This is a genomic window from Amycolatopsis sp. NPDC049688 (genome assembly GCF_040674975.1).
Taxonomy (GTDB): Bacteria; Actinomycetota; Actinomycetes; order Mycobacteriales; family Pseudonocardiaceae; genus Amycolatopsis.
Genome location: NZ_JBFANY010000026.1, coordinates 1 through 53996, shown reverse-complemented (window position 1 = coordinate 53996; position 53996 = coordinate 1). Strand labels below are relative to the sequence as shown.

The following is a 53996-nucleotide window of genomic DNA, read 5'->3' as shown; positions in this document are numbered from 1 at the left end:
GCCGTCGATACCGGGCGGCGGCAGCTGGCCACGCAGCTGATCGAACAGGTCGAGCAGGTGACCACCCACGAGTCGCCCGCCGGCTGGGCGTTGACCCTCCTGGCGCTCGCCCGCCTCGCCCATCGAATCGATCAACTCGGGCGGGCGGACGATCTGCTCGCCAAAGCCGAGTCGAACGCTGTCCTCTACGACGGCGACCGGCGGCAGATCATCATCCTCGCCGCGGCGGCTCGTACCGCCCATGACATCGGGCGCAGTTCCCGATCATGGCAACTGCTCGATGACGCCGAACGAGCCGCTCGCGCTCTCACCCCGGCCGGCGCGCGGGACTGGGCTTTGGTCGAAGTCGTCAACACCGCGCTCCTGCTGGGTGACCACTCGCGAGCCTTCGCCATCGCAGACAGCATGGAGCACAGCACACAACTCATCACCGTCTTGCTGGCGATCGCTCGATGCAGCAGCCGGCTGTGGCGGGATCGGGCGCTGACCCGTGCCCTCCAGAGCACTCAGTGGTACAAGTGCGCCGAGCAGTTGGTACAAGCCGACCCGGGCGTTCTCGACGCGGCCGTCGTCGAGCTCAACGCGATCGTCGGCTCCTGAGCGGGGAGCTACAGGGAGAGCGACCCGCTGGCCCGCCAGTCGCCGTCCTGGACGCTCTCGCCGACGTTGCCGCCTATTTGCCTGTCGAGTAGCGGAACTCGCGCAGCGACACGGTTCCCTCCAGGACCCGCACGCCGATCATCCGCCCGGTGAACCCGGCCGCGACCTCTGTGGACAGATACCGCCCGTCGAACGTGCCGAGGACCTCCGCCTCCCCGTCCTCTCGGAACACCGACAACTCCACGAGGTCCGGCTCCGTCACCTCACGGAACGGACCCGAAGCAGGCGGCCGCAGCGCCCGGATCCGCAGCGACACCGAAGAACCGGCAGGCACGGCCGACACGGTCTGGACCGCCGGACCGATGGCCACCGTAGCCGTGACCGTCTCGCCGTCAGCCGTCAATCCGTACCAATGGCGGTCGTCGATTCGCACCATGAACACAGCAACACCCGAGGAAACGTCGAGACGGACCACCGCCGTCCAGTATTCGTCCAAAGCCCGCGTCAGCAAAAATCCATTGAGGACCAGTTCGCCGGGCCCGGCCCAGTGAACACGGGGAGCCACGCCCGGCGCGACCCACCGCGGGTGCAGCTCCGAAGCGGCGAAATCATCGATGAAGTCATTTTCCACAACGGGAACCGTGAACCGGTTTTCGTCCACCACCGGCCAGCCGTCGACCCAGTCCACGCCCGCCAGGAACGTCTCGCGCCCGTTGACGTGGAACTGCGGTGTCTTTCCCCGCGGCCGCACGCCCAGATACACCATCGCCCAGCTGCCGTCCGGGCACTCGACCAGGTCGCCGTGGCCCGTGTTCTGGATCCGGTGTGTGGTGCTCCGGTGGGTGAAGATCGGGTTCGAGGGCGCCGGCTCGTACGGCCCTTCCAGAGTCCGGGCCCGCGCGATCGTGATCGCGTGGCCGCGTTCGGTGCCGCCCTCGGCGAGCATCAAATACCACCAGTCACCGATCCGGTACAGGTGCGGGCCTTCCGGGGCCGCCAGGCCCGTTCCGTTCCACAGCAGCCGCGGCTCGGCCAGCATCGAGCCCGTCGCCGGGTCGATCGGGACGCTGGTGATGCCCGGTGCCTCCGGGGAGAACGACGCCCACGTCAGGTGGCAGACGCCGGCCTCGTCCCAGCAGAGGTCCGGGTCGATGCCGTCGGTGCCGGCCACGTGGATCGGGTCCGACCACGGGCCCGCCGGGTCCTCCGCCGTCACGATCAGGTGGCCGGGGTGCAGGATGTTCGTGGTCACCAGGAAGAACCGGCCGTCGTGGTGGCGCAGCGTCGGGGCGTAGATCCCCGTGTTCGCCGCGCCTTCCGACGGCGGCAGCTGGCCCGGGCGGGTCAGGGCGTGGCCCAGCAGCTCCCAGGAAACCAGGTCCGTGCTGCGGCGGATCGGCACGCCCGGCACGTACTCGAAGCTCGAATTCGCCAGGTAGTACCGGTCGCCGACCCGGCAGATCGACGGGTCGGGGTGGAAGCCTCCGACGATCGGGACCGTCATCGCTGTCTCCTTTTCGGGTGCCCGCCGCGAGGATGGTGCGGCGGGCACCCGGGCGGGTCAGGCGTTGCAGGTCTTGTTGCGGTTGATGCAGTTGACGAGCTGGTTCATGATGCTCTGCGACATCACGTTCGCGAAGTCGTCGTGGTCGGACAGCGGATTGTGCTTTTCGGACGGGAACGAGTCCACTTTGTACTGCTTCTTGACCTGGATGTCGTGCGGGATGTCGTAGACGAGCGTGATCCGCAGCTGCGGCACCGCCTTGAACCCGGCCTGGCAGCGCCCGGCCTGGTCCGGGAACACGATGTGCGTGCGGTGGTTGGCGCTGTCGGTGTTCTTGCCGTCCCAGCAGCTCGGGAAGTCGTGGATCCGCTCCACCTTGCTGCCTTCGGGGCAGATCGGGTACTTGTCGGTCAGCCGGTTCTCGAAGCCGGTGCAGGTCCACGCCGCCCGGGTGTTCTTGGTGCCGTTGATCGACGGCTTGGCGTCACCGGTCAGGGCACGCAGGAACTTCGGCATCGCGACGACCTTGCCGGCCGGGCTGCCGCGGAAGGTGATGCCGACCTTCGCCGGGCGCTGGATCTGGCCGTCGTTTTCGGGCAGCTCGTTGTTGGCGTCCGGGCCGGGCAGCGGCGGCGCGGTCGTCGCACCACCGTTGTTGTTGCCGCCTGCCTGGCCGAGCGTGCAAGGCGCGAGGGCGTCGAGACCCTGGGGACGCGCGGCGGTGCGGCCGATGGCGATGGCCATGCGGTCGATGGTGGCGACGCGCTTGTCCTTGAGCGGGCCGAGAATGGCGTTCTGGACGAAGTTCGGGCCGCCCTGGCCGCGCGTGCTGACCAGCCGCTTGTTGGCCTCGTCGATCTGGGTGTCTAGCAGGTCGAGGTTGCGGTTGACCTCGGCCATCGCCGAGTCGGGGACGTCGGGGAGCTTGCTCGCGACGTCCGGGCAGGTGATCACCGGGGAGGCGCCGTCCTGGGCGGCCTGGTCGCGGTCGCCGTCGGGGGACTTCGCCGGCGGGTTCTTCTCGTCGTCACCGGTGTCGATGCGCACCACCGGCCAGAAGTAGGCCGACTTGTCCCCGTTCTTGCACGTGGTCCCGGCCGCTTCGAGGCTCTTGTTGTTCGAGTCCGCATTGGACGACAGGTTGCCGACGTAGTCGTGCAGGTGCTGGGCGCCGTTGCGGACACCGGGCTGGGCGACGAAGTTGTCCGGGTTGAAGTGCTGGTTCTCGTTGCGGCCGCAGTCCACGGTGAACGTGCCGGTGGACGCGCCGCGCGAGTTCGCGGGGGCGGTGTTGTTCGGCGCCACCTTGAGGATGTCGATGTAGAGCGCCGGGTCGGCCTCGTCGGCGCTGGCCTGGCCGGGCTCGCCGAAGGTCGTCGCCACCGCGATGCCGCCGGCGGCCACGGCGAGCGCGAGGGCAGCGGTCGCGATCTTCGTTCGTCGGGAGATGCGGTGCTTTCCCGTGTTTCCGGGCATGGAGTCACTCCGTGGGGTTCAGGGACAGGAGAATCCAGGGAATCCACCGGCCCGACACCGGTGGGCGGTTCCCTGTTAGCGATAACAATGCCCGTCTTGTGAGGTGTTCACCGATTCTTTCGGGAGATCAATCCGGTGCGGGCACGGCGTTATCGTGACCCGTGCGCGCCCCGTTGTCCAGAGCTTTGTCCCGTGAGGAAAGAGTTCGGAAATGTGGTGAACCGCGGTGAACCGGCATCCGTGTACCCGGGTGAGGCGTGGAGTGCGGGGTCAGTGCCCCAGGGGGATCAGCTGCGGCGTTTCGCCAGGTCCGGCCGGGAACCAGGCGAGGAACGTGACGCCGTCCTCGAGCGCGTCGAAGCGGGCGATGCGTGTCGATTCGGGTTCGTAGAAGACGTCGCCGGGGGTGAGCACCGACTCCGGTTCGCCTTCGATCCGGTAGACCGCGGAACCCGTTTCGATGCTGCCGAAAACCGGTCCGTTGTGGATGTGCAGCCCGGGACTGTGGTGCGGGGCGATGGTGATGCGGCGCGCTTCGAAATGGTCGAAAACGCGCGGTGCCGGGAGCGGCTGCTCCAGGACCAGCGTGCGGGTGACGGCCGGGACGGCGGCCGCTTCGGCGTCGCCCACCGGCTCGCCGAGCTCGGTCGGAGTGCCGTCGGCGGGGAGTTCCTCGATCGCGAGGTGGGTCATCGGGGTGGTGTCGGTGGCGCCGTGCCAGTGCCATTCGCCGGCGTCGACGCGGACGGTGTCACCCGGCCGGATCAGCTGCGCCGGGCCGCCGCGGCGCTGGACGTACCCGGTGCCTTCGGTGACGACCAGGACCTGGCCGAGCGGGTGCCGGTGCCAGCGGGTGCGGGCCCCGGGGGCGAACTGCACGCGGTCGACCCGGGTGCGCGACGCGCCGCCGGGGACGGCGAGCGAGGTGATCCACGCGCTGCCGGTGACCGCCTCGGCGGGCGCGGGCGTGCTGGTGGACGGAACGTGACGGACGTGCACGGCGGTTCTCCCCGGGTTCAGTGGGCGGCGAGCAGCGCGAGCACGCCGGAAACGGCCTGGTCGAACGGCTCGGGACGGTCGGCGGCGCGCGCCAGCACGTAACCGCCCTGCAGGACGGCGACGATCGTGGCCGCCAGCGCGACGGGGTCGAGCGTGGCGGGCAGCTCCCCGGCGTCCCGGCCTTCGCCGAGCACCTCGGCCAGCCGGGCGCGGATGCGGGTGAGCGTTTCGTCCACCGGGGCACGCAGATCGGGGTCGGCCACGATGTCGGGATCCTGCGTGAGCCTGCCGATCGGGCAGCCCTTGAGCACCTGGCGTTCACGCCGCAGGTACGCGGTGATCCGCTCGACGGCGGTGCCGGGTGTGCGCAGCTGCTCGTCGGCGGCGGCCAGCAGCTCTTCGGCACTGCGCTGCACGGCGGCCAGTGCCAGCTCCTTCTTGCCGGAGAAGTGGTGGTACATGCTGCCCTGGCCCGCGCCCGCCCGCTGCTGGATGGCTTTGGGGCTGGTGCCGACGTAGCCGCGTTCCCACAGCAGTTCCCGGGCGCTGTCGACGAGCTGTTCCCTGGTCCCCATGGGCCAGGACTGTACATACTAGTAGGTACAGAAACAAGTGACCCACGTCATGTCACAGCGGTGCGGCGGCCGGTGTCTGGAGGCCGAACGGAAGGAGACACCATGGACCTCGCCCTGTGGATCGCCGCCGGCCTGCTGGCCGTCGTGGCCCTGACCGGAGGCGTCAGCAAGGTGTTCGTGCCCCAGGAGAAGCTCGCGGCCGCGCGCGGTGGGGAATGGACCGCCGGCGCCCGGCCCGGCTTCGTCAAGACCCTCGGCGGGCTCGAGCTGCTCGCCGCGCTCGGCCTGGTCCTGCCCGCGGCGACCGGGATCGCGCCGGTGCTCGTGCCGGTGACCGCCGTCTGCTGGGTGCTGCTGATGGTGGGTGCGATGATCACCCACGTCCGGCACGGCAGCGCCGGGTTCGCCGGCCTGAACCTGATCTACCTGGCCGTGGCGGCGTTCGTCGCCTGGGGCCAGTTCACCGCGTGAGGGAGGGAGACGTCGTGATCGAGGCGTTCGTCGTCCACCGGAACCTGCTGTTCACCGTGGCCTACGAGATGCTCGGCTCGGCGGCCGACGCCGAGGACGTCCTCCAGGAGACGTGGCTGCGCTGGGCCGAGGTCGACCCGGACCAGGTGCGCGACGAGCGCGCGTACCTGGTCCGGATCACGACGCGGCTGTCGTTGAACCGGCTGCGCACGATGAAGCGGCGCAAGGAGGCGTACGTCGGGCCGTGGCTGCCGGAGCCGCTGTTGACGGCTCCGGACGTGGCCGAGGACGTCGAGCTCGCCGAAAGCGTGTCGATGGCGCTGATGCTGGTCCTCGAGACGCTGGCGCCCACCGAACGCGCGGTGTTCGTGCTGCGCGAGGTGTTCGAGGTCGGCTACGACGAAATCGCGGAGGCGGTGGGCAAGTCCCCGGCGGCGGTCCGCCAGATCGCGCACCGCGCGCGCCGCCACGTCGACGCGCGCCGGCCGCGCGAGGTGGTGTCCGCGCGGGAGACCCGGGCGGTGCTGGAGTCGTTCCAGCGGGCGCTGGCCGGCCAGGACCTGCAGGGGCTGCTGGATCTGCTGGCCCCGGACGTGGTTTTGCTGAGCGACGGCGGCGGAGTCAAGCAGGCGGCCCTGCGCCCGGTGACCGGAGCGGCCAAGGTGAGCCGCTTCATCGTCGGCGGCATCGCGAAGGCGGCGGTGGCTCTGAGCAGTGCGCCGGTGACGGTGAACGGGAACCCGGCGCTGGCCCTGCACGTGGACGGCTTGTTCGACGGGGTGATGGCGGTTCGCGTCGAAGGGGGGCGGATCGCCGGGCTGTACTACGTGCGGAACCCGGAGAAGCTGACGCGCGTGGAGTCGGAGACGCCGCTGACCCTGCGCTGAGGAACGGCGCCGGTTGCGTAACGCGGAGCCCGCGCGGCGCGACCCTGGCTGCGCATCGCGCACCGCGGTGCACGACGGCTCGTCCCCGGCCTCGTCGGAATCCTGGCGTGCCAGGGGAAGGGTTGACACGATGCGAAGAATCTCCGGGGTGCTCCGCATCCCGTTGGTGTTGTCCGTCGCGGTCGCGCTCGCCGTGTTCGGCTTCGCGCCGGTGGCGTCGGCGACGGTGCTGTGGCCCGACGAACAGGCGATGATCAGCACGAACACCTACCGATCCACCTACGTCTACGACGTGGGCACGGGGAACTCCATCTCCGCCGAACAGTTCGCGCAGCCTGCGGTCAGCGCGTTCTACGTCGCGCACGGTGACTTCGACCGCAACTTCATGGTCTGGGCGCCGATCGTGGCGATCGACCGGCCGCACGAGTTCTGGAAGGCGTGCACCGGGAACACCGGCGGCCTCTGCCCGGACGTGCGCGACGGCAACCAGCGCATCGACGACGAGATCGCCGCCGGCCAGATCCACGTCAAGTACTGGAACGGCGCCTTCATCGGCGTGGCCTGCGGAAACTGGAACCACGGCGGAGCCGGGCCGGTGCCGGTGATCAGCGGGACGAAATACGAGGACGTCAACGGCGACGGCGTCCGGCAGGACGGGGAGCCGGGCCTCGCGGGGTGGACGATCGACCTGTCCTACAACGGGACCGTCGTCGCCACCACCGTCACGGACGCCGGTGGCGCCTACGTGTTCCCGTTGAACGCCAACGCGATGCCGGTCGGTGCGGGAACCTACACCCTGACCGAACGGTCCCAGGCCGGCTGGGTCCAGTCCCACGCGCCGGCGCCGGTCACCGTCGGGTACGGCGTGGGGGACGCGCACTTCGGCGGGAACGACTTCGGGAACTACCGGCCGGCCACGATCGGGGGCCGGAAGTTCGACGACCACGGGGCCGACGGCGGCGGGGCCGGTGATCCCGGGCTGGCGAACTGGACCTTCGACCTGGACAACGGGGCGACTGCGGTGACCGGGGCCGACGGCGGATACGGCTTCGTCGGCCTGCGGCCGGGAACCTACACCGTCCGTGAGCGGCAGCAGGCGGGCTGGCGCCGCACCACCCCCGCGTCCGGGAGCACGACCGTCACCGTGACCAGCGGCCAGGTCGTCCAGGACGCCGACTTCGGCAACGTCTGCCTCGGTGCGATCGCGGTCACCGCTCCGCCCGGCGTGGCGATCCGCGCCGACGAGGTGACCGTGCCGGGAGTCCTCGCGAACGACCCGCCGGCCCCGCGCACGGCGTCGGGCACCGCCACGATCTCCGGCCTGCTGCCCGGCACCTACCGGCTGACGCTGGTCCTGCCGGACGGTGTCTTCACCACGGACCCGGATCTCACGTCGCTGGACGGGCAGTTCGCCATCGTCAAGACGGTCACGGTTCCCGAGTGCGGGACGACCGCGGTCGCGCCGCCGTTCGTCACCTCGCAGCCGGGCAAGATCACCGGCGGGATCCGGATCCTGGTGCCGGGCGGGACCGCCACCGCCGGGTTCGAGTTCATGCAGCGCAAGGAAGGCCCGCGCGGCACGCTCGAATACAACGACCACGGCAACGGCATCGACCTCCACACCTCGGACATCACCGGGATCTCGGTATCGGGGCCCGATGCCTACGTGTTCGGGCACGCCGTGCTGAACGGGGTGACGACGGGCTTCCGCCTGCATCTCGTGGACGCCGGTGAACCCGGTACCGCGGACCGGTTCGAGTTGCTCCTGTCGAACGGCTACTCGGCCGGGTACGGCCAGACGCTGAACGGCGGGAACGTGCAGATCCACTGAAGTGGGGCCGGCGGTGTGCTTCCCCGCACGCCGCCGGCTGTCTCACCCCAGCCGCTTGTCCCAGTCCTCGAAGGCGTCGACGAGCTCCGCCGGCCCGCCAACCTCCCGTAACCGCCGGATCTCCGCCTCGATGTAGTACCGGTACAACGGAACCAGCCCCGCCGCCAGTTCCGGCGCCACCTCCGCCGCGTCCAGCGGGTGCCCCTCGCGCACCCGGGCCCCCAACCGGACCAGGGACTTCGACGGCGCCTCCGGCTGAGCCAGGTACCACTCGAGCGACTCGTCGTTCGTGGCCGCGCGGCCCGATTCCGTCGTGGCCGAGTACAGGAACCGGACCGGGAAGAACACCGCCTTCGTGAACCACACGCGGTCCGCCAGGAGACGTCGTGGCTCGCGGAACTCCGCCGTCACCTCGTCGGTCGCCAGGACCGCGATCGCGAACTTCGCGCTCTCCAGCAACAGTTCCCCGGCCGGCGGGCGGGCCACCTCCGGGGTGACGTCGTCGCCGAGGAGGACGCGGCCGTGTTCGGCCAGCTGCAGGCGGTCCTGGGCCGGGAACCGGCCGTCGTCGCGGCCTTCGCGCAACGCCGGCAACGATGCCCAGAACACCGAAAGCTTGCGGTGCAACGGGCTTCGCCCCTGCAGGGCTTCCGTCGTGGCCGAGACCAGCGCGGCGTCGCCCTCGCGGACGTCGGTCAGGACGATCGCCAGGTCGATGTCGCTCACCGCCGGGGAGTAGCCGCCGTACGACAGGCTGCCCAGCAGGTACGCGCCGGTCAGGCGGTCGCCGAACGTTTCCCGGTACGCGTGGGCCGCTTCCGCGGCGATGGTGCGGGCTTCGGTCGTCGTCACGCCGCCACCGTATCGCGGCGGGCGCACTCCGCGATGCGGTCGGACACCACGCCGATCACCTGCCACGCCCGGTCCAGCACGTCGATCACCGCCTCCACGGTCCAGTCGCCGCGCCGCCGCAGGATGTCGTACCCCATCTCGAGGTGCTCGACGTCGGCTTCGTCGTGGAGCTCGAAGTACTCGTCGTCCGGGAACGCGCGGGTGCCCGCCTGGCTGAACACCAGGCTGCCGGCTTCCAGCGCCAGGTGCGCCAGGACGGCCCGCTGCACGCCCGGCAGGATCGCGAACTGGTCGACGAACCAGGACGCGCCCATCTCGATCACCGGGTCCCACACCAGGTCCCGGTCGTCGGCGCGGCTGCGGGCCAGGATCCGGTCGTGGCCGACCTCTTCCTGCTGGTGCTCGCACGCTAGCGCCCGCAGTTCCGGGTCGCTCTCGAACGTCACGCGGGCACTGATCATCCGCTGGAACGCGTTCGACCACGGCTGCAGGTACGTGAGCACCGCTTTCTTGGTCTCGGCGGGGGTGTTCTCGTCGGTCAGCAGCCGGATCAGGTCCGACGACTCGTACTCCCGTTGCCGCTGCTCGTTGTGGCGGGCCACGCGCTCGACGTCCTGGGTCACGCTCTGCTCCTCACGGTGTGCTGCACGAAGATCATCTTTCCGGGGCCGCTAGGCAAGATCAACAGGCGAAAGCGGGGACGGCGGGGGCCGGTCGTAGACGGGGAGCCGGAAGTAGGTGGTCACGTCGCCACGCCGGGCCGCCGCGCGGAAGCTCACCAGCTCCAGGACGCCCCGGCTGTCCGCCAGCGGTCCGGGGGCCAGCGCGGCGGCGACGGCGCGGAACCGGCCGGGATCCACGCCCTGCTCGTGCAGCAGCGCGGCGGTGCGCTCCACGGCTTCCCGGTCGTCCGGGGCGAGGTCGGGCAGCCGCAGGTACGTGGTGGACTCGGCGGCGCGGTCCACACCGGACCGGAACGCCAGGCAGCTCAAGGCGGCCTCGCCGGCGTCGGCGCGGTCGCCGGCCAGCGTCCGGTAGGCCGCCCGCGCCCGTGCCGGGTCGTGGTGCAGGGCCGCCGAAGCCACCCGCTCGACCTCGGCCAGGCCGGCCTCGTGGTTGCGGTAGTAGATCTTGACCCGGGCGTGCGCCTCGTCGGCCAGGTCGACGGCGAAGAACTCGATCTCGCGGTCGCCTTCGACGGTTTCGACGCGACGGCGGGTGTCGTCCCAGGCGGCGGCCATGCCGAGCCGCTCCATCGCTTCGGCCACCGCGGTTTCGCGCTGGGCGTGCGGCCACGAGTACAGCCCGAAGTAGGTCTTGTGGACGATCCCCGAGGGCGGGCGCCAGGCGATCGAATGCCACAGCGGCGCCGGCGACGGACGGCCCGCGCGCGGGGTGAACGTCTCGCGGACGTGCTCGAAGCGGCGCGCCCGGAAACCGCTCTCACCAGGCCAGACGATCTCGTGGCCGAGGCTGTCGAACAGCACGCGCAGCTCCGGCCGGTCGCCCGACCAGTTCACCGACATCTCGGCCGGGAAGCCGTCGTCCGCCACATAGGACGGCTGGGCGGGGGCCGCGCCGATCCGCTCGTGCGCCCACGGCGGCAGCACGGCGCGCAACATCCGGGTCGTCCGGACCGACTGCTCCAGCGGGACGTCGAGCGCTTCGCACGCGGCCGACCACAGTCCACCCAGGAAGTCGCCGAAGAGACGACCCTGTGCCGGATAGTTTTCCCTTATATATTCAGGAAACTCCGGCACGCGACTCGTCACGAGCGGATGCTATCAGTTGGATGCGTGCTCAACTAAAAGGCTGCACCCGGGTGGTCCAACCAATTGCGCCATGTGGGTACGCCGGTGCCCGCCGCCGCCACGGAGGGCCACAGCGGACACCGGACGTGTCCAGAGGAGACAAAAGCGGACAACGCGCAGGTCTCAGACCCGGGCCGGCACGACCGTCATCGCGTGCTTGACCAACCGGATCAGCGCGAGCTTGCTGGAGTCGCGGTCGCGTGCGTCACACATGACGATCGGCACCCGGTCCGGGACGACCAGAGCCTCGCGGATCTCGTCGGCGGTGTACCGCGGCGCGTTGTCGAAGCAGTTGACCGCGACGACGAACGGGATCTTCCGGCGTTCGAAGAAGTCGATCGCGGCGAAGCTGGTCTCCAGCCGGCGGGTGTCCACCAGCACGACCGTCCCGATCGCCCCGCGGGCCAGGTCGTCCCACATGAACCAGAAGCGCGCCTGGCCCGGCGTCCCGAACAGGTACAGCACGTGCCGCGGCGAGATGGTGATCCGGCCGAAGTCCAGTGCGACCGTCGTCGTCGTCTTGCGCTCCACGCCGGACAGGTCGTCCACCCCGGCGCTCGCCTCGGTGAGCACCTCTTCGGTGGTCAGCGGCGGGATCTCGCTGACCGAACCGACCATCGTGGTCTTGCCGGCGCCGAACCCGCCGGCGACGATGATCTTGACCGGGGTGGGGACCATGTCCGCCCCGGTGCCGTCAGTACTTGATGAGGCCATCGAGAACCGCCTGGAGAGTTTCGAGGTCCGGCGACTGCGCCGGGTTATGGGTGGGCGACCGCGTGATGACGAGGCCGCGTTCGATCAGGTCGCCGACGAGCACCCGCACGACCCCCAGCGGGATCTTGACGTAGACCGCGATCTCGGCCACGGACACCGGGTGGCGGCACAGCTGCACGATCGCCACGTGCTCCGGGCCCAGCCCGGCCGGCTCCTGCTCCGACCGCAGCGTCATGACCTGGGTGGACAGGTCGAGCCGCGCGGTGCCGGCCGGGGTCCGGCCGCTCGTGATGGTGTACGGCCGGACCAGCGGCCCGGCGGCCTCGTCATACCAGCCGTCGTCCGAACTCATGTGGCCTCCCGCAGGACCGACGCCGCTTCCCGCGGCGCGGACGCCATGTAGTCGCCGACCCGCTTGACCAGCCGGCTCATTTCGTAGGCGATCATTTCCACGTCGACGTTGTCCGCGGCCAGCACGGCGAGGCAGGCGCCCTGGCCCGCGGCGGAGACGAACAGGTAGCCGCGCTCCATCTCGATCATGTTCTGCAGCACCGGGCCGCGGTTGAACTGCTTGCTCACCCCCTTGGCCAGGCTCTGCAGGCTGGAGGCGATGGCCGACAGCTGGTCCGAGTCGTCCTTGCCCATCCCGGCCGACTTGCCGATCAGCAGCCCGTCGGCGGACAGCACGATGGCGTTCTGCGCGCCGACCACGCGGTTCACCATGTCATCGAGCAACCAGTTGAGATCGGGTTTGGGGTTCCCGTACTCGTTCATTCGACGTCAGACCCTGACTTTCGGTATGTGGACTTTCGGTGTGTGCGGTCGCGGACTACGAGTCGTCCGGCCCGCCGCGGCCGCGGCGGGTGCCCTTGTGGAACGCCGCGAGCGTGCGTGCGGTGCCTTCACCGGGCGCCACGACGTCGTCTTCGCTGTCGTCGGGTTCGTTCTCGAGCTGGGCGACGAGGTTCTGCTGGGGCTCCCGCCGCGGCAGCCGCGGCCGGTCGTCGGTGGGCTGGACCCGGGTTTCCGGCTCGGCCACGGCCACCGGCTCCGGCACCGCCGCCGGGACGGACGGCAGGTCGTCGGGCGAGGGGAGCGCGCGTGCCGGGTACGGCCTCGGCTTGGTGTCTCGCTTCATCGGGATCTGGCCGCTGAACGAGCTGGGCGTGTCCATCGTGCGGAGCGGGCTTTCTTCTGCTGCCTGCGGCGCGGGAGCGCCGACCGGGGCGAGGACCGCGGTGTCCTCCGCCGGGGTGCCGCCCTGGTCGGCGTTCTGGCCGGCCAGGTGCTGGGTGGGGATGAGGACGGTGGCGCGGAGGCCGCCGTAGCGGGACGGGTCGAAGGTGACGGTGATGCCGAGCCGGGCGGCCAGGCGCGCGACCACGAACAGGCCGAGGCTGGAGTCCGCCCGCAGCGCCATCGCGTCGAACTCGGGCGCTTCGGCCATCATCGAGTTCGCCCACTCGCGGACGCCGTCCTTCATGCCGAGCCCCTGGTCCGAGACGTCGACGACGACCCCGCGCGCGACCATCCGGCTGGTCACCTCGACCGGCGAGCCGGGCGGCGAGAACGACGTCGCGTTGTCGACCAGCTCGGCGACCAGGTGGATCGTGTCGGCCACCGCGGCGCCGACGATGGCGACGTCGGCGACCTGCTCGACCTGCACCCGCGCGTACTGCTCGGTTTCCGAGACCGCCGCGCGCAGGACCTCCATCAGCGCCACCGGCTTGCGCCAGCGGCGGCCGGGCTGCTTGCCGCCGAGGATGATCAGGTTCTCGGTGGTGCGGCGGGCGCGGGCGGCGAGGTGGTCGAGCTGGAACAGCGACGCCAGCTGCGTCGAGTCGTCCTCCCGCGCCTCCATCTCGTCGAGGATCTGCAGCTGCTGGTGGACCAGGACCTGGTTGCGGTGCGCGATGCCGAGGAACACGTTGTGCACACCGCTGCGGGCCTTCGCCTCGCTGGCCGCGGCGTTGACGGCGGTCAGCTGGGCGACGTTGAACGCCTCGGCCACCTGGCCGATCTCGTCGCGGCCGTGGTCGAGCTGCGGCAGCTCTTCCTTGAGGTCGACGGATTCGCCGCTCTTGAGCCGTTCCACGATGTTCGGCAGCCGGTTGCGGGCGAGGTCGAGCGAGTCGTTGCGCAGCCGCGCGAGGCGCGTCATCAGCGCGCGGTCGACGAGCGACCGGGACACGCGCACCGCGACGATGATCGCGGCGAGTGACGCCAGGAGGGCGACGATACTGCCGATGATGACGTTGCGCAGCTGCGCGTCCCCGGCGTCGATCGCGGCCGCGGAAACCTTGTCCGCCTGGGTGATCGCGAGGTCGTTGAGGCCCTGGGCGACCTGGGTGGTCGCGTTCTCCCAGTCCGTTTCGGACACCGGGACGGTGTTCTGCTCGCCGGTCGACCACGGGCCGTGCTTGACGATCGCTTCTTCGGCGGTCGCCAGCTGCCGCCACGCCGTGCTGGTGGTCAGCGCCTGGTACTTCTGGCGGACGCTGGGGTCGAGGAACGGCGCGATCTGCGCCAGCTGGGTCCGGTAGAGGCCGGAAAGCCGGGCGAACTGGGCGAAGTCGTCGGGCGCGAACGTCCCGGCGGCGAACGCGGTCGAGGCCAGCGACGTCTCCCGCGACATCATGTCACCGGCCCGGAAGACCGAGGTCGCCGTGATGCCACCGGTCGCGGCTTCGGCGTCGGGCACCACGCGGGCCTGGGTGTCGAAGAGGTTGGACGCGGTGTCCATCACGCCGTTGTAGTAGGAGTTGACCTGGCCGCGGTCGATGCTGCGGAAGCTGATCTGCGAGCGCAGCACGGGCAGCTGGTCGAACTGCGACTTCAGCGCGTTCACCTTGGACGCGATCTCGTCGGGGGCGTTGGAGATCGTCGCGGCGAAGGCGTCCTTCAGCGCGGAGAGCTTTTCGTCGGTGGCCTTCTGCTGCTGCTGGAGCCGGGCCGGGCCCAGGCCCGGGTCGTCCAGGTACTGCAGCGCGGTCTGGCGTTCCTTCTGGAACTCGGCCAGCGCGGTGGCGGCGGGGATCGACACTTCACGCACGGAGGCCGCGACGAGCCGGACGTAAACGCCGTTGAAGAGGAAGTAGGAGGAGACCGCGATCCACAGCACCAGCAGCGTCACGCTGGGAATGAGAACGGTCCTGGTCAGCCTTTTGCGGATCGACTTGTCGTACGGCTTGTCCGACTCGTCCCGGGGGTCTTTGTTCAGCACGGCGGTTCACGAACTCCTGAGTGACGGTCGGCGAGGAAAGGGGACCCGGACGAGGAAGCGGACACGACGATGGGACACAGCGGCCGCCGTCACCCGTCTTCGCCTCACCCTCCGTGTTGCCGCGGAATCGATCAGGGTCCGTTTTTTACCACGAACCTCCGACCGTCGTTCGGTGCGACCCGGCTTGCGGACACTCGTCCGCCCTGCGGCGAACAGTGTTTACTTTCCGTTCGGAGACGATTACCGGCATTTGCTCTGGTAGCAGGCCCGGGACACATTTCGACGACTTGCACACTGGGCCGAACGGGTGAAAGTGAATTCCGCCGGTTCGGCGTGTGCGGTGGTTCGCGGCGGCGGAAAGAAGGGAACGGGCGATGCCCGGAAGTCCCTTCCGGCCGCGGCCGCCCGGTGTCCTGGAGCCTGGTGGACACCTTTACAACAGCTCGGATGTTGTCAACCTGTCTGGACGTCCCCTATCCTCCTGTCAACTCAGCCGCCAAGGAGGGTGTGATGAGCGAAGCGACCGGGACCCTGCCCGCCGGCTCGACCGAACTGTGGCGCGACCGCAAGCGGTACCTGTGGCTGATCGGCCTGGTCGTCCCGTCACTGGCGTTCCTCGCCATCGGCCTGCACGCCGCCACCGGGTGGGGCGGGTGGTTCTGGATCGGGCCCGTCGTCATCCTCGTCGTCGTGCCCCTCATCGACCTGGTCGCCGGGCTCGACCGCAGCAACCCGCCCGACGACGTCATCGCGCGGCTGGAGAACGACCGCTACTACCGCTGGATCACCTTCGCCTTCCTGCCCGTCCAGTACCTCGGCTTCGCCGCCGCGTGCTGGCTGATCGCGCGCGGGGGCCTCGACGTGATGGACAAGATCGGGCTCGCCGTGTCGATCGGGTGCGTCGGCGGGATCGGCATCAACACCGCGCACGAGCTGGGCCACAAGAAGGAGAGCCACGAGCGCTGGCTGTCCAAGATCGCGCTGGCGCAGAGCTTCTACGGCCACTTCTACATCGAGCACAACCGCGGCCACCACGTCCGCGTGGCGACCCCGGAGGACCCGGCGAGCAGCCGCGTCGGCGAAAGCTTCTACCGCTTCTGGCCGCGCACGGTGTTCGGTTCCCTGAAGTCGGCGTGGCGGCTGGAGCGCAAGCGCTACGCCCGGCGCGACCGCCACCCCTACCGGCTCGGCAACGACGTGCTCAACGCCTGGCTGATGTCCGCCGTCCTGTGGGCGGCGATGATCCTCTGGCTCGGCGCCGGTGTCCTGCCCTACCTGGTGATCCAGGCCGTCGTCGGGTTTTCGCTGCTGGAGGTGGTCAACTACATGGAGCACTACGGCATGCGGCGGCAGCGGGTCGGCGCGCCCGGGCGGCGCCGCTACGAGCGCGTGAACCCCAGCCACAGCTGGAACTCCAACAACATCGCCACCAACGTCCTGCTCTACCACCTGCAGCGGCACAGCGACCACCACGCCAACCCGACGCGGCGCTACCAGACCCTGCGCGACTTCGCCGAGTCGCCGGTGCTGCCCACCGGGTACGCCGGGATGATCGTGCTGGCGCTCGTGCCGCCGCTGTGGCGCCGGGTGATGGACCCGCGGGTGCTCGCGCACTACGACGGCGACATCTCGCGCGCCAACATCCAGCCCGGCAAGCGCGCCGAAGTCCTGGCCCGCTACGGAACCCGCGTCACGGCGGCCGCCGGCGAAGCCGCCGACACCCGCGGTGACGCCACCGAAGGCGGCATGTGCCCCGGCTGCGGGTACGTCTACGACGAAGAACGCGGCGACCCGCGCGAGGGCTTCCCGGCCGGCACGCCGTGGGCGGCGATCCCGGACTCCTGGTGCTGCCCGGACTGCGGCGTCCGCGAGAAGATCGACTTCGTCGCGCCGGGGCGGGTCGGGCCGGCCGGGAGCGGCACCACTTAGAATGGGCGATCATGAGCGGGGCACCTCCGGCGCCGCCCGGGGGCGGCCAGCACCGGGGGCCGATCATCGCCGCGGCGATCGAGCTGACGGCGAAGTCGGGGTGGCCGTCGGTCACGATGGCCCGGCTGGCGGAGCTCGTGGGCGTCAGCCGCCAGACCGTCTACAACGAGATCGGCTCCAAGGCCGCACTGGCCGAGGCGATGGTCACGCACGAACTCGACCGGTTCCTCTCGGTCGTCGGCGCCGCCTTCGACCGCCACCCGGACGACCTCGTCGAGGCCATCTACGACGCCGTCCGCGCGGTCCTCGAGCTCGCCGACGACAACACGCTGCTGCGCGCGATCGCTTCCGCGACGCACGGGTCCGCCCCCGAGCTCCTCCCGCTGCTGACCACCGACGCGGGCGCGTTGCTGACGCAGGCGAAGGCGATGCTGGCCGTTCGCGTGGCCGCCTACCGGCCACCGCTGGACGACGACCGGGTCGCGGTGGTCATCGACCTGGTCGTCCGCACCGTCCTCAGCCACGTCATGCAGCCGTCGGACACCCCGGCCCGCACGGCCGACGCGCTGGCGTGGGTCGCGGCGCGCGTCCTCGGCGTGGAGGCGGTGCCGCCGCTGCGGCACACCTAGCGCAGACCGTGCCGGTCCAGCCACGCCGAGATCTCCGCGGCGATCTCCTTGGGCCGGTCCTCCTGCGCGTGGTGCCCGGCTTCCCCGCCCGCGACGACGTCGAGCGCGGCGACGTGCTCCGCGCACCAGCGCGCCATCTCCTCGCCGATGAGCAGCGTCGGCGAGCCTTCGAACGTCAGGAGCAGCTTCGGCGTGCCGTCGCTGGTGGCCAGCCACTCGTCGTAGGTCTCGATGCGCTCGACCAGTTCCGCCGGGTCGCCGCCGAGGGGCAGCTGGCGCGCCCAGGCGAGGACCGGCCGGCGGCTCTCGGGCGTCGGGAACGGGGCGAGGTAGGCGGCGAGGTCGTCTTCGCCGACGGGGGTGCGGACCCCGCCGGTGTACGCCTGGCGGATGAACAGGTCCCGGGTCAGCACCATGTCCTCGCCGACGCCGGGCGTCCGGATCTTCCGGGACCGCTCGGCCGCCTGCGGGGACAGGTCGGTCCAGGCCATCGGCTTGACGATGGTCTCGAAGAACGCGAGGCCGCGGACCCGGCCCGGGTGCCGGGCGGCGTGGTCGAAGGCGAGTGCGCCACCCCAGTCGTGCCCGACGAGGACGACGTCGTCCAGGCCGAGGGCGTCGAACCAGGCGTCGAGGTGGGCGGCGTGGTCGGCGAAGGTGTACGCGATGTCCGGTTTGGGCGAGCGGCCCATGCCGATCAGGTCGGGGGTCAGCAGCCGTCCGCCGCCGACGTGCGGGAGGACGTGGCGCCAGCTGTGCGACGAGCCGGGGTTGCCGTGCAGGAAGACGATCGGGGTGCCGGTGCCGGTTTCTTCGTGGTGCAGCATGGCTTTCACTCCAACGGGGTGTCGAGGAGGACGGTGAGCTCGCGCGCCAGCGCCGCGGTGCGGTCGCCGTCGCGGCCGCCGAGGGGGGCCAGCAGCCGGTCGAGCAGCCCGGCGACGGTGGCGATCGCCGGCTCGACCACTTCGCGTCCGCGGGTGGTGAGGCCCAGCCGGACGGTCCGGGTGTCGGCCGGGTCGCGGGTGCGCTCGACGAGACCGTCGGTGTCCAGTGCGCGGGCGAGTTTCGAGACGTAAAGCGCCTCCAGGCCGGTGTGGTCGGCCAGTTCACGCTGGCTCGGGCGCTGCCCGGCGCGCTCCAGGCCGGAGAGCGAGGACAGGAAGACGTACTGCGCGTGCGTCAGCCCGAGGGGGGCGAGGGCCCGGTCGACCGCCACCCGCCACTTCGTGGACAGCCGCCAGACCAGATGACCGGTGGTGCTCATGCCGATTACTGTACATGGCGACTATGTACATGGCTACTAACTCCGGGCGGCGAGCTCCCGGATGCGTTCCATGGCCCGGCGGGTTTCGGCGAAGCCGGTGGTGAGCGGGCTCAGCCCGATCCGGATGCCGTCGGGACGGCGGAAGTCGATGAGCACGCCGTGCTCGATGAGCACCCGGGAGAGCCGTTCGGCGTCCGGGTGCCGGAGGGTGACGTGCCCGCCGCGGCGGTCGTCCTCGCGCGGCGAGGCGACGGTGAAGCCGAGCGGGACGAGCCACGAGTCGGCGAGGGCGATGACCCACCGGCCCAGCGCGACGGCCTTGGCCCGCACGCGGTCGATGCCCGCTTCGGCCAGCAGCGCCACGCCTTCCTGGACGCCCACCATGCCGAGCACCGGCGGGGTGCCGGACAGCGCCCGCCGGATGCCGGGCGCGGGCACGTACTTCGCGGCCATGCCGAAGGTGTCGGCCGCCCCCATCCAGCCGGTGAGGGGCTGCCCGAAGTCCTCGTGGTGCCGCGCGTTGACGTAGAGGAAGGCGGGCGCGCCGGGCCCGGCGTTGAGGAACTTGTACGTGCAGCCGACGGCGAAGTCGGCTTCGGCGGCGTCCAGCTCGACCGGGATCGAGCCGACGCTGTGGCAGAGGTCCCAGACGACGAGCCCGCCGCGCTCGTGCACCAGCCGCGTCACGGCGGCCAGGTCGGTGATCGCCGCCGACCGGTAGTCCACATGGGACAGCACGACGGCGGCGGTCCGCGGCCCGGTGACGGCGGCGACGTCGTCACCGTCGACCCACCGGACGGTGAGCCCGAGCTCGGCGGCGACGCTCTCGACCAGGAACCGGTCGGTCGGGAAGTTCGCGGTGTCGGTGACGAGCTCGTCGCGCCCCGGCCGCAGCGCGACGGCGGCCCGGATGAGCTTGTAGAGGCAAACGGAGGTCGAGTCGGCGACGATCGTCTGGCCGGGTGCGGCCCCGAGCGCGACGCGGCCGAGCTCGTCCCCGATCTCTTCGGGCAGCGTGAGCCAGCGCTCTTCCCACGACCGGATGAGCCGGCCACCCCACTCGTGGGCCACGAGTTCCTGCAGCCGCTCCGCGGTGGCGCGCAGCGGACGGCCGAGGGAGTTCCCGTCGAGGTAGGCGACCACGTCCGGGTCATCGATGGGCAGGAACCGCTCGCGGAAGGCGGCGAGTTCGTCTTCGGCGTCGAGGCGCTCCGCGGCGTCGGGCGAGAGGTCGGCGGCGGTCAGCGGCCCTTCTCCTTGACCCGCACCGCTTCCTTCCGCACCTCGGCCTGCGTGGCGCGCTCCCGCACGAGCCACTCCGGGCTCTGCGCCTTCAGCTCGTCGATCTGCTCGGTCGTCAGCGGCTCGGTGATCCCGCCGCGGGTGAGGCCGCCGATGGAGACGCCCAGCTTCGCCGCCACCACCGGGCGCGGGTGCGGGCCGGTGCGGCGCAGCTCGCGCAGCCACTCGGGCGGGTCGGCCTGCAGCGCGTTCAGCTCGTCGCGGGTGACGACGCCCTCCCGGAACTCCGCGGGGGTGGCTTCGAGGTACACACCCAGCTTCTTCGCCGCCGTCGCGGGCTTCATCGTCTGGGTGGTCTTGTGCGACGTCATGCCGTCCAGGGTAGCCAGCGTCACTCCCGGTAACCTGACCCGGTGACCTCTTTCAAGCTCGCGTATGTCCCGGGAGCGACGCCCGCCAAGTGGGTGCGGACCTGGGGCGAGCGGGTGCCGGAGGTCCCGCTGACCCTGGTCCCGGTGGCCGCCGCCGACGCGGCCGGCCTGCTGCGGGCCCGCGACGCCGACGCGGCGCTGCTGCGGTCCCCGATCGACCGCGACGGCCTGCACGCCATCCCGCTCTACACCGAGACGACGGTGGTCGTGGTGCCCAAGGACCACCTGATCGCGGCGGCGGACGAAGTGTCCACCGTGGACCTGGCCGACGACGTCGTGCTGCACGCCCTCGACGACACGCTGGAGTGGCCGTCGATGCCGGGCCGTGCGGCGGTCTCCCGCCCCGAGACGACGGCGGACGCGATCGAGCTGGTCGCGGCGGGCGTCGGGGTGCTCGTCGTCCCGCAGTCGCTGGCCCGGTTGCACCACCGCCGGGATCTGACCTACCGGACGGTCACGGACGCGCCGCAGTCGAGCGTCGCGCTGTCATGGCTGGAGGAGGAGACCTCGGACCTGATGGAGCAGTTCATCGGGATCGTGCGCGGCCGGACCGTGAACAGCACGCGCGGGCGCCAGCAGGCGCCGGCGGAGCGGAAGCGCCCGGAGCGGAAGCCTGCCGCGGCGAAGCCGGCCCGGCGCGGCGGCAGCGGCGCGGGGAAGCGGCGCCGGCGGGGCTGAGCCGTCAGGGCGTCGTGCAGACGCAGTTGCCGTCGGCGCGGTCGGGCAGGTCGGGGTCGTCGAACCAGTGGCCGTCCTCGCCGAGGTAGCGGAACTGGAGCACGGTGCCCGGCGCCACGTCGACCGACGCCGAGCGGCGGCCGTTGGACCGCGGGGTGAGGTGGTGGCGGCCGGGGGTCCAGTCGTTGAACGACCCGACGACGCTCACCCGGCCGGGCGGCGCGGCGGCCGGGAGGCTGAAGGTGACGCGCTGGGTGCCGGCCCGGTTCTTGCTGATCTTGATCACTCGTGGGGGCCTTTCGCGGGAACGGTCGGGAGGCGTGCTCGGCACTGAGCGCCGACATGATGGCACACCAGTGACGATTTGGTCACGCCGAGTGCCCGATTGGGTTACGGGGCCGCTCAACGGTTCGCCACTGACCGGGTGGTCCTGCGCCGATCCATGATCATTTCGTGTTCGGAGCGCGCCGCGGTGGGAAACTGACTGCCGTGACTGTCGCCGCTGATCGTCAAGTCAAGGACCCGTGTGCCTGGCTCAGCGCTGTCACCCACGAGCTCGCCGCGGTCCATCCGGCCGACACGCGAGCCGTGATCTTGACGGTGTGGGACGGGTTGGCCGCCGCCCGGTTGGCCGGGCTGCACGCGGCCGCGGCTTCGCCGCGCTGGCGAGCAAGACAGCGTCACGCCGAAGCGGTCGAGTTCGATCTCGCCGTGCTGCTGGCGCGCAACTGCACGGTGGCCACCGGCCTGGCCATCCCGGCCCGGCTGCCGGGAGCCGCGGTCGCCTGGCCCGCCGAGCGGGCCGACGCGGCGGTCGCGGCGGTGGTGTCGTTCTGCGGCACGGCCGAAGCGGTGCTGCGCCGGGCGGGCGAGCTGACCCCGGTGTGGGAGGACAGCTTGCTGGGCCCGGTGGCGCTGACCCGCTGGCTGGCGGACTGCTGGACGGGCCGCCACACGGGCGGCTGCCCGTTGCAGCTCCCGGTCCCGCCCCCGCAGTGGTGGCGCTGAGTGTTGTCCGTCAGGTGAAGTCTGGGCCGGCGAGCGCCGGCACCGGGAGGAGAGGGGGCCGAGGTGACCGAAGCAGCGGCCCCGCTCTCGAGACTTCCGGAGCCGGCCAGGGCAGCGGTCCGAGCGGTCCTGCTGGCCGAGCTGACGGCGGCGGCCGAACGCGCGAGGGCGGCGGGCTGCCCGGGAGAGAAGCTGGCGGCGGCGATCGAGGCCCGGTGCCGCCGCGTGGGTGAGGACGGCCGGGCCGCGGCCTCGGGCCGGTGATCACAGGCGGGCGCTTTTGCCGGGCCTGGTCTGGGGTTGGGTTGCGGGCCTGCCGGATCCCCGGCCCGCGCTTCGGCTGGCGTGTGGGCCAGGGCCGCGGCCGGATGGTTGCTGTCGGGCCGCGGTGGTGGTGCCGGTTCTCCGTGCGTGCCGGTTCCTGCCGAACCGCGCCTGCGGACCGAGCCGCGCTTGCGGGCCGATTGGCGCTTGCGGGCCGAGTCGCGCTCGCCTGCCGAACCGTGCCTGCGGGCCGAGTCGCGCTCGTCGGCCGAGCCGCACCTCCGCGCCGAGTCGTGCCTGCGAGCCGAGCCGAGCCGCACCGGGCCGCGGCTGCGCGCCGACCCCCTTCACCCCGTCGTCAGCGGCCCAGGATGGCCAGCGCCGTCGCGACGATCTCGTCCACCCGCGCCGGGTCCGCCAATGCCGCCACCAGCCAGTCGTCGCGGGCCGTGCCGGGGCCCGGGTCCTCGCCGAACACCAGCCTCAATACCGTCGTGACCGCCGCTGCCGCCGTCTCTCCGCGGTTCAGGCGGATCTCGATCGCCGCCAGGGCCTCCTCCGCCAGTTCCGCCAGCCGCGCGTCCGCCAGCTCGTCGCGGCCCACCAGCTGCAGGGCCGGGAGGCCCGCCGGCATCGGGGCCACCGGGGCCTGCTTGTGGCCCAGCGGGCGCTCCACGTGCTCCGCGTACCACCTCTCGCGGGTGCGCATCGCCGCCAGGACCTGCCGGACCTCGCCGTCGAGGGTGTCGCGGTCCGCCACCGGCTCGCCCGTCAGCTCGGTGCGGCGCGCACCCCAGCTGTCCAGGGGCCACAGCTCCGCTCCCGCCGTGGCCGGCACCCCCACCCAGACCAGCAGCTGCACCGCCAGATCGCACAGCCACGGGTCGCCGCCGAGGGCGTCGGCCAGCCAGGACGGGAGGCGAGGCCGTTGCAGCGCCCCGATTTCGCCGCGACGGCGCCGGTGCGCGTCGACCGTCGCCGGGTTGAGGCGGGTGGACAGCCAGCCCTCCAGATTGTCGATCGGGTCCGTCGCGCGCCGCAGGGCGTGGTCCACCACCGCTTCCACGTCGTCGTGGAAGCGGTCGAGGCAGTCCGGCCGCAGCCACTCGAGCCCGCGGGCGCAGTCCGTGTGCCGCCGCCGGTGCTCCAGCGGCCGGGTGATCCGCGTGAAGACGAGCGGCCAGGCCACGCTGTAGACCCCGCCGCGCAACCGGGCGAGCGCGCCGGGCGGGGCGGCCGCCGCCGAGCCGGCGAGCAGGCCGTCGCGGGCCAGCCGCCGGACTCCGGCGACGTCGGCCGGGTGCACAGTGCCGAGCAACCTTCCTCCCCGATGTCGACGGAAAAATGGTCGGGCAGCCGGAGAATGGGAAAAGGCCACCGCCGGGTCGAATCGACGGCGAACTGGCCAATCCCAGGCCACTCCCGAATCACCTGATCGGCGCAGGGAGCGCCCCCGATCGCCGCGAAGCCCGCGTGCCACAATGGAAATCCCATGGCACACAAGGACGGGCTGCTCCGGGAACTCACCACGTTGCGGCGCGGCTGGGGACTGGAAGCCGAACGGCTGCGCAGCCGGCTCGGGCCGCTCGTTTCCGGCTGGTGCGAAATCCACCGGACGACGAGCGACCGGGACGCGCGGCGCGTGCTGCGCGAAGCGATTTCGGCGGCCATCGCGGATTTCCCGGCCGACGACAGGCTGGCGGTCAACGTCGCGCTGGCCATCGCGCCCGGCGCGCAGCACGCGCTGCTCAGTGACCGGATCGGCGTCCTCGCCGAACGCCTGAGCGTCTCCGAACGCACGGCCCGGCGGCGGATCGACCGCTCGTTCGCCCGGCTCGCCGCGGAGATCGAGGCCGGCGCGCGGCCGGGCGACGGCGTGCCCGACCCGGACAAGGGCTGGTTCGTCAAGCGGCTCAAGGTGCTCGTGCGGCTCGACACCCCGGAGCCGGAGGTGACCGAGGAACGCCTGATCGTGGCGACCACCGACGACCTCGGCCGGATCTCCGCGCAGCTCACCGTGCCCCGCACCTACGACGACCGGGACGGCGAGCGGCACGTCGCCGCGGACGCCCGGCACGGCGCCCGGATCAGCGCCGCCCACCGGGAGGGCGAGCGGCACTTCCGCTGGCTGCTGGACCTGCCGCGGCCGCTGTCCCGCGGCGACAGCCACACGTACTCGCTGGTGTTCCGGCTCCGGGACGGCCGGCCGACCCGGCCCTCGTACGTGTTCGTGCCGCTGGTGACGTGCGAGTCGTTCAGCGTGCGGGTCCGCTTCGACCCGCGGCGGCCGCCCCGGGTGGTGTGGCGGCTGGACCGGGTGCCGCCCTCGGTGCTCGCCGACCCGCCCCGGCCCGGGCCGGCCCTCCCGCTCGACGGCGCCTGCGAAGTGGCCCAGGAGTTCAGCGCGCCGCAGCTCGGGTACGCCTACGGCCTCCGCTGGCTACCCGGCGAAGATATTCCTTGACGCGAATATTCTTCTGTGTGAATACTGGGTCCCATGGACCGCATCGCAGCCGCACTCGGGGACGCCGCCCGCTGGCGGATCGTCGAACTGCTCGCCGAGCGTCCCCGCTCGGTCGGGGAGCTGGCCGAGCTGACCGGGCTGCGGCAGCCGCAGACCAGCAAGCACCTGCAGACCCTCGCCCGGGCCGGGCTCGTCACCGTCTTCCCGCTGGGGCAGCGCCGCGTCCACGCGCTCGAGGCGCAGCCGCTGGCGGCGCTCGCGGGCCGGCTGCGTGAGCTGGCCGCGGCGACGGAGGGGCACGCGGGGGAGCGGGACGTCGTCGCGCGCTACCGCGCGGCCATCGACCGCGAGGCGGCGGCCGCGGACCGGGACCGGTGGGCGGACGGGCGCTCGTTCGCGTTCGAACGCCTGCTGCCCGAGCCACCCGAGGTCGTCTGGCGGCACTGGGCCGAGCCGGAGCTGCTGGCGTCGTGGTGGGTGCCGCCGTCGATGACGGTGACCGCCTGTGTCCTCGAGCCGCGGCCGGGTGGCCGGGTCGTGCTCCGCTACCGCGATGCCGACGCGGAGTACCCGTCCGAAGGCCGGGTGCTGGTCGCGCAGGAGCCGGAGCACCTGGTCTTCGACCTGGCGGTGACGGGACCGGCGTCGTTCACCGGCCACTACGACCTCCGGCTGGAGCCGGAATCCGGCGGCACCCGGCTGCGGCTGGACCTGGGGATCACGGCGACGACCGTCGAGGCGGTCCCGTTCATCGCCGGGATCGAGCCGGGCTGGCAGCAGGTGCTCGACCACCTGACCGAAGTTCTCACGAAGAGAAAGGGCTGAACCATGACCGGACGCCGAGTGACGGCCAACCTGAGTCTCACCCTCGACGGGCGCTACCACGGCCCGGCAGGACCGGCCGACATGGGCGCGATCGTGTCGTACGCGACGACCGAAGTCGCGCGGCGCCACCTCACGCGCATCCGGGAAGGGGCGACGACGGCGGTGCTGGGCCGCAGAAACGCGGAGGGTTTCCTGGGGTTCTGGCCGGCGGTGGCGGCGGACGAGAACGCGGACCCGCGCGACCGCGGCTACGCGAAGTGGCTGGTGGACGTGGAAAAGCTGGTCTTCTCCCGCACGCTGACCGAGGCGCCCTGGGAGCGCACCCGCCTGGTCGGCGCCCCGGTGCCCGAGGTGGTCGCCGACCTCAAGGCGGAAGGTGAGGGAGACATCCTGGTGAACAGCAGCGCGAGCATCATCAAGCCGTTGCTGGAGGCGGACTTGCTCGACCGCATGTACTTGCTGATCTGCCCGGAGATAGCGGGCGGCGGCCCCCGCCTGTTCGACGACGGCCTCCCGCCGTCGAAGTGGCGGATCACCCACCACGAGACGGGCGACCTGGGCGAGACGGCCGTGGTCTACGACCGCATCCGCTGAACCCCGGCACGAACAACCCGGTGGCAGCCGTGCACGAACGCAAGGTAAGCCGCGTTGCGCACGAACGGCGTGAGGCGAGCCGCGTTGCGCCGCTGGGGGTCCGGGGGTTATCCCCCGGGAAGATACTGCGGACACCGGGAGCGATGCCGAAGGCATCGCGAACACGGGAATCCGTCGCGGCATCGCGAACACGGGAATCCGTCGCGTGGGGCGGGCGGGGCTCGAACCCGCGGCCAAGGGATTATGAGTCCCCTGCTCTAACCAACTGAGCTACCGCCCCCTGGCCTCGGCGCGTAGGCGGCACGAGGATTTGCATGTGCACAAGGCACTCAGTTCGCTCCAAGTTATCACAGCGGCCATCCGGGCAGATCCGGTAGGCCAAACAGGTTGAAGTGCCCGCCGACCGGCGCACGCTCGTCTAGGTTGCAAGGGCGTCACCGCTGACCGGAACGGCGGGAGGAAGCGATGGCCTCTGCTCTGCGGGCCGGTTCGTCCTGTGGGCGGGCGACGTGGCTGGCGTTGCTGGACGCATTCACCGCCGGGGCCGGCCTGGGCTACCTCGCGCACCAGTACCGGGAGGTTCTCGTGGCGAACCCGGCGACCATCGGTGTGGTGCTGCTGTTCACGTTCGCAGTGGCGTTGCTGATTTCTGCCGCGGTGCGGGTGCTGCGCCGGGCGGCCTCGCGTGTCGACGCCATTTTCGCGGAGGAACTGCGGAAGAAGCCTTCGCCTGGCCCGCGCTGACGGAAACCGTTGGCGGGCAAGGCAAAGGCTGCGGATTCCCTCAGCTGCCGCCGCCCGCCGAGCTGGTCGGGGTCGACGTCGGGGTCGGGGTCGGGGTCGAAGGCGGCGGAAAGGACGTGGTCGGGGGCGGTGCGGTGGTCATCGGAGTGGTCGGTGTCGTGGGGGCCGTCGGTGCGGCGTAAGCCGCGTAGCTGAACCAGATCTGGCCGAACGTCTTCGGCGTGGTCTGCGAAAACATCGCCCGCACCTGGAAGGTGGTGGCGGTGAACGAACCCTGCACGGTGTTGAGCATGAACCCGTTGAACTGGCCCGGCGTGTTCGGCGACACCACGATCACCTCGGGCACCTTGCCGAGGCTGTGGGTCACCGTGCACAGGCCGGCGCCGTCGGTCAGGCAGGAGGCTTGCGCCGCCTGGACGAGCGGCGCCGGTGCCGGGCCGACGGCGGCCGACGCGCCGCCGAACGCCACCGCGCCCGCCGTGACCACCGCGGCGCCGGCCAGTGCGGCGAGCGCGGTGCGTGTCCCCATTCCCATGTGATTCCTCCCCTGGACGGTCCCGCCTCCCGAATCGTTCCGGCCGCTGTTCCTGTTACGAAACAGTGCCGCAGAATCCGCCCCCGTTCCTGGCCGAGCGAGCGCTTTCCGTCGCAACCGCCGCCGAGGGCGCGGCGGTCCGCTGTGGGCCGACACCGTCCACAGTGGATCAGGCGACCCGGTACCGCACGTTGGCGATCGGCCCGGCGTGGCTCAGCTCCACCGGCTCCAGCCGGACCAGCGTGCCGCCGGGGTGGTCGAACAGGCGGACGCCGTCGCCGAGCAGCACCGGTGCCACGTGGACCAGGACCTCGTCGAGCAGCCCGGCTTCCCGGCACCGCCGGGCCGTCGTCGCTCCCAGCACCGCGACGTAGCCGTCGCCCGCCGCCTCCGAAGCCGCCGCCACCGCCTCGGTGAGGCCGGTGACGAGGGTGTACCCCGGCGCCGGTGCCGCGTCGCGGGTCACCACGAAGATCGGACCCGCCCAGCGGCCGCCGTACACCTTGCCCTCGGCGCTCGTCGCCGGGGCGTAGGTGTGGTGCCCCATCAGCACGGCGCCGACTTCGCCGAGCACCCGCTCGACGGCCGGGTTCGGCCCCGCGTGCAAGCCGCGCAGCCAGGACATGTCGTCGCCGGGAGCCGCGATGAAGCCGTCGAGGGACATCGTGACGTGGTACAGGAGCTTGGCCATGGGAGCGCCTTCCGTTCGCGGGTTTCGTCGTACCGACGAGGCGCGCCCGGAAAAGTCATCGGTCAGGCCGGGACGAGCTCCGGAACGGAAGCGGCGTAGCGGCGCGCCAGCGTGGCGCACACGATCAGCTGAATCTGGTGGAACAGCATCAGCGGCAGCACGATCAGGCCGACCTGCGCGTGCCCGAACAGGACGGTCGCCATCGGCAGGCCGCTGGCCAGGCTCTTCTTCGACCCGCAGAACACGATGGTGATCCGGTCGGCGCGGGCGAACCCGAGCAGGCGGGCGCCCCAGCCGGTCGCGGCCAGCACCGCCGCGAGCAGCGCGCCGCACACAAGGACGAGGACCAGCAGATGTCCGGCGTCGAGCCGGTGCCAGATGCCTTCGGTCATGCCCGCGCTGAACGCCGTGTAGACCACCAGCAGGATCGAACCGCGGTCGACCAGCTTCAGCGGTGCGGAGTGGCGCTGGATCCAGCCGCCGATCCAGCGCCGGGCCAGCTGCCCGGCCACGAACGGCGCCAGCAGCTGCAGCACGATCCCGAGCACGGCCGAGCCGTCGACGCCCGCGCCGTCGCCGGCCAGCAGCAGCGCCACCAGCAGCGGGGTCAGCACGATGCCGGCCAGGTTGGACAGCGACGCGCTGCAGATCGCCGCCGCGACGTTGCCGCGGGCGATCGAGGTGAACGCGATCGACGACTGCACGGTCGAGGGCAGCACGGCCAGGAACAGCACGCCGGCGGCCAGCTGCGGCGGCAGCACGGCGGCGGGGAGCAGGAACAGCGCCAGGCCGAGCAGCGGGAACAGGACGAACGTCGCGCCGAGCACCACCGCGTGCAGCCGCCAGTGCCGCAACCCGTCGAGGGCTTCCTGGGTGGACAGCCGGGCGCCGTACAGGAAGAACAGCAGGCCGACGGCGATGGTGGTGGCGGTGCCGAAGCCGCCGGCCACCGCGCCCGACGCGGGCAGCAGGGTGGCGACGCCGACGGTGGCGAGGATGGCAAGGACGAACGGGTCGAGGCGGGGCATGGATCTCCTTCCACACCCAGTTTCGAGGAACCCGTGCTCATTGTGAACCCCGATGACCGAACTGACTGTCATCGCGAATCGCGATAAAGTGCCGGGGTGCTCGACCCCCGCCTGTGCCGTTCGTTCCTCGCCGTCGCCGAGACGCGCAGCTTCACCGCGGCCGCCCGGCGGCTCGGGGTCGGCCAGCCGACCGTCAGCCAGCACGTCCGGCGGCTCGAGCGCGACGCGGGCGGGCTGCTGTTCGCCCGCGACACCCACACCGTCGAGCTCACCGCGCGCGGGCAGGCGATGCTCGGGTTCGCGCAGACGATCGTCGACACCGAAGAACGGGCGGAGCGGCACTTCCGCGGCGCCGAGCTGCGCGGCCGCGTGCGGTTCGGCGTGTCCGAAGACTTCGCGCTCGGCGAGCTGCCGGAGATCCTGCACCGGCTGCGCCGCAGTCACCCGCTGGTCGACGTCGAGCTCACGGTCGAGCTGTCGGACGTCCTGGCCCAGCGGCTGCGCGCCGGGCGGCTTGACCTGGTGCTGGGCAAACGCCGGCCGGGCGCGCACCACGGCCGGCTGCTCTGGCGGGAGCCGCTGGTCTGGATCGGGTCGGCCGCCACCGTGCTGGAGCCGGGGCAGCCGGTGCCGCTGGTCCAATACCCGATGCCGTCGATCACGCGGCAGCTGGCCGTGGAGTGCCTCGAACGCGCGGGCCTCGAGTGGCGCGCGGCGTGCCAGACCTCCAGCCTCACCGGCCTGCGCGCCGCGGCGGCGGCCGGGCTGGGCGTCACCCTGCACGCGCGCAGCCTGGTCCCGGCCGACCTGACCGAGCTCGACGGCCTGCCCGAACCGGGCGACATCGAGTTCGTGCTGCTGGCCCGCGAGTCGGTGGAGGGCCCGGCGGCGGCGCTGGCGGAGTTCATCGTCGAGCGGGTCGGGCGCGGCTCTTAGTTCTCTTCGCCGGTGAGCAGGCGCCGGAGGCGGCCCAGCGCGCGGTGCTGGGCGACGCGGACCGCACCCGGCGTCGAGCCGACGGCCGCCGCCGTCTCCTCCGCCGACAGGCCGACCACCACCCGCAGCACCACGATCTCCCGCTGCTTCGCCGGCAGCACGTCCAGCAGCCGGGCCAGCCGCTCGTTCAGCTCGAACCGCAGCGCCCGCTGCTCCGGGCCGACGGACTCGCTGACGCCGTCGGGGACCTCGGGCACCGGGTCGGCGCGGTTGCGGGCGGCCGCGCGGTGGGCGTCGGCGACCTTGTGCTGGGCGATGCCGTAGACGAACGCCAGGAACGGGCGGCCCTGGTCGTGGTAGGACGGCAGCGCGGTCAGCACGGCCAGGCAGACCTCCTGGGCGACGTCGTCCGCCGAAGCGAACGAACGCTCGTGGCGGCCGACGCGGGCCCGGCAGTACCGCACCACCAGCGGCCGGATGGTGGCGAGCAGGCGGGCGGTCGCGGCGTAGTCACCGGCGATCGCGGCGGCGACCGGCTCGTCGTGCCGCCGCCAGTGCGACGGGAACGCTTCGGGTGGCGCGGCCGCGGCGATCTCCCGGACGAGCGCCCGGCTGCGCACCCGCAGCAGGGTGCCCTCGACGTCGAGGCCCGCGCGCAGCGAGTCGTGCAGCGCGGCGTTGGACGCCCGCAGCAGCTCGGTGATCGCGCGATCCCCGTACTCGGTTGCCGGCATTTCGCTCACCTTTCCCTGTCCCGCTGGTCACCGTGCCGTGCGGCCCGGTGTCGCCGGAGTCGTTCCCGCACGTGGCGGAGGGTGGAACGGACGGTCGCGGGGGCGATCCGGAGCGCCTCCGCGATTTCGGCGGGCGTGAAGCCGTCGAGCGACCACGCCAGGACCATGCGCTGCCGGCCGGGGAGGGAGGCGAGCAGGTCGATGAGCCCCGCGTGCTGCTCGACCAGTCCGGCGAGCTCTTCGTCGTCGTGGGGGTCGCCCGCCAGGGTCCAGTCGGCCCGGCCGCCGCCCGGGGTGTCGAGCAGCCGGCCGGCGACCCGGCGGACCCAGGCCCGCGGGTCCTCGAGGGTCGGCCACGCCTCCAGCGCGTGCAGCATCGCCTCGGCGGCGACGTCCCGCGCCGTCTCGACCTCGAACCCGGCCTTGCACAGGAAGGCGACGAGCTGCGGAAAGTCGGCGCGGAAGAACGCGTCGAACTCGTCGTGACCGTGCACGGACCCCTCACCACCCCTCGCCTCACAAGGACAGGTGCGGTGAGGTGCCGCCTACGTGTAACGATCCGGTCAAGACTGCTCGGTAGGAGTAATGGACCGCGTTGCTTCGGTGACGCGACGTGACACCGGCCCCCGCGAGCGGCGGGTTCCGGTCGCGCGGGTGCGGCGGCTCCCGATGATCGCCTTCGCCGTGTTTGATCACGCCCCGGCCGGAAACCCCTTCCGGACAACGCAAAATCCGGCGGTCCACGATCGCCCGGCGCGCGGTCCCGCGGACGCGGGCTTCGCCGATCGGGTGACGTGATCGACATCGAGATCCGGGGAAGAAGGGCGTACTCTCATGTGTTGCAGTCTTGGTTGCCCGGAGGGTGAGCCGGGGACCGAAGCCAAAACCTCCTTGACTCAGGCGGATACGCTCGCGCGTCCGCCGGCGTTAAGTCGGTTGACGCGCCCCAACAATGGGAAGCAGTAAGAGATAGGAGGTGAACGAAGGAAATGGAAGCCACGATGACGGGCTGGGCGGAACTCGCGGCCTGCAAGGACGAGGACCCGGAACTGTTCTTCCCGATCTCCGAGGTCGGCCCCGGCGCCCGGCAGACAGCACAGGCGAAGGCCGTGTGCGCGCGCTGCCCGGTTCGCGCCGAATGCCTCGGCTACGCGCTCGACAACGGCCTGGACCACGGCGTCTTCGGCGGCACCACCGCGGACGAACGCCGTCGGCTGGTGCGCACCGCACCGCAGCGGCACCGAGCGGCCTGACGCGCGGCCGGTGACCGCTTCCCGGCAGCCTCGAGCATAAACACAGAAAACCGGAAGAAATTCGGTTCGGTCTGTGTGCCGCCCGGGTGGGTGATTCCGCGTGGATCACCCACCCGGGCTTTTTTCTGCTTCGGGTAAACATGCGATTCGTTGCATCTTTCATCGGTACCCGGGTGCGGCCGGCCACGTCTCCGGCAGGTCCCACGCGGCCGCCGTGGCCGACTCGAACGCCGCCATCGCCGTGATCAGCCCGTCCTCGACCGTGAGGACGGTGACCCCGAACCAGTGGTGATCGTGCTCTCCCGGGCGTCGCAGATAGCTCGCCACGGCGGGCCGGCGGTTGGCGCGGACCGGCCGCATCCGGAACCGCCCGATGCAGTGGGGCGACGCGGGATCCATCGACAGCGACAGCGCCCGGATGATCGAAGCGCGGTTGTCGAACCACAACGGGTACGGCGGCATGACCGCCCGAGCGTCCTCACGCAGCAGCCGGGCGACGGCGGCGGGGTCGCCGTCCTGGTACGCCGTGATGAACCGCTTCAGCAGCGCCGTTTCTTCGGCCGTCGGGTCGCCGACCGTCCACTCGGCACGCCGCGCGGGCAACCGCTCACGCAACGTCGCCCGGGCCCGCTGGAGCGCGCTGTTCGCCGACGCGACGCTCGTCTCCAGCAACGACGCCGTCTCCTTCGCCGTCCACCCGAGCACGTCCCGCAGGATCAGCGTCGCCCGCTGGCGCGGCGGCAGGTACTGGACGGCGGCGAGGTAGGCCAGCTCGACGGTCTCCCGCTCGACCACGGCGTCGTCCGGGCCGGCGCCGTCGAGCAGCCGGTCCGGGTACGGCTCGAGCCACGGCAGGTCGACGGCGGCGAGCGGGCCCTCCGGCTCCCCGGCCGGCCCGAGCTGGTCGGGCAGCACGCGCCGCGGACGGCGGGCGAGGACGTCGAGGCAGGCGTTCGTCGCGATCCGGTAGAGCCAGGTCCGCACGCTCGCCCGGCCCTCGAACGCGTCCCGCGCCTTCCACGCGCGCAGGAACGTCTCCTGCGTGAGGTCTTCCGCGTCGGCGAACGAGCCGAGCATCCGGTAGCAGTGCACCTGGATTTCCCGGCGGTGCCGTTCGACGAGCGTCTCGAAGTCGTGCCCCACCCCGGCACGCTAGCGCACCGGGGCTGGGAAGACGCCGGGAAAACCGGGCTCCGCCCGGGCCGGGGGCTCCGCCACCCGGAACCCCCGGAAGAATGACAGCGTGAGCGGAACGGTGCTGGTGCTCGGCGGACGCAGTGAGATCGGGCTGGCCGTGGCGAAACGCCTGGTCAGCGAGGATGTACGACGGTTCGTGCTGGCCGCGCGGCCGGGCTCGGACCTGACCGCGCAGGTCGCCGCGCTGCGGGCCGCGGGTGCGGAAACGGTGGACACCGCCGAGTTCGACGCCGACGATCTCGGCGCGCACGGCCCCTTCCTGGAGAAGGTCGCGGCCGAACACGGGCCGCTCGACACCGTCGTGGTCGCCTTCGGGATCCTCGGTGACCAGGCCCGCGCGGAGCAGGACGCCGCGCACGCCGCCGCGATCGTCCACACGGACTACGTGGCGCAGGTCGGCGTGCTGACCCACGCCGCGAACCTGCTGCGCGCGCAGGGGCACGGCCGGCTCGTCGTGTTCTCGTCGGTGGCCGGGGTGCGGGTGCGCCGCGCGAACTACGTCTACGGCTCGGCCAAGGCCGGGCTCGACGGCTTCGCGAGCGGCCTCGCCGACGCGTTGCACTGTGACAACCGGGGCTTCGCCCCGGACCGGGGGCGCCGCCACCCGGACCCCCGAAAAAAAGGTGGTTCCGGCGTCCACCTTCTGCTCGTCCGGCCCGGTTTCGTCATCGGCCGGATGACCGAGGGCATGACACCGGCGCCGTTCTCCAGCACGCCGGACCAAGTGGCCGAAGCGACGGTCGCGGCGTTGCGCCGTGGCCGCGGGGTCGTCTGGGTGCCCGGGGTACTCCGTCCGGTCTTCTTCGCGATGCGCCTGCTGCCGCGCGCGATCTGGCGCCGGATGCCGCGCTGAGCCCATTGTGGCCGGTGCCACAGCACTTTCCCGTGCGCACTTCGGTACGGTGCGTGGCAAAACCGGCGGCCGGGCTCGGCCGATCGGGCAGCGTCACAGCATTCCGACAACTTTCTCAGCTGATTCCCAGCTACGGCGGTGATCCTCGAAAGGGGGAACACCGGAGGAAGCAAGGGGAAGTGCCGTGCTGTTGTCGTCGCGGGGGCGCCGCATCGGCGGCCGGGTCGCGCTCGGCGTCGTATCGACGGTGGTGCTCGGCGCCACCGGCTACCTGTGGACGCAGCTGAGCTCCCTGGACGCCGGCATCGTCACCGCCGACGTCATCCCGCCCGCCGCGCAGGTCGACAACGATGACACCCCGCCCGGCGAGCCGCTGAAGGTCGCCCAGAACATCCTGCTCGTCGGGATCGACGCGCGGACCGACGCGTACGGCAACCCGTTGCCACAGAACGTGCTCGACGCGCTGCACGCCGGAGGCGGCGACGACGGCGGCGACACCACGGACACCATGATCGTGGTGCACATCCCGGCGGGCGGCGCCGCGGCCACCGCGATCTCGATCCCGCGTGATTCCTATGTGGACATCGCGGGCGGGTACGGCAAGCACAAGATCAACTCGGCGTACAGCCGCGGCAAGAACGCCTCGATGTCCGGTTTGCGCGCCCAGGGGCTGTCCGGCGCCCAGCTGGAGGTGGCGGCGAACGCGGCGGGCGCCAAGACGGCGATCCAGACCGTGGAGAAGTTCACCGGCCTGACGATCAACCACTATGCGGCGATCAACCTCGCCGGCTTCGACGCCCTGTCGCAGGCCGTCGGCGGCGTCGAGGTCTGCCTCAAGGCGCCGGTGCACGACAGCTACTCCGGCGCGGACTTCCCGGCCGGGACGCAGACGCTGTCCGGGGCGCAGGCGCTCGCGTTCGTCCGGCAGCGCCACGGGCTGACCAACGGCGACCTCGACCGCATCGCGCGGCAGCAGGCGTTCCTGTCCGGGATGGCGAAGAAGGTGCTGAGCGCGGGCACGTTCACCGACCCGTCGAAGCTGGGTTCGCTGGTCGGCGCGGTGCAGGGCTCGGTCGTGCTGGACAAGGGCTGGGACATCCTGAGCTTCGCGCAGCAGCTGCGGGGGATGACCTCGGGCGCGATCGCGTTCGCCACGATCCCGGTGCAGAGCCTGTCGCTGCCGACGCCGTCCGACGGTGACGCGGTGAAGGTCGACCCGGCGCAGGTCCAGCAGTTCGTCCGCACCGCGATCAGCACCCCGGCCGTCCGGGCCTCGGGCGACGACACGACCGGCGGCGTGAAGCCGGTCGCGGCCACCGGCACGAAGGCGCCGGCGCCTTCTTCGGACACGAAACAGCCGGCGACCAGTACGGCCGCCGGCTGCGTGAACTAGGAACTCACACGAAGGCGCTCTGTCCGGTGATGGCCTTGCCGACGATCAGGGTGTTCATCTCGCGCGTGCCCTCGAAGGAGTAGATCGCCTCGGCGTCGGCGAAGAACCGCGCGACGTCGTAGTCCAGCACGATCCCGTTGCCGCCGAAGATCTCCCGGCTCCAGGCGACGACCTCGCGCATCCGGGAGGTGACGAACGCCTTCGCCAGCGATGAGTGCTCGTCCTGGAAGATCCCCGCGTCCTGCAGGCGGGCCAGCTGCACCAGCATGCCCCAGGAGGCGGTGATGTTGCCGAGGCTCTTCACGAGCAGGTCCTGCACCAGCTGGAAGCGGGCGATCGGCCGGCCGAACTGCTGCCGCTCCTTGGCGTAGTCCAGTGCGAGCTCGTAGGCGCCGATCATCACGCCCAGTGCCTGCCAGGCCACACCGCCGCGGGTGGCGCGCAGGATCTCGGCGACGTCGCGGAAGGAGTTGATGCCCTGCAGGCGGTTCTCCTCCGGCACACGGACGTCGGTGAGGGTGATTTCGGCGTTTTCGACGATCCGGAACGCGGTCTTGCCCTGGATCTTCTCCGCGACGAAACCCGGCGTGCCCTTCTCGACGACGAAGCCCTTGACGTGGTTGTCGTCGAGGTCACGCGCCCACACCACGACGTAGTCGGCGAAGGTCGCGTTGCCGATCCACTTCTTGGCGCCGTTGAGCACCCAGGTGTCGCCGTCACGCTTGGCGGTGGTGCGCATGCCGCCCGCGACGTCGGAGCCGCCCAGCGGTTCGGTCATCGCGAACGCGCCGATCTTGTCCATCGCGGCCATCTCGGGGAGCCAGCGGTCGCGCTGCTCCTGGCTGCCTCCGGAGTAGATGGAGTACATCGCGAGTCCGTTGTGGACACCGAAGAACGTCGCCACGGACGCGTCGGTGCGGCTCATCTCCATCGCCATCATGCCGGTGAGCAGGTGGCTGACCGCCGCCTTGTGCTCGCCGTAGCCCTCGTAGGGCAGGCCGGCGAGGCCGGAGCCGCGGAACAGCCCGATCAGCTCCCGGGGGAAGGTGCCGGCTTCCCAGTTCTCGTTGACCAGCGGCTTGACGTCGTTGCGCATGAACTCGCGCGCCTGGACGAGCAGCTTCCGCTCGTCGTCCGGCAGCAGCGCCTCGAAGTCGTAGAAGTCGGCGGTGAGCTTGTCCTTCAGCGGTTCCATTTCAGTTCTCCTCCAATGCGTTCAGGACGGCCAGCTGCTTGCGGTCGCGCGTCTCGGCGAGTTCCGAGTACGTGGAGGAGCCGTAAGCCTGTTCGACGGCTTCGATCAGCCGTTCCTGCTCTTCGGGGCTCTGGCTGGGGGTGCCCAGCCCGGCCCACATCTGCTTCATGGACTTGCCGATGTGCTCGGCCATGTGCCGGTAGCCGCCGGGGCCGCCACCGAGGTGCGAGCCGAGGAACGGCCCGACCGTGGCCCAGCGGATCCCGAGCGAGTTGGTGATCACCTTGTCGAGGTCTTCGGGGCTGACGACCCCCTGCTCGACGAGGTAGATCGCTTCCCGGCTCAGCGCGTTCTGCAGCCGGTTGCCGACGAAGCCGGGAATCTCCTTGCGCTCCACGACCGGCGTCCGGCCGAGGGACTGGTAGAACTCGACAGCCTTGTCCACCGACTCGTCGCTGGTCTGCTCGCCGGGGACGACCTCGACCAGGGGGATCAGGTGCGGCGGGTTGAACGGGTGTCCGATGAGGACACGGCGGCCGTCGATCCCGCCGGTGAACGCCGTCGAGGGGATGGCGCTCGACGAACTCAGCAGCAGCGCGTGCTCCGGTGCTTCCTCGACGAGCTGCCGGAACAGGTCCTTTTTGAACTCGGCGTTCTCGGGCCCGTTCTCCTGCACGACATCCGCGTCCCGCACTGCTTCGGTGACGTTCTCGGCGATGTGGACGCGGCTCGCCAGCTCGTCGGCGGTCGTGCCGAGGTGCGGGGCGAACTGGGTCAGCGCCTGTGCGACGGCGTCGGCGAGGTCCGGGCGGGGGTCGGTGACCCGGACGGTCAGGCCGTGGCTCGCGAACAACGCCGTCCAGGACAGGCCGATGGTGCCGGCGCCGATGACTGCCGCCTGCTTCATGACCGCGCTCCTTCCAGGTAGTCGAAGACCGGCTTGACCGGAGCGAGCGTCAGGTCGGTGCGGATGTGGCTCGCGGAGACGACCTCCAGCACCGGGAGGTCGGCCAGCGGGGCCAGGACGTGCTGGAACAGCTGCAGCCGCGCGGGGCCGGTGTAGGCCTCCTTGACCACGACGTCGGTGATCTCAGTGCGGACCAGTTCCTGGACGCGCGGGGCGCCGTCGTAGCCGGGGATGGTCTTGAGCATGAACGTCGGGACGGCGATCTGGCGTTCGGCCTCGCGCGTGTCCAGCTCGTGGTGCTTGTAGCCCATGGTCGCGGTCGCCACCCGCAGCGTCCCGTAGGCCAAAGTGCCCACGAGGACGCCGTTGTCGACATAGAGGTTCGGCGACCCGACGGTCTTCGGGTATGCGCTGACTTCGCGCCCCGACGCGGTCGCCGGGAAGTTGTCGAGGTACATCGCGTGGAGATATTCGCCGCGCTCACCGTCGAAGGTGACCTCGATCGCCTGGCCGGACTCGGTGTACGGGCCGTAGCCGGAGACGTCGCCCATCTTCATGACCTCGAAGCGCACCAACGGTTCTTCGACCCGCAGCGGCTCGGGCACGACCGCGCGCAGGGCGTCGGCGTCGGTGCGGTAGACGATGTTCAGGTACTCGCGGTCGGTGAACCTCGGGACCACGGGCGCGAACGCCGGGGCGGTCAGCGGGGTGGTCACGTGCCGCCGGACTTCTTCGATCTTCATTCGCCTGTCCACTTCGGAGCGCGGCGTTCGGCGAAGGCGGTCATGCCCTCGCGGACGTCCTTCGACTGCATCAGCTTCTTGATTTCTTCGCGCTGCGCGGCCTTGGGGTCCGCGGCACGCACGATCTTCTTGACGGCGGCGAGGGCCAGCGGCGCGTTCTCCGCCAGCTTCTCGGCGAGGCCCACCGCGACCGCGGCGGCGTCGCCGGCCGGCGTCACGCGGTTGACCAGGCCCAGCTCCCCGGCGCGGCGGCCGGTGACCGGCTCGCCGGTGAGCAGGAACTCCATCGCCAGGTGGTGCGGGATGCGCTGGGGCAGCCGGATCACCCCGCCACCCGCGGCGATCAGGCCGCGCTTGACTTCGGGGAGCCCGAACGTGGCGTCTTCGGCGGCGACGATCAGGTCGCAGCCCAGCGCGAGTTCGAACCCGCCGCCCATCGCGAACCCTTCGACCGCGGCGATCAGCGGCTTGGCCAGCTCGGCCTCGGTCAGGCCGCCGAACCCGCGGCCCGGGATGTCCGGCGACTCGCCCTTGAGCGCGGCCTTGAGGTCCATCCCGGCGCTGAAGGTGTTCTCGGCTCCGGTCAGGACGCCGGCCCGGAGCGTGGGGTCGCTCTCGAGTTCGTCGAGGGCGGCGGCCAGCTGGGCCGCGACGGCGGCGTTGACCGCGTTGCGGGCCTGCGGCCGGTCGATCGTGATCAGCAGGGTGCTGCCGATCCGTTCGGTGCGTACTTCGGTCATGGTGCTGCTTCTTTCAGTTCAGCTCGGCGAGGACTTCGGCGGTGTCCTGGCCGGCCAGCGGGGCCAGGCGGCGGATCGAGCCGGGCGTCGCGGAGAACTTCACCGGGATGCCGACCGTGCGGATGGCGCCCTCGCTCGGGTGCTCGACGGTGTCCAGCAGGTGGCCGTCGCGGACGTACGGGTCCTCGTGCGCCTTGTCGAGCTCCAGCACCGGGGCCATCGGGATGCTGTGCTTCGCGCACACCTCGGCCCACTCCTCGGTGGTCAGCGCCGGGGCGCACACCGCGATCTGCTCGCTCAGCCATTCGTTGTCGGCGCGGTCGATGGCCTCGCCGTTCACACGCGGGTCCTCGGCCAGGTCGGGACGGCCGGCCGCGGCGAAGAAGTCGCGGAAGTTCTTCGGGTTGTACGGGATGACGCAGGCGAGGCCGTCCTTGGTGCGGACCGCGGCGTGGCCCTTCGTCATCGACAGCGCGAACCCGGTGGGCCCCTCGGCCGGCTCGTAGGTGTGCCCGGCGAGGTGTTCGACCAGGTTGAACGCGAGGAGCGTGTCGGTCATCGGGATCTCGATCTGCTGGCCCTCGCCCGTCTTGTCCCGGTGGACCAGGGCGGCGAGCACGCTGTAGGCGATGGTCAGCGACGACACCTTGTCGCCGATGATCGTCGGCAGGTAGACCGGCTCGCCCAGCGCCCGGTTGGCCACGTCGACCAGGCCGGAGGAGGCCTGCACGGTCTCGTCGTAGGCGGCGTTGCCGGCCTGCGGGGAGTCGCTGCGGAAGCCCTGCGCGTGGGCGTAGACCAGGCGCGGGTTGCGCGCGGCGACGTCGGCGTAGTTCAGGCCGAGCCGGCTCAGCGCGCCGGGGCGCATGTTGGTGATCAGCACGTCGGCGGTGTCGATCAGCTTGAGGGCCTGCTCGCGCTCGGTGTCGTCCTTGAGGTTGAGGGCGACGCTGCGCTTGTTGCGGTTGACGTTGAGGTTCAGCGCGGTCATGCCCGGCGTGGTGCGGTACTGGCCCACGCGCACGGTGTCCGCGGGGGACTCGATCTTGATCACGTCGGCGCCCAGGTCGCCGAGGATCTGGGCCGCGTACGGGCCCATCACCACGGTGGAGAGGTCGATCACGCGCACGCCGTCCAGCGGTCCGGTCGTCATCTTTTCGTCCTTTCGCGCCTTGCTGGTTTCGCTCTACTTCCGAACGTAGGCGCGGCCGGCGCGAAAGGGAATGATCATGATGCGAACAATGGTATGACTCTGGTGGTCATACCATTGTTTCAGCTGCTGAGCGGCTCGGCGAAGATCTCTTTCGCGGCGTCGACGAGGTCACGCAGGTCGCCGTCGGTGCGGTCCCGCCGCCAGAGCAGGCCGGTGTCCAGCTGGGGACGGAAATCGGTGAACGGCAGGACGATGACGTTGTCGAGCCGGTAGCCGTGCATCGGGCTCTTGTCGTCGAGCATGGAAATGGAGAAGGCTTCCCCGCTGGAAATGATTTCGGACGTCCCGCCGTAGCCGGTGTTGGTCAACCGGATGCGTTTCTTGACGCCGAGTTCGTTCAATTGGTGGTCGAGCTGCTCGAAATAGGCGGGGACGATTTCGCCCGGTGAGGCGACGTACGGGAGCTCGGCCAGCTCGGCCAGCGACACGGAGTCCCGCCCGGCGAACAGGTCGGCCGGCACGACGGCCCCGAGCCGTTCGGTCATCACGGGCAGCTGCTCCAGCGCGGGATCGGTGACCGGCAGCCGGGCGAGGGTGAGGGCCAGCTTGCCGTCGTGCACGCCCTGCACGAGGTCGGCGGTGGTGCCGGGCCAGCGCTTGAGCTCGTACTGGCCGCGGACCCGCCCGGCGAGCGCGTTGACGCGTTCCCGCAGGTCGGGGTGCACGCCGGCGGGCATGCCGAGGAAGACGGTGCTGCGCTGCGGCGTGGTCGCCTCCTTCAGCTTCCACGGGATGGCGCTGACCTGCTCGAGGACGTCCCGCGCCAGGGGCAGCAGCGCGGCCCCGGCGTCGGTGAGGGTGACGTGGTGGGTGCTGCGGTCGAACAGCTGCTGCCCGAGCTCGTGTTCGAGGTCCTTGATCCGCTGGCTGAGCGGAGACGCGGCCATGTGCAGCTTCCGCGCGGCGGCGGAGAAGTTCAGTTCCTCGGCAACTGCGACGAAGTAGCGAAGGTGCAGCATCTCCATCCCCCGACCCTACGACCCACCCGTGTCGCCCTCCCAATCACACGTGATGCCCTCCCAATCACACGTGATGACCCTCCAATCACGCGAGATGCCCTCCCAATCACACGAGATGCACCTCCAATCACGCGAGATGCCTTCCCGATCACGCGAGTTCCGCGTACCTGGGTGGACGACTCGCGTACCTGGAGGGTCGGTTCGCGTGATCGGAGACGGAACTCACGTGATTGGAGGGGCATCTCACGTGATTGGGGAGCGATCTCGCGTGATTGGAGGGGCATCACTCGTGATTGGAGGGGCGACACGGTCAGGGGTGGGGGAGGGGGGCGGTGGTGGGGGTGAGGGGGAACGTGAGGGTGAAGGCGGCGCCGCCTTCCGGGGCCGGGCCGGCCGTCAACGTCCCGCCCATGCGGGTGACCAGGCCGTGGACCAGGGCCAGGCCGATGCCGGAGCCGACCGGGCGGCGGTCGCGGTAGCGCGCGTTCAGGACCCCGCGCTCGAACGCCACCGGGTAGTCCTCCGGGGCCAGGCCCGGGCCGCCGTCCCGCACTGCCAGCGAACCCGATGTTCCGGAGACCGAGAGCGAGAACACCATCGGCGCCCCGGCCGGCGTGACGCGCAGGGCGTTCTCCGCGAGCCCGTCGACCACCTGGCGCAGCCGGCGCGCGTCCGCCGGCACGAAAACCGGAGACGAAGGCCCCGAGACGGAGAGCGAAACCCCCTCCCGCTCGCACCGCAGCCGCCACACCTCCGCGCAGTCGCGCACCAAAGCGGCCAGGTCCAGCGAAGCGATGTCCAGCCGGAACTCGTCGGCCCCCAGCCGGGCGAGCTCCAGCAGGTCCTCGACCAGCCGCGAGAGCCGCGCCGCCTCCCGCTGGATCGTCTGCCCGGCCCGCACGGCGTCGTCACCGGAGGCGACGCCGTCCGCGATCGCCTCGGCGAAACCGGAAACAGCCGTCAACGGGGTCCGCAGCTCGTGCGACACCGACAGCAGGAACTCCCGCTGCCGCGCCTCGCTGACGGCCAGCGCGTCGGCCAGCGAGTTCAGCGACCCGGCCACCTCCGCCACCTCCCGCGGCCCCTGCACCGGCACCCGCACGTCCCGCCGCCCCGCCCGCAGCGACCCCGCGGCGGAAGCGGCCCGGCGCAGCGGACGGCCCAGCAGCCGCCCGGAGACGAACCCCGCGAATGCGGCCACCCCGAGACCGATCCCCAGCGCCAACGCGATGTTGCGCACCAGTGCCCGTTGCGTCGCTTCGGCGTTCCGCGCGGGCAGGACCAGCGCGAACGCCGCCCCGCGCGGCCCGACCACCCGCGTCTCGACGAGGTACTGCGACCCCGCGACGGTGACGCGCCCCGAGTGGTCCGCGGCCAGCCCGAGCTTCCCGGCGGCCTGCACGGCGACGCCGTCCCCGATCGGCTGCCCGCCCGCGCGCCGGACCACGACCGAGATGCCCTGCCCGCGCACGACGTCGGCCACCTTGCCGACACCCAGCCGGTTGCCGATGCCCGTTTCGTCCAATTGGGACGCGACGACGTCGGCCTGCGCGGCCAGCGACGCCTGCAGCGCGTTGTCCGCCGTGGTCCGGATCAGCCGGGCCGCGACCAGCCCCGCCACGATCACCGCGACCCCCGCGACGGCCAGGCACACCAGCGTGATGCGCCCGGCGAGGGAGCCCCTCACGCCGGGTCCGCCGCGTACCCGATGCCCCGCACCGTCCGGATCGGGCTCGACGGCCCGAGTTTCGCCCGCAGCTGCGCCACGTGGACGTCGACCGTGCGCGTCCCCGCCGCCGCGGCGTAGCCCCACACGGCGCTGAGCAGCTGGTCGCGCGAAAGCACCTGCCCCGGGTGCCGGAGCAGGTGCGTGAGGAGGTCGAACTCCGTCGACGTCAGGGAGATCTCCACCTCGCCCGCCCACGCCCGCCGGGACAGGACGTCGACGCGCGCGCCGCCGACGGCGAAGGTCTCCGCGGCCGGTGCCACGCCGGAAGCGCGACGCAGCACCGTCCGCACCCGCGCGGCCAGCTCCCGCGGGCTGAACGGCTTGGTCAGGTAGTCGTCCGCGCCGATCTCCAGGCCCAGCAGCCGGTCGAGCTCGTCGTCGCGGGCGGTGACGAACAGCACCGGCGTCCAGTCCCCGGCCGCGCGCAGCGCCTTGCAGATCTCGATCCCGTCCATTCCGGACAGTCCGATGTCGAGCACGATCGCGACCGGCTTGAGCCGCCGGACGGCGTCCAGGGCCCGGCCGCCGTCGGCCTCGACGTGCACGCCGAACCCGTCGCGCTTGAGGTAGAGCGCCGCCAGCTCGGCGATCGCGGCCTCGTCCTCGACCACGAGGACGAGGCCGCGTCCCGGTGACCCCATGCCTGCTCCCGTCTCCGCCGTGTTCAGAGGGGAGACGCTAGCCGGTCAGCCATCGCTGTTCATGTCGGACTCGATGCCGTTCAGCGTCGACTCGATCCCGCTCAGCTCGCCGGGCGGCGCCACCGAAGACGACACCGACGACGTCGAAGGCGCGGGCGAACCCATCAGGTTGTCGCGGCAGGCCGAGCAGCCGAGCGCGACGAGCGCGGCGGCCCCGACCGCCGCCGCGACCCTCGCGCCCCTCACTTGGCCGGCTTGCAGTGCGCGGACGCGAACGCGTCGAGCTTCTGCTTGGCCGCGTCCAGCTCGCCGATGCGGCCCTGCCGCTTGGTGGCGCGCTGGTCGAGCTGGTCGGCGCGGGCGGTGTGCCCGGCCGCCCGCTGGTCGGCCGCCCGCGCCTTGAGGTTGGCGACCGAGCCCTTGACCTCGGCGCCGCCCTTGATCCGCTTCTCCAGGTTGTCGGCCCGCTTCTGCAGCTTCGGCACCCAGTCCGAGCAGACCTGCTGCGACTCCTCGGGGCTGAGCGTGATCGGCGCGACCGGCGCCGGCGACGTGGTCTGGGCCGAGGCCAGCGGCGCCGCCACGAGCAGGCAGGCCGCGCTCGCGCCGCCCGCCAGCGCCAGCCGCGTCCAGGTGGTTCCTCGCATCGTTTCTCCTCGTATCCGTCCGGGGGTACGGGGAGAACTCTGGCCGGGCGGTGTTCGGAGCGCGTCCGCCTAATGTTCGGGCTTTGTAAGGCCGACGCTGACCGACGTCCGCGCGAGGTCGAACGTCAGCGTGTCGCCGTAGTTCGGCAGCGCCGGGTCGAACAGCAGCCCGTCGGTCCCGCCGAGGAGCAGCCCCAGCCGGTGCCCAGCCGGCACGACGTGGTCGAGCGCGGTGAGCGGGAACGTCATCGTGTACGCGCGGCCCGGGACGAGCGGTTCGCCGTGCCACAGCGACGCGTGGTGCCCGAGGTCCGCCCAGCCCGCGGCGACGATCCGGTGGTCAGCGGAGACGACGTCCGCGGCCGTGTCGAGGAAGCACGCGCTGTCGCCGTCGGTGCTCGAGCCCCAGCATGACCGCGTCGCCAGGTTGCGGACGCCACTGCCGTACTCGGCGGTGTTGCGCAGCTCGGCCGGCCCGTAGTCGACGAGGGCGACCCCGATCCGGGCGGCCGTCCTGTCCGACGACGCCGTGATCGTCACCGACGGCGACCCGGCGAGCCGCACCGGCGCCGGCAGGGGAGCACCGGTGAACTTCGCCGCCGACACCCCGGCCGCCCACTGCTCGCGGGTGACGGCGGGGTCGTCGGCGACGGTGGCCGTGCCGGATCCACGCAGGCCCAGCGTGCCGTCACTCGAAGGGCGGAAGGTCGCCGGGAGCGTGGTGGGCGGCCAGCTCCGGACGTCGGTCCAGCGGTCCGGCGCGGTTTCGAGGTGCACGGCGGGCTCGTGCTCGACGCCGTTGCGCAGGCCGAGCAGCCAGCGGTCGAACCAGCGGTGCAGCGTCGCCACCCACTGCGCCCGCTGCAGGTCGAAGGGGTCGGTGTGGCCGGCCTGGCTCAGCCACGCCTGGCGCGGGACGCCGGCCCGGCCCAGCGCGTCCCAGTAGCGGGCGAACTGGTTCGGCGCGACGACCCAGTCCCCGAAGCCCTGGGCCATGAGCACGCTCGCCTGCCCGGCGCGGGGGACGTAGTGCACGCTCTGCCAGTAGGCGTTGTAGTCGCCGTTCGTGCCCGCGCGCGCCTTGAGAGCGGCTTCGAACGGCTGGCACAGCTCCGCCGCGCGCTCGTTGTAGGTGAAGGACGACCCGGTGTTCTCCGGCGTGGCCAGGGGCGCGCCGTTCGCGACGAGCTGGGCGTAGTTGTCGGCGACGCCTTCGATCGGGACGATCGTCTTGAGCCCGGCGATGCCGGAAGCGGCCATCCCGATCGCGGTCGCGCCGTCCTGCGACTTGCCGATCGCGCCGACGTTCCCGGTCGCCCAGTCCGCGGTCACCGGACGGCCGCCGTCCGGGGCGTCGAACGCCTTGGCCCGGCCGCCCAGCCAGGCCACGACCGCGTTGCCGGAGCCGACGTCGTCGAAGCAGCCCGACGACCGGTTCGTCCCGCCTACGTCGGCCAGCACGACCGCGTAGCCGCGTGGCACGAAGTAGTTGTCGTAGAACAGCGGGAACTGCAGCGGCTTCCCGTCCGGCGCGTACGTCTTCTTCTGCAGCTCGTTGCCCCGGCCGCAGCACGCGTAGTACGGGCTGACGTCGAGGATCACCGGGACGCGCACCCGCGTGGCCGGCCGGATGACGTCGGCGGCGACGCGGTCGGGCTTGCCGTCGTGGTCGTTGTCGGTGCCGGTCTCCACCCACGCCGTCTCGCGGATCGCGTCGGCGTAGGAATAGACCGGGCGGCTTTCCGCGGCGGCAGCGGGGGCGGCGAGCCCCGCGGTCGTGAGCAAAGCGGCCAAGAACCCCAGGATCAGTCGCATCGAGCCAGGGGATCACGGTTTTTCGTACCGCGCCAGGAACTTTTCCATGGCGGCGTCGACGGCTTCGCGGTCGCCGGTCGTGACGAGGTCGAGCAGCAGCCCGCGGGCGACGGCGAGCCCGAGCCGGGCGTGGGCGGGCCGGTCGGCCTCCGGGACGCCGAGCCGGGCGAGCCGGGCTTCGATGGGGCCGAGCCAGTCGTCGATCACGCCGTCGAGGAACTCCGCCGTGCCCGGGGCGCCCCCGAGGGCACGGCCGTAGAGCTGGAAGAACAGCTTTTCGTTGGCGCGCAGGTCTTCGTCGGTGAGCCGCCGCCAGAACTCCGCCGGGTCGAGGCCGGCCAGCGCCGCGCGCTGCCGGGCCTCGACCTCCCGCGCCACCGCCGTGAGCAGGCCTTCCTTCGAACCGAAGTGGTAGATGAGCATGCGATGGCTGGTGCCGAGGTCGGCGGCCAGCGCCCGCAGGCTCCGGTCGGCCCCGCCGTGGTGGGCGATCCGGTCGATCGCCGCGTCGAGCAGCTTGGCGCGCGGGCTTGCGTCGATCATGTACCAAATGGTACACGTACCAAATGGTACAACGCATTTCGGTCCACGTCCGGACGGCGGCTCCGGCCGACGCCGTGTACGCGCTGCTGCGGGACGGCGCGAGCTGGCCGACCTGGTCGCCGCTGGGGTCGTTCGAGCTGGTCCGCGAGGGGGAGGATGAGCCGGAAGGGCTGGGCGCGATCCGGCTGTTCAAGACCAACGGCGTCCGCTCGTACGAGAAGATCGTCGCCCTGGAGCCGGGCCGCCGGTTCGGCTACGCGCTGGAACACGGCCTGCCGCTGCGGGACTACGTCGCCTACGTCGACCTCGCCCCGCGGGAGGGCGGCACCGACATCCACTGGCACTCGACGTTCACGCCGAAGATCCCCGGCACCGGCTGGTTCTACCGGTGGTTCCTCGGGTCCTTTATCAGGCGGGTGGCCGCCGGATTGGCCGCCACCGCCTGAACGGCGTGTTACTCTCCCCGGGAGAGTGAGGAGGCACGCCGTGGAACCCGATCCGTACGACCGCAACTGCCCGACCCGCCAGCTGCTCGACCGCATCGGTGACCAGTGGACGGTCCTGATCGTCGGCGCGCTTTCCGGCGGCCCGCTGCGGTTTACCGAAATCGGCCGCCGGGTCGACGGCATCTCCCAGAAGGTCCTGACGCAGACGCTGCGCAGCCTGGTCCGCGACGGCATCCTCGCCCGCACGGCGTACCCGACGATCCCGCCGAAGGTCGAGTACGAGCTGACCCCGCTGGGTCGCAACCTGTCCGAGCCGCTGGAGGTGCTCGACCGCTGGGCGCGGCAGCACATGGCGTCGGTCCAGGAAGCCCGGGACGCCTACGACGCGGAGCACACGCCCGCGTCCGCTTGAGGCGCGCGTCCAGTTGACAGCTCCTGGACAAACCGTCGCAGTACGGGTTCTGCCGTCCCGTCCGCAGGGACACTGTCGCGGTGCTCAGCGAGACCGTGCCCGCACCGGGTTGGGGAGTCGTCGCCCTCACCGCGTTGTTCGCCTTCGCGGTGTCGCTGACGTCGTTCGCCACACCGCCCAACGGCCGGCGGAGCCTCCTGCGCAACGCCAACGTCCTGGCCACGCTGTTCCACGAAGGCGGCCACGCCCTGGTCAGCCTGCTGACCGGCGGTGACGTCACCCGGGTCGCCATCACGAGCCCGGGGGGTGGCTTCACCACCTGGAAGCAACAGCCGGGCCTGGGCGTGGTCCTGGCCACCGCTGCCGGGTACGCGATGCCGCCCCTGGCGGGGCTGGGGGCGGCGGTCCTCCTGCACCAGGGCCGCGTGACGGCCGTGCTCGTCCTGACCCTCGTCGCGCTGGTGTTCGTCCTGCTGTTCACCCGGGACCTGCGCACCTTGGCCGTGGTCGTCGTGGTGGGGGCGATCGTGTACTGCGCCTTGCGCTATGCCCCCGGCTGGCTGCGCACCGCCATCGCCTACACCGAAGCCTGGCTGCTGCTGATCAGTGAGATCGGCGGCGTGCAGATCCTCGTCTCGAACCGCCGCGAGCACGGGTTCAGCGGCCACACGGACGACGCCGCCAAGCTGGCCAAGCAGACCAAGATGCCCTCGCCCCTGTGGATCGTCGGCTGGTTCGTGCTCAACGGCTGGGCGATCTGGCACGCCGCCCCGCTGCTGTTCCCTTAGCGGGCCACCAAACCCGCCTCGTGGGCGAGCAGTCCCGCCTGGGTCCGGTTGGTGCAGTCCAGCTTGACGAGCATGCGCGAGACGTAGCTCTTCACCGTCGCCTCGGCCAAATGCAGCTTTCCCGCGATGTCCGCATTGGACAGTCCGGAACCCAGGCACACCAGCACGTCCCGCTCCCGCTCGGTGAGGCCCGCGATGCGCCGGCGGGCGTCTTCGCCGCGTTCCCGGCTGTCCGAGGACAACGCGACCAGGCGGCGGGCGGCCGACGGCGAGAGCACCGTGTGGCCGTCCGCCGCCACCCGGACCAGGCCGATCAGGTCCTCCGGGGGCGTCGACTTCACCAGGAAGCCCGCCGCGCCCGCGCGCAGCGCCCGGATCACGTAGGTGTCCGCGTCGAACGTCGTCAGGGCGACCACCGCCGGCGGGTCGGGCATCGCGGTGATCCGCGCGATCGCCGTCAGCCCGTCCACGCCCGGCATCCGCAGGTCCATCAGCACCACGCGCGGCCGGTGCCGGACCACCGCCTCGACGGCTTCGGCGCCGTCGCCCGCCTGTCCGACGACCTCGATGTCGGCCGCCGAGCCCAGGATCGTGCGCAGGTGCGCGCACACCATCGGCTCGTCATCGACCACGAGCACCGGGATCACGCTGCGCGCCTTCCGCTGTCGGGACGTAGGCGGGCAGTATCGCACCGACCCGGAACCCGCCGCCGGGTGCCGGACCCGCGTCGAAGCGCCCGCCGACCAGCTCGACGCGCTGCCGCAGGCCCGCCAGCCCGGCGCCGGAACCGCTGCCCGCCAGCGCCGGGTCGGGCGGGCGCGCCGCCGCCGTGCTGTCCACCGAGACGTCCAGACCACCGGGGTGGTAGCGCAGGGAGACCGTCGCCGACGCGCCCGGCGCGTGCTTGCGCACGTTCGTCAGGGCCTCCTGCACCAGCCGGTACGCGGTACGCGCGACGGTCGGCGACACCTGCGCCGGATCGCCGTCGGCCACCAGGTCCGTCGCCACCCCGACCGACCGGGACTCCTCGACCAGCCGGGCCGGATCGCCGGGCTCCTCCGGGCTGAGCGTCCGCGGCCCGGTCTCGGCCCCGTTGCGCAGGACGCCGACGAGGTCGCGCAGTTCGTCCAGCGCCAGGGCGCCTTCGCGGCGGATGTCCTCGGCCGCCGTCCGCACTGCCGGGTCGGGGGACGTCACGCCGAGCGCGCCGGCGTGCAGCACCATCAGGCTGAGCCGGTGTGTGACGACGTCGTGCATCTCGCCGGCGAGCCGGCGCCGTTCCGCCGCGCGGGCCTGCTCGGCGAGCAGGTGCTGCTCGCGTTCGGCGCGTTCCGCCCGGTCGCGCAGGGACTGCAGCAGCTGCCGCCGCGCCTCGAAGTACAGCGAGAGCAGGGCCGGCAGGGCGGTGCTGAGCAGGCCGAACGGCGTCGTCGCCCAGCTCGGCGTCCACGGCCGCGCGGCGATCACGGCCAGGACGCCGGCCACCCACAGCACGGTCCGCCGGTCCAGCACCCGCGCCGCCTGGGACAGGATCACCGGCGCGATCGTGGGGACCGTCGTGAGGGCGAGTGGCTGCACCGGCACGAGCAGGCCGGGTGCGAAGGTGTCGGACGCGAGCATGGCGACCGCCGCTGCGGTGACGACCGCGCAGACCGGCACCGGGAACCGGAACAGCAGCACGAGCGTGAGGTCGCAGCCGACCTGCAGGACCAGCCCGGCCGCCGGGCCCCACGCGCCCGTGGTCCGGTCGCCGAGGACGTAGAAGAGGGTGTTCAGCCCGGCGAACGCGAGGGCGGCGAAGATCAGCCAGCCGCCGTCGGAGCGGCTCGGCCACAGCGGCCGCCGGGCGATGGTCACGCGGTCACGGTAACCGCCACCCGAGGCCGTCGCCCCGCGCGTGCAACGAAAGTTGCACCCGATCACCCTCCTCGTCGGGTATCGCCGGGGACTCCGGAACCGGTGGACTGGGGCCACGCGGTGAGAGGGAGACGGCGGATGTCCCCGGCATCCGCCGTGCGTGCGGTGCTCGCCGGCGTCGCTTCCCTGCCCGGCGCCGGCGAGCACCTGTTACGAGAGGGGACTTCCGGATGAACGAGCTTTCGCTGCCCGCCCGGGCCTACCTGCTGGCGTGCGACACCCGGCGCGACCGGCTGCCGGACCGGGACCGCGTCGCGCTGCTGGTCCGCGCGGCGGCGTTGACGGACCTGGTGCTGCGCGGCCTGGTCGAGGACGCGGCGGGCCGCCCGGTGGCCCGCGGCGCCGGCGGCACGGGCCACCTGGTGCTCGACGACCTGCTCGCCGAGCTCGCCGCCGAACCGCACCGGAAGTGGCGCGCGCGGGTGCGCCGCGGCGCCCGCGGGACGCTGCAGTCCCTGGAGGCCCAGCTCGATGCGGCGGGCGTGATCACGCTGCGGACGTCCCGCGTGCTGGGGCTCTTCCCGCGCCGCCACCCGGCGGTCCGCGACGCGGCGACGGCGGCCGCACTTCGCGACGAAGTGGCGTCAGCGCTGCGCAGCGACACCCCGGTGCCGCCGGACGTCGCGGCCCTGACGTCGCTGGCGGCCGCGGCCGAGCTGAACGCGGTCCTCCCGCGCGGCGAGCGCCGCCGCCACCGGGCCCGCCTGGCCCGCCTCGAGGACCAGGCGGGAGCGGCGGTCCCGGCCCTGCGCAAGGTGATCCGCGAGCTCCACTCGGCCCGCTCGGCCCACATCGCAGCCAGCTCCGGCGGCGGCTGACGCCGTGTCGACCCCCGAATCACGCGTGTCGACCCCTGAATCACGCGTGTCGGCGCGGCAATCACGCGTGTCGGCGTTCTGATCGCGTTCGCGAACCCGGCCGGGCGGGCCGGAAGGGTCGACACGCGTGATTGGAGGGTCGACACGCGTGATGGGGAGGTCGACTCGGGGTGGGCGGTCGTGGAGGGGGGCGCGGGGGTCGCTTCGGTGCTCGCCGAAGGGTCGCGGGCCTAGGTTCGGGGCATGGACGAATTCCGTGCCCTGCACGTCCCCGGCTCTCCGCTGCTGCTGCCCAACGCGTGGGAGTTCGGCGTCGGCGCCTTCCTCGCCGCGCAGGGTTTCCGCGCCCTGGGGACGACCAGCCTCGGCGTCTCCGCGGCGGCCGGGGAGCCCGACGGTGCACCGTCGACGCGCGACGCGACCGTGGCCCTCGCCGGCCGCCTCGCGCGGCTGGACGCGTTCGTCAGCGTCGACATCGCCGACGGTTTCAGCATGGACCCGGCCGCCGTCGCCGATCTCGCGGCGGAACTGGCGGACGTCGGCGCGGCCGGGGTCAACCTCGAGGACGGCCGCGCCGACGGCTCGCTCGCCGCGGTCGAGACCCAGTGTGCGCTGGTCACGGCGGTGAAGGACTGCGTACCGGGCCTGTTCGTCAACGCCCGGACCGACACGCACTGGGCAGGCGACCGCTCGATCGCCGAAGCCGAACGGCGGCTGCGCGCGTACGCGGCCGCAGGCGCGGACGGCGTCTTCGTGCCCGGCCTGGCCGAGCCGGGGGACGTCGAGCGGATCGTCGCCGTAGGCCTGCCTCTCAACCTGCTGTTCCTGCCGGGCCGGGTCACCCTCGCCGGGCTGGCCGAACTCGGTGTCGCGCGGGTCAGCCTCGGGTCCCTCCCGTACCGGATGGCTCTCGCGGCGGCCGCCGGAACGGCGCTGGCCGTCCGCGACGGCCGTGACCTGCCGCTGAGCCCGCCGTCCTACGCCGAGGTCACCGCCCTGCTGCCGTAAATCGGGTGAACCGGCGCGGCCGGATCTGCTTGCCTGGAGGCATGCGTGCCTTCGGAACCGACTTCGCCGCCCCGCCCGGATACCTGAACACGCCCAGCGTGGGCATCCCGCCCGCGCCGGTGGCCGCGGCCGTGGCCGAGTCGGTGGAACGGTGGCGGACCGGGGCGACCCGGCCGGGGGAGTTCGACGAGTACGTCACGCGGGCGCGCGCCGGGTTCGCCCGCCTGCTCGGCGTCGAACCCGCGCGGGTCGCGACCGGCGCGTCGGTCTCCCAGCTCATCGCCAACGTCGCCGCGGCGCTGCCCGGCGGCACCCGCGTGCTCGCCGCCGAAGGCGACTTCACCAGCGTGACGTTCCCCTTCGCGGCGAACCCCGGTGTCACCGTGACCGAAGTGCCCCTGGACGTGCTGCCGTCGCGGGTCGAGGGCCACGACGTCGTCGCGGTGAGCGTCGTCCAGTCCGCCGACGGCCGGATCGTGGACCTGACGGCGCTGCGGGCCGCGGCCGAGGCTGCCGGGGCGGCGGTGCTGCTGGACGCGACCCAGGCGGTCGGCTGGCTGCCGCTGGACGTCGCCTGGGCCGACTGGGTGGTCGGCGCGGGCTACAAGTGGCTCTGCTCGCCGCGCGGCAGCGCGTGGCTCGCGGTGCGGCCGGACGCGCAGGAGCGCACCCGCGCGGTCGCGGCGAACTGGTACGCGGGGGAGGACCCGTGGGCCACCGTCTACGGCCTCCCGCTGCGCCTGGCCGGCGACGCCCGCGCGTTCGACCTCTCGCCCGTCTGGCTGGCCCAGGTCGGCTCGGCGGCGGCCCTGGAGTACTTCGGCGGCCTCGACCTCGCCCAGGTCCAGGCGCACAACACCGGGCTGGCCGACACGCTGCTGGAGAAGCTGGGGCTGCCCCCGCGCGGCACCCCGATCGTGTCGCTCGACGCCGACCCGGCGCGGGTGGCCGAGGCGGGGATCGTCTCCAGCGTCCGCGGCGGCCGGGTGCGGGTCGGTTTCCACCTCTACAACACCGCTGACGACGTCGAACAGGTTTTACGCGCGTTCGGGTGAACTGCCGAACGCGGGTGAACTACCGTATGGCCCCGTGGTTGGTGCGCATTTCACCCCAGGCCCGTCCGACACGGCCCCGCTGGGCGCGGTTCCCCCGCAGCCCCGCCCGCCGGTGCCGGGTCCGCCGGCGCGTGACACCCGGTCCCTGCTGCTCAGGGGCGCCGGGCTGGTCGCGATCGCCGTCGTCTCCGGGCTCGTCTGGTTCCTGATCCGGCACGACTCGACGCCGGACGAGCCGGTCGCACAGCCGCCGGCGCAGCACACCGGGCAGTTCCAGTTCACCAAGTTGGCCGGGCCGGAGAAGTCCGACGACTGCGTCACGAAGTCCTACAACAAGACCCAGGACTTCTTCCAGGACAACCCGTGCCAGTCGCTGGTCCGCGCGCTCTACACGACGGAGTCGGGGGGCGCGAAGGCACTGGTGTCCGTGGTCGTGGTCCGGATGCCGGACTCGTCGAAGGCGCAGGCGCTCAAGGCCCTGACCGAGAAGGACGGCACCGGCAACGTCACCGACATGGTGAAGGACAAGACGTTCGCGGGCACCGGCACGCCGAGCGTGAGCGGCAAGGACGCGGCGTACGCGTCGAAGGTCGAGGGCACGAACACGACGATCGTGCTGGCCGACTTCTACGCCAAGCACAAGGACAAGGACCTGATCGAGAAGATCGCCGACGACGCACTCCGCCTCGCCGCCGACCTCCACTCCTGACCCCCCAAGCGCCCCGATGTGGCGGGGGGGGGGGGGGGGGGCCGGGCCCGCCCCACCCGCGGGTGGTGGGGGC

The 53996-nt window shown here is 71.8% G+C and carries 61 protein-coding genes and 1 tRNA gene (1 of these 62 running past the window's edge); 24 read left to right on the top strand and 38 right to left on the bottom strand.

The features are described from left to right. Positions 1-600: the end of a hypothetical protein gene (locus AB0J55_RS43865; protein WP_364263465.1), read on the top strand. The gene continues 2877 nt to the left of window position 1, outside the view; 600 of the gene's 3477 nt are visible here — the last part of the coding sequence; its start codon lies beyond the left edge, outside the window; it ends in the stop codon at positions 598-600. Between the two features lie 73 nt (positions 601-673). Here the strand turns inward: AB0J55_RS43865 and AB0J55_RS43860 are convergent, their stop codons facing one another. The 4 genes from AB0J55_RS43860 to AB0J55_RS43845 all read right to left on the bottom strand — a co-directional run bounded on the left by AB0J55_RS43860 (position 674) and on the right by AB0J55_RS43845 (position 5154). Further along, a complete protein-coding gene (locus tag AB0J55_RS43860) occupies positions 674-2104 on the bottom strand; it encodes a family 43 glycosylhydrolase (protein ID WP_364263462.1) in 1431 nt (476 codons plus the stop codon). 57 nt (positions 2105-2161) lie between these two features. Next, the gene (locus tag AB0J55_RS43855; RefSeq protein ID WP_364263459.1) at positions 2162-3580 is read right to left on the bottom strand and encodes a DUF1996 domain-containing protein; all 1419 of its coding nucleotides are present in this window, start codon (positions 3578-3580) and stop codon (positions 2162-2164) included. A gap of 270 nt (positions 3581-3850) precedes the next feature. Beyond that, positions 3851-4579 (bottom strand): cupin domain-containing protein, encoded by a 729-nt coding sequence (locus AB0J55_RS43850; RefSeq protein WP_364263456.1) that lies wholly within the window; start codon positions 4577-4579, stop codon positions 3851-3853. Between the two features lie 17 nt (positions 4580-4596). After that, entirely contained in the window at positions 4597-5154 is a 558-nt protein-coding gene (locus AB0J55_RS43845; protein ID WP_364263453.1) for a TetR/AcrR family transcriptional regulator, read from the bottom strand. Positions 5155-5256: 102 nt separating this feature from the next. Here AB0J55_RS43845 and AB0J55_RS43840 point away from each other — a divergent pair, with 102 nt between their 5' ends. The 3 genes from AB0J55_RS43840 to AB0J55_RS43830 all read left to right on the top strand — a co-directional run bounded on the left by AB0J55_RS43840 (position 5257) and on the right by AB0J55_RS43830 (position 8343). Next, positions 5257-5625, top strand: coding sequence for a DoxX family protein (locus AB0J55_RS43840; RefSeq protein WP_364263451.1), 369 nt, complete (start codon positions 5257-5259; stop codon positions 5623-5625). 14 nt (positions 5626-5639) lie between these two features. Then, entirely contained in the window at positions 5640-6512 is an 873-nt protein-coding gene (locus tag AB0J55_RS43835) for an RNA polymerase sigma-70 factor (RefSeq protein ID WP_364263448.1), read from the top strand. A gap of 130 nt (positions 6513-6642) precedes the next feature. Further along, complete coding sequence (locus tag AB0J55_RS43830; RefSeq protein ID WP_364263445.1) at positions 6643-8343, top strand: post-COAP-1 domain-containing protein; 1701 nt, start codon at positions 6643-6645, stop codon at positions 8341-8343. A 42-nt stretch (positions 8344-8385) separates the two neighbouring features. On the opposite strand, the gene AB0J55_RS43825 is transcribed toward AB0J55_RS43830, so the two are convergent. The 7 genes from AB0J55_RS43825 to AB0J55_RS43795 form a co-directional block, all read right to left on the bottom strand. Further along, complete coding sequence (locus AB0J55_RS43825; protein ID WP_364263442.1) at positions 8386-9195, bottom strand: hypothetical protein; 810 nt, start codon at positions 9193-9195, stop codon at positions 8386-8388. Next, complete coding sequence (locus AB0J55_RS43820) at positions 9192-9818, bottom strand: hypothetical protein (RefSeq protein ID WP_364263439.1); 627 nt, start codon at positions 9816-9818, stop codon at positions 9192-9194. Before AB0J55_RS43820 ends, AB0J55_RS43825 begins: the two co-directional genes overlap by 4 nt. 48 nt (positions 9819-9866) lie before the next feature. Beyond that, positions 9867-10967: a hypothetical protein gene (locus tag AB0J55_RS43815; protein WP_364263436.1), complete on the bottom strand. Its 1101-nt coding sequence runs from the start codon at positions 10965-10967 to the stop codon at positions 9867-9869. A gap of 162 nt (positions 10968-11129) precedes the next feature. Next, the gene (locus AB0J55_RS43810) at positions 11130-11684 is read right to left on the bottom strand and encodes an ATP/GTP-binding protein (protein ID WP_103348102.1); all 555 of its coding nucleotides are present in this window, start codon (positions 11682-11684) and stop codon (positions 11130-11132) included. A 16-nt stretch (positions 11685-11700) separates the two neighbouring features. Continuing rightward, positions 11701-12072 carry a DUF742 domain-containing protein gene (locus AB0J55_RS43805; protein WP_103348101.1) on the bottom strand — a complete coding sequence of 124 codons (372 nt, stop codon included), beginning with the start codon at positions 12070-12072 and terminating at the stop codon, positions 11701-11703. Beyond that, positions 12069-12494, bottom strand: coding sequence for a roadblock/LC7 domain-containing protein (locus tag AB0J55_RS43800; protein WP_003097762.1), 426 nt, complete (start codon positions 12492-12494; stop codon positions 12069-12071). Before AB0J55_RS43800 ends, AB0J55_RS43805 begins: the two co-directional genes overlap by 4 nt. A gap of 55 nt (positions 12495-12549) precedes the next feature. Further along, positions 12550-14943, bottom strand: coding sequence for a nitrate- and nitrite sensing domain-containing protein (locus tag AB0J55_RS43795; protein ID WP_364263431.1), 2394 nt, complete (start codon positions 14941-14943; stop codon positions 12550-12552). Positions 14944-15453: 510 nt separating this feature from the next. Here AB0J55_RS43795 and AB0J55_RS43790 point away from each other — a divergent pair. Together AB0J55_RS43790 and AB0J55_RS43785 are read left to right on the top strand one after the other, a co-directional pair. Beyond that, complete coding sequence (locus tag AB0J55_RS43790) at positions 15454-16872, top strand: fatty acid desaturase (RefSeq protein ID WP_364263428.1); 1419 nt, start codon at positions 15454-15456, stop codon at positions 16870-16872. Positions 16873-16883: 11 nt separating this feature from the next. Continuing rightward, positions 16884-17501 (top strand): TetR family transcriptional regulator, encoded by a 618-nt coding sequence (locus tag AB0J55_RS43785; protein WP_364263425.1) that lies wholly within the window; start codon positions 16884-16886, stop codon positions 17499-17501. Here the strand turns inward: AB0J55_RS43785 and AB0J55_RS43780 are convergent. From AB0J55_RS43780 to AB0J55_RS43765, 4 genes are read right to left on the bottom strand one after another with little or no spacing between them, the layout of a single operon-like run. Next, positions 17498-18328 (bottom strand): haloalkane dehalogenase, encoded by an 831-nt coding sequence (locus AB0J55_RS43780; RefSeq protein ID WP_364263422.1) that lies wholly within the window; start codon positions 18326-18328, stop codon positions 17498-17500. The genes AB0J55_RS43785 and AB0J55_RS43780 overlap by 4 nt on opposite strands. 5 nt (positions 18329-18333) lie before the next feature. Next, positions 18334-18768, bottom strand: a complete 435-nt coding sequence (locus AB0J55_RS43775; protein ID WP_364263419.1) for a MarR family transcriptional regulator — start codon at positions 18766-18768, stop codon at positions 18334-18336. Positions 18769-18804: 36 nt separating this feature from the next. Then, on the bottom strand, positions 18805-20013 hold the full coding sequence (locus tag AB0J55_RS43770) for an aminotransferase class V-fold PLP-dependent enzyme (protein ID WP_364263539.1): 1209 nt from the start codon (positions 20011-20013) through the stop codon (positions 18805-18807). After that, positions 20010-20381 carry a DUF5997 family protein gene (locus tag AB0J55_RS43765; protein WP_364263416.1) on the bottom strand — a complete coding sequence of 124 codons (372 nt, stop codon included), beginning with the start codon at positions 20379-20381 and terminating at the stop codon, positions 20010-20012. The genes AB0J55_RS43770 and AB0J55_RS43765 overlap by 4 nt, the downstream gene beginning before the upstream one ends. Before the next feature lie 42 nt (positions 20382-20423). Between AB0J55_RS43765 and AB0J55_RS43760 the strand changes: the two genes are divergently transcribed. Further along, positions 20424-21119, top strand: coding sequence for a LysR substrate-binding domain-containing protein (locus AB0J55_RS43760; RefSeq protein WP_364263412.1), 696 nt, complete (start codon positions 20424-20426; stop codon positions 21117-21119). Between the two features lie 4 nt (positions 21120-21123). Here the strand turns inward: AB0J55_RS43760 and AB0J55_RS43755 are convergent, their stop codons facing one another. Continuing rightward, the gene (locus tag AB0J55_RS43755; protein WP_364263409.1) at positions 21124-21405 is read right to left on the bottom strand and encodes an isoamylase; all 282 of its coding nucleotides are present in this window, start codon (positions 21403-21405) and stop codon (positions 21124-21126) included. Between the two features lie 203 nt (positions 21406-21608). On the opposite strand from AB0J55_RS43755, the gene AB0J55_RS43750 reads away from it, so the two are divergent. Beyond that, the gene (locus AB0J55_RS43750; RefSeq protein WP_364263406.1) at positions 21609-22127 is read left to right on the top strand and encodes a hypothetical protein; all 519 of its coding nucleotides are present in this window, start codon (positions 21609-21611) and stop codon (positions 22125-22127) included. A 63-nt stretch (positions 22128-22190) separates the two neighbouring features. Further along, the gene (locus AB0J55_RS43745; RefSeq protein WP_364263403.1) at positions 22191-22391 is read left to right on the top strand and encodes a hypothetical protein; all 201 of its coding nucleotides are present in this window, start codon (positions 22191-22193) and stop codon (positions 22389-22391) included. A gap of 358 nt (positions 22392-22749) precedes the next feature. On the opposite strand, the gene AB0J55_RS43740 is transcribed toward AB0J55_RS43745, so the two are convergent. Next, positions 22750-23709, bottom strand: a complete 960-nt coding sequence (locus AB0J55_RS43740) for a hypothetical protein (RefSeq protein ID WP_364263400.1) — start codon at positions 23707-23709, stop codon at positions 22750-22752. Positions 23710-23883: 174 nt separating this feature from the next. Here AB0J55_RS43740 and AB0J55_RS43735 point away from each other — a divergent pair, with 174 nt between their 5' ends. From AB0J55_RS43735 to AB0J55_RS43725, 3 genes are read left to right on the top strand one after another with little or no spacing between them, the layout of a single operon-like run. Beyond that, positions 23884-24855, top strand: a complete 972-nt coding sequence (locus AB0J55_RS43735) for a hypothetical protein (RefSeq protein WP_364263397.1) — start codon at positions 23884-23886, stop codon at positions 24853-24855. Between the two features lie 33 nt (positions 24856-24888). Then, a complete protein-coding gene (locus tag AB0J55_RS43730) occupies positions 24889-25680 on the top strand; it encodes a metalloregulator ArsR/SmtB family transcription factor (RefSeq protein ID WP_364263394.1) in 792 nt (263 codons plus the stop codon). A gap of 3 nt (positions 25681-25683) precedes the next feature. Then, complete coding sequence (locus AB0J55_RS43725; protein ID WP_364263391.1) at positions 25684-26274, top strand: dihydrofolate reductase family protein; 591 nt, start codon at positions 25684-25686, stop codon at positions 26272-26274. Between the two features lie 206 nt (positions 26275-26480). Here AB0J55_RS43725 and AB0J55_RS43720 read toward each other — a convergent pair. Then, positions 26481-26554, bottom strand: a tRNA-Ile gene (locus AB0J55_RS43720). Positions 26555-26739: 185 nt separating this feature from the next. On the opposite strand from AB0J55_RS43720, the gene AB0J55_RS43715 reads away from it, so the two are divergent. Next, positions 26740-27018 carry a hypothetical protein gene (locus AB0J55_RS43715; RefSeq protein WP_364263388.1) on the top strand — a complete coding sequence of 93 codons (279 nt, stop codon included), beginning with the start codon at positions 26740-26742 and terminating at the stop codon, positions 27016-27018. Positions 27019-27058: 40 nt separating this feature from the next. Here AB0J55_RS43715 and AB0J55_RS43710 read toward each other — a convergent pair whose 3' ends face one another. The 3 genes from AB0J55_RS43710 to AB0J55_RS43700 form a co-directional block, all read right to left on the bottom strand. Further along, the gene (locus AB0J55_RS43710; RefSeq protein ID WP_364263385.1) at positions 27059-27547 is read right to left on the bottom strand and encodes a hypothetical protein; all 489 of its coding nucleotides are present in this window, start codon (positions 27545-27547) and stop codon (positions 27059-27061) included. Positions 27548-27722: 175 nt separating this feature from the next. After that, on the bottom strand, positions 27723-28244 hold the full coding sequence (locus AB0J55_RS43705; RefSeq protein ID WP_364263382.1) for a dihydrofolate reductase family protein: 522 nt from the start codon (positions 28242-28244) through the stop codon (positions 27723-27725). Between the two features lie 62 nt (positions 28245-28306). Beyond that, positions 28307-29272, bottom strand: a complete 966-nt coding sequence (locus AB0J55_RS43700) for a bile acid:sodium symporter family protein (RefSeq protein ID WP_364263379.1) — start codon at positions 29270-29272, stop codon at positions 28307-28309. A 96-nt stretch (positions 29273-29368) separates the two neighbouring features. Between AB0J55_RS43700 and AB0J55_RS43695 the strand changes: the two genes are divergently transcribed. Then, positions 29369-30208 (top strand): LysR substrate-binding domain-containing protein, encoded by an 840-nt coding sequence (locus tag AB0J55_RS43695; protein ID WP_364263376.1) that lies wholly within the window; start codon positions 29369-29371, stop codon positions 30206-30208. On the opposite strand, the gene shbA is transcribed toward AB0J55_RS43695, so the two are convergent. Both shbA and AB0J55_RS43685 read right to left on the bottom strand, forming a co-directional pair. Next, entirely contained in the window at positions 30205-30801 is a 597-nt protein-coding gene (shbA, locus tag AB0J55_RS43690; protein ID WP_364263536.1) for an RNA polymerase sigma factor ShbA, read from the bottom strand. The genes AB0J55_RS43695 and shbA overlap by 4 nt on opposite strands. A 146-nt stretch (positions 30802-30947) precedes the next feature. Next, complete coding sequence (locus tag AB0J55_RS43685) at positions 30948-31436, bottom strand: sigma-70 family RNA polymerase sigma factor (protein WP_364263373.1); 489 nt, start codon at positions 31434-31436, stop codon at positions 30948-30950. A 495-nt stretch (positions 31437-31931) separates the two neighbouring features. Here AB0J55_RS43685 and AB0J55_RS43680 point away from each other — a divergent pair, with 495 nt between their 5' ends. Then, the gene (locus tag AB0J55_RS43680; protein WP_003056777.1) at positions 31932-32195 is read left to right on the top strand and encodes a WhiB family transcriptional regulator; all 264 of its coding nucleotides are present in this window, start codon (positions 31932-31934) and stop codon (positions 32193-32195) included. Between the two features lie 159 nt (positions 32196-32354). Here the strand turns inward: AB0J55_RS43680 and AB0J55_RS43675 are convergent, their stop codons facing one another. Continuing rightward, complete coding sequence (locus AB0J55_RS43675; protein ID WP_364263370.1) at positions 32355-33338, bottom strand: RNA polymerase subunit sigma-70; 984 nt, start codon at positions 33336-33338, stop codon at positions 32355-32357. 100 nt (positions 33339-33438) lie between these two features. On the opposite strand from AB0J55_RS43675, the gene AB0J55_RS43670 reads away from it, so the two are divergent. Next, entirely contained in the window at positions 33439-34245 is an 807-nt protein-coding gene (locus tag AB0J55_RS43670) for an SDR family NAD(P)-dependent oxidoreductase (RefSeq protein ID WP_364263367.1), read from the top strand. 184 nt (positions 34246-34429) lie between these two features. Then, on the top strand, positions 34430-35638 hold the full coding sequence (locus tag AB0J55_RS43665) for an LCP family protein (RefSeq protein ID WP_364263364.1): 1209 nt from the start codon (positions 34430-34432) through the stop codon (positions 35636-35638). A 4-nt stretch (positions 35639-35642) separates the two neighbouring features. Here the strand turns inward: AB0J55_RS43665 and AB0J55_RS43660 are convergent, their stop codons facing one another. From AB0J55_RS43660 to AB0J55_RS43605, 12 genes are all read right to left on the bottom strand, one after another. Beyond that, positions 35643-36833: an acyl-CoA dehydrogenase family protein gene (locus AB0J55_RS43660; RefSeq protein ID WP_364263361.1), complete on the bottom strand. Its 1191-nt coding sequence runs from the start codon at positions 36831-36833 to the stop codon at positions 35643-35645. 1 nt (position 36834) lies between these two features. Next, complete coding sequence (locus AB0J55_RS43655) at positions 36835-37740, bottom strand: 3-hydroxyacyl-CoA dehydrogenase NAD-binding domain-containing protein (RefSeq protein WP_364263358.1); 906 nt, start codon at positions 37738-37740, stop codon at positions 36835-36837. Then, a complete protein-coding gene (locus tag AB0J55_RS43650) occupies positions 37737-38483 on the bottom strand; it encodes an acetoacetate decarboxylase (protein WP_364263355.1) in 747 nt (248 codons plus the stop codon). The genes AB0J55_RS43655 and AB0J55_RS43650 overlap by 4 nt, the downstream gene beginning before the upstream one ends. Beyond that, the gene (locus AB0J55_RS43645) at positions 38480-39223 is read right to left on the bottom strand and encodes a crotonase/enoyl-CoA hydratase family protein (protein WP_364263352.1); all 744 of its coding nucleotides are present in this window, start codon (positions 39221-39223) and stop codon (positions 38480-38482) included. The genes AB0J55_RS43650 and AB0J55_RS43645 overlap by 4 nt, the downstream gene beginning before the upstream one ends. A gap of 13 nt (positions 39224-39236) precedes the next feature. After that, the gene (locus AB0J55_RS43640) at positions 39237-40376 is read right to left on the bottom strand and encodes a CoA transferase (protein WP_364263349.1); all 1140 of its coding nucleotides are present in this window, start codon (positions 40374-40376) and stop codon (positions 39237-39239) included. A 119-nt stretch (positions 40377-40495) separates the two neighbouring features. After that, a complete protein-coding gene (locus AB0J55_RS43635; RefSeq protein WP_364263346.1) occupies positions 40496-41401 on the bottom strand; it encodes a LysR family transcriptional regulator in 906 nt (301 codons plus the stop codon). Positions 41402-41705: 304 nt separating this feature from the next. Next, positions 41706-43082 (bottom strand): HAMP domain-containing sensor histidine kinase, encoded by a 1377-nt coding sequence (locus AB0J55_RS43630; RefSeq protein ID WP_364263343.1) that lies wholly within the window; start codon positions 43080-43082, stop codon positions 41706-41708. After that, positions 43079-43765: a response regulator transcription factor gene (locus AB0J55_RS43625; RefSeq protein ID WP_364263340.1), complete on the bottom strand. Its 687-nt coding sequence runs from the start codon at positions 43763-43765 to the stop codon at positions 43079-43081. The genes AB0J55_RS43630 and AB0J55_RS43625 overlap by 4 nt, the downstream gene beginning before the upstream one ends. Before the next feature lie 45 nt (positions 43766-43810). Then, on the bottom strand, positions 43811-44011 hold the full coding sequence (locus AB0J55_RS43620) for a hypothetical protein (protein WP_364263338.1): 201 nt from the start codon (positions 44009-44011) through the stop codon (positions 43811-43813). After that, positions 44008-44412: a hypothetical protein gene (locus AB0J55_RS43615; protein ID WP_364263335.1), complete on the bottom strand. Its 405-nt coding sequence runs from the start codon at positions 44410-44412 to the stop codon at positions 44008-44010. Before AB0J55_RS43615 ends, AB0J55_RS43620 begins: the two co-directional genes overlap by 4 nt. Positions 44413-44481: 69 nt before the next feature. After that, positions 44482-46227, bottom strand: a complete 1746-nt coding sequence (locus AB0J55_RS43610; RefSeq protein WP_364263332.1) for a CocE/NonD family hydrolase — start codon at positions 46225-46227, stop codon at positions 44482-44484. A gap of 12 nt (positions 46228-46239) precedes the next feature. Continuing rightward, positions 46240-46770, bottom strand: a complete 531-nt coding sequence (locus AB0J55_RS43605; RefSeq protein ID WP_364263329.1) for a TetR/AcrR family transcriptional regulator — start codon at positions 46768-46770, stop codon at positions 46240-46242. Between the two features lie 23 nt (positions 46771-46793). Here AB0J55_RS43605 and AB0J55_RS43600 point away from each other — a divergent pair, with 23 nt between their 5' ends. The 3 genes from AB0J55_RS43600 (at position 46794) to AB0J55_RS43590 (ending at position 48416) form a co-directional block, all read left to right on the top strand. Then, entirely contained in the window at positions 46794-47216 is a 423-nt protein-coding gene (locus AB0J55_RS43600) for an SRPBCC family protein (RefSeq protein WP_364263326.1), read from the top strand. 40 nt (positions 47217-47256) lie between these two features. Continuing rightward, entirely contained in the window at positions 47257-47628 is a 372-nt protein-coding gene (locus AB0J55_RS43595) for a helix-turn-helix domain-containing protein (protein ID WP_364263323.1), read from the top strand. An 80-nt stretch (positions 47629-47708) separates the two neighbouring features. Beyond that, on the top strand, positions 47709-48416 hold the full coding sequence (locus AB0J55_RS43590; protein ID WP_364263320.1) for a M50 family metallopeptidase: 708 nt from the start codon (positions 47709-47711) through the stop codon (positions 48414-48416). On the opposite strand, the gene AB0J55_RS43585 is transcribed toward AB0J55_RS43590, so the two are convergent. Together AB0J55_RS43585 and AB0J55_RS43580 are read right to left on the bottom strand one after the other, a co-directional pair. After that, positions 48413-49063 carry a response regulator transcription factor gene (locus AB0J55_RS43585; protein WP_364263317.1) on the bottom strand — a complete coding sequence of 217 codons (651 nt, stop codon included), beginning with the start codon at positions 49061-49063 and terminating at the stop codon, positions 48413-48415. The genes AB0J55_RS43590 and AB0J55_RS43585 overlap by 4 nt on opposite strands. Then, a complete protein-coding gene (locus tag AB0J55_RS43580) occupies positions 49038-50273 on the bottom strand; it encodes a histidine kinase (RefSeq protein ID WP_364263314.1) in 1236 nt (411 codons plus the stop codon). Before AB0J55_RS43580 ends, AB0J55_RS43585 begins: the two co-directional genes overlap by 26 nt. A 230-nt stretch (positions 50274-50503) precedes the next feature. On the opposite strand from AB0J55_RS43580, the gene AB0J55_RS43575 reads away from it, so the two are divergent. The 4 genes from AB0J55_RS43575 (at position 50504) to AB0J55_RS43560 (ending at position 53923) form a co-directional block, all read left to right on the top strand. Then, entirely contained in the window at positions 50504-51151 is a 648-nt protein-coding gene (locus AB0J55_RS43575) for a GPP34 family phosphoprotein (protein WP_364263311.1), read from the top strand. Between the two features lie 243 nt (positions 51152-51394). Next, on the top strand, positions 51395-52159 hold the full coding sequence (locus AB0J55_RS43570; protein ID WP_364263308.1) for an isocitrate lyase/phosphoenolpyruvate mutase family protein: 765 nt from the start codon (positions 51395-51397) through the stop codon (positions 52157-52159). 41 nt (positions 52160-52200) lie between these two features. Next, complete coding sequence (locus AB0J55_RS43565; protein WP_364263305.1) at positions 52201-53214, top strand: aminotransferase class V-fold PLP-dependent enzyme; 1014 nt, start codon at positions 52201-52203, stop codon at positions 53212-53214. A gap of 112 nt (positions 53215-53326) precedes the next feature. Further along, the gene (locus AB0J55_RS43560; protein ID WP_364263533.1) at positions 53327-53923 is read left to right on the top strand and encodes a hypothetical protein; all 597 of its coding nucleotides are present in this window, start codon (positions 53327-53329) and stop codon (positions 53921-53923) included. Positions 53924-53996 lie beyond the last annotated feature (73 nt).

What these genes read in the sequence shown, in the direction of transcription:
- AB0J55_RS43860 (WP_364263462.1), bottom strand. Translation starts at nt 2,104, where the DNA reads ATGACGGTCCCGATCGTCGGAGGCTTCCACCCCGACCCGTCGATCTGC.
- AB0J55_RS43855 (WP_364263459.1), bottom strand. Translation starts at nt 3,580, where the DNA reads ATGCCCGGAAACACGGGAAAGCACCGCATCTCCCGACGAACGAAGATC.
- AB0J55_RS43845 (WP_364263453.1), bottom strand. Translation starts at nt 5,154, where the DNA reads ATGGGGACCAGGGAACAGCTCGTCGACAGCGCCCGGGAACTGCTGTGG.
- AB0J55_RS43840 (WP_364263451.1), top strand. Translation starts at nt 5,257, where the DNA reads ATGGACCTCGCCCTGTGGATCGCCGCCGGCCTGCTGGCCGTCGTGGCC.
- AB0J55_RS43830 (WP_364263445.1), top strand. Translation starts at nt 6,643, where the DNA reads ATGCGAAGAATCTCCGGGGTGCTCCGCATCCCGTTGGTGTTGTCCGTC.
- AB0J55_RS43810 (WP_103348102.1), bottom strand. Translation starts at nt 11,684, where the DNA reads ATGGTCCCCACCCCGGTCAAGATCATCGTCGCCGGCGGGTTCGGCGCC.
- AB0J55_RS43805 (WP_103348101.1), bottom strand. Translation starts at nt 12,072, where the DNA reads ATGAGTTCGGACGACGGCTGGTATGACGAGGCCGCCGGGCCGCTGGTC.
- AB0J55_RS43800 (WP_003097762.1), bottom strand. Translation starts at nt 12,494, where the DNA reads ATGAACGAGTACGGGAACCCCAAACCCGATCTCAACTGGTTGCTCGAT.
- AB0J55_RS43790 (WP_364263428.1), top strand. Translation starts at nt 15,454, where the DNA reads ATGAGCGAAGCGACCGGGACCCTGCCCGCCGGCTCGACCGAACTGTGG.
- AB0J55_RS43785 (WP_364263425.1), top strand. Translation starts at nt 16,884, where the DNA reads ATGAGCGGGGCACCTCCGGCGCCGCCCGGGGGCGGCCAGCACCGGGGG.
- AB0J55_RS43780 (WP_364263422.1), bottom strand. Translation starts at nt 18,328, where the DNA reads ATGCTGCACCACGAAGAAACCGGCACCGGCACCCCGATCGTCTTCCTG.
- AB0J55_RS43775 (WP_364263419.1), bottom strand. Translation starts at nt 18,768, where the DNA reads ATGAGCACCACCGGTCATCTGGTCTGGCGGCTGTCCACGAAGTGGCGG.
- AB0J55_RS43765 (WP_364263416.1), bottom strand. Translation starts at nt 20,381, where the DNA reads ATGACGTCGCACAAGACCACCCAGACGATGAAGCCCGCGACGGCGGCG.
- AB0J55_RS43735 (WP_364263397.1), top strand. Translation starts at nt 23,884, where the DNA reads ATGGCACACAAGGACGGGCTGCTCCGGGAACTCACCACGTTGCGGCGC.
- AB0J55_RS43730 (WP_364263394.1), top strand. Translation starts at nt 24,889, where the DNA reads ATGGACCGCATCGCAGCCGCACTCGGGGACGCCGCCCGCTGGCGGATC.
- AB0J55_RS43725 (WP_364263391.1), top strand. Translation starts at nt 25,684, where the DNA reads ATGACCGGACGCCGAGTGACGGCCAACCTGAGTCTCACCCTCGACGGG.
- AB0J55_RS43715 (WP_364263388.1), top strand. Translation starts at nt 26,740, where the DNA reads ATGGCCTCTGCTCTGCGGGCCGGTTCGTCCTGTGGGCGGGCGACGTGG.
- AB0J55_RS43710 (WP_364263385.1), bottom strand. Translation starts at nt 27,547, where the DNA reads ATGGGGACACGCACCGCGCTCGCCGCACTGGCCGGCGCCGCGGTGGTC.
- AB0J55_RS43705 (WP_364263382.1), bottom strand. Translation starts at nt 28,244, where the DNA reads ATGGCCAAGCTCCTGTACCACGTCACGATGTCCCTCGACGGCTTCATC.
- AB0J55_RS43700 (WP_364263379.1), bottom strand. Translation starts at nt 29,272, where the DNA reads ATGCCCCGCCTCGACCCGTTCGTCCTTGCCATCCTCGCCACCGTCGGC.
- AB0J55_RS43680 (WP_003056777.1), top strand. Translation starts at nt 31,932, where the DNA reads ATGGAAGCCACGATGACGGGCTGGGCGGAACTCGCGGCCTGCAAGGAC.
- AB0J55_RS43660 (WP_364263361.1), bottom strand. Translation starts at nt 36,833, where the DNA reads ATGGAACCGCTGAAGGACAAGCTCACCGCCGACTTCTACGACTTCGAG.
- AB0J55_RS43655 (WP_364263358.1), bottom strand. Translation starts at nt 37,740, where the DNA reads ATGAAGCAGGCGGCAGTCATCGGCGCCGGCACCATCGGCCTGTCCTGG.
- AB0J55_RS43650 (WP_364263355.1), bottom strand. Translation starts at nt 38,483, where the DNA reads ATGAAGATCGAAGAAGTCCGGCGGCACGTGACCACCCCGCTGACCGCC.
- AB0J55_RS43645 (WP_364263352.1), bottom strand. Translation starts at nt 39,223, where the DNA reads ATGACCGAAGTACGCACCGAACGGATCGGCAGCACCCTGCTGATCACG.
- AB0J55_RS43640 (WP_364263349.1), bottom strand. Translation starts at nt 40,376, where the DNA reads ATGACGACCGGACCGCTGGACGGCGTGCGCGTGATCGACCTCTCCACC.
- AB0J55_RS43635 (WP_364263346.1), bottom strand. Translation starts at nt 41,401, where the DNA reads ATGGAGATGCTGCACCTTCGCTACTTCGTCGCAGTTGCCGAGGAACTG.
- AB0J55_RS43625 (WP_364263340.1), bottom strand. Translation starts at nt 43,765, where the DNA reads ATGGGGTCACCGGGACGCGGCCTCGTCCTCGTGGTCGAGGACGAGGCC.
- AB0J55_RS43615 (WP_364263335.1), bottom strand. Translation starts at nt 44,412, where the DNA reads ATGCGAGGAACCACCTGGACGCGGCTGGCGCTGGCGGGCGGCGCGAGC.
- AB0J55_RS43610 (WP_364263332.1), bottom strand. Translation starts at nt 46,227, where the DNA reads ATGCGACTGATCCTGGGGTTCTTGGCCGCTTTGCTCACGACCGCGGGG.
- AB0J55_RS43605 (WP_364263329.1), bottom strand. Translation starts at nt 46,770, where the DNA reads ATGATCGACGCAAGCCCGCGCGCCAAGCTGCTCGACGCGGCGATCGAC.
- AB0J55_RS43600 (WP_364263326.1), top strand. Translation starts at nt 46,794, where the DNA reads ATGGTACAACGCATTTCGGTCCACGTCCGGACGGCGGCTCCGGCCGAC.
- AB0J55_RS43575 (WP_364263311.1), top strand. Translation starts at nt 50,504, where the DNA reads ATGAACGAGCTTTCGCTGCCCGCCCGGGCCTACCTGCTGGCGTGCGAC.
- AB0J55_RS43570 (WP_364263308.1), top strand. Translation starts at nt 51,395, where the DNA reads ATGGACGAATTCCGTGCCCTGCACGTCCCCGGCTCTCCGCTGCTGCTG.
- AB0J55_RS43565 (WP_364263305.1), top strand. Translation starts at nt 52,201, where the DNA reads ATGCGTGCCTTCGGAACCGACTTCGCCGCCCCGCCCGGATACCTGAAC.